This is a genomic window from Nannocystis pusilla (assembly GCF_020073745.1).
GTDB lineage: Bacteria > Myxococcota_A > Polyangia > Nannocystales > Nannocystaceae > Nannocystis > Nannocystis radixulma.
This window is the reverse complement of record NZ_JAIRAU010000021.1, coordinates 1-56,001: the sequence shown is the minus strand read 5'-3', so window position 1 is coordinate 56,001 and position 56,001 is coordinate 1. Positions and strand designations below refer to the sequence as shown.

Annotated in this window: 39 protein-coding genes and 1 tRNA gene; 24 read left to right on the top strand and 16 right to left on the bottom strand. The window is 72.0% G+C overall.

All coding sequences use genetic code 11. The features are described from left to right. Nucleotides 1-1,171, top strand: a 1,171-nt coding sequence (lepA, locus tag K7C98_RS16825) for a translation elongation factor 4 (protein ID WP_224192698.1), incomplete at its 5' end; no start/stop codon positions are given. A 9-nt stretch (nucleotides 1,172-1,180) separates the two neighbouring features. Then, the gene (lepB, locus tag K7C98_RS16820; protein WP_224192697.1) at nucleotides 1,181-3,520 is read left to right on the top strand and encodes a signal peptidase I; all 2,340 of its coding nucleotides are present in this window, start codon (nucleotides 1,181-1,183) and stop codon (nucleotides 3,518-3,520) included. Nucleotides 3,521-4,073: 553 nt separating this feature from the next. Here lepB and K7C98_RS16815 read toward each other — a convergent pair. Together K7C98_RS16815 and K7C98_RS43660 are read right to left on the bottom strand one after the other, a co-directional pair. Further along, nucleotides 4,074-4,613, bottom strand: coding sequence for a hypothetical protein (locus tag K7C98_RS16815; RefSeq protein WP_224192696.1), 540 nt, complete (start codon nucleotides 4,611-4,613; stop codon nucleotides 4,074-4,076). A 395-nt stretch (nucleotides 4,614-5,008) separates the two neighbouring features. Next, entirely contained in the window at nucleotides 5,009-5,131 is a 123-nt protein-coding gene (locus K7C98_RS43660) for a hypothetical protein (protein WP_263429562.1), read from the bottom strand. A 449-nt stretch (nucleotides 5,132-5,580) separates the two neighbouring features. Here K7C98_RS43660 and K7C98_RS16810 point away from each other — a divergent pair. Next, nucleotides 5,581-5,654, top strand: a tRNA-Arg gene (locus K7C98_RS16810). A gap of 375 nt (nucleotides 5,655-6,029) precedes the next feature. Continuing rightward, nucleotides 6,030-6,728: an ABC transporter ATP-binding protein gene (locus K7C98_RS16805; protein WP_224192695.1), complete on the top strand. Its 699-nt coding sequence runs from the start codon at nucleotides 6,030-6,032 to the stop codon at nucleotides 6,726-6,728. Nucleotides 6,729-6,898: 170 nt separating this feature from the next. Here K7C98_RS16805 and K7C98_RS16800 read toward each other — a convergent pair whose 3' ends face one another. Then, the gene (locus tag K7C98_RS16800) at nucleotides 6,899-8,746 is read right to left on the bottom strand and encodes a WD40 repeat domain-containing protein (RefSeq protein ID WP_224192694.1); all 1,848 of its coding nucleotides are present in this window, start codon (nucleotides 8,744-8,746) and stop codon (nucleotides 6,899-6,901) included. 355 nt (nucleotides 8,747-9,101) lie between these two features. Between K7C98_RS16800 and K7C98_RS16795 the strand changes: the two genes are divergently transcribed. The 4 genes from K7C98_RS16795 (at nucleotide 9,102) to K7C98_RS16780 (ending at nucleotide 16,479) form a co-directional block, all read left to right on the top strand. Continuing rightward, nucleotides 9,102-10,271, top strand: coding sequence for a metallophosphoesterase (locus K7C98_RS16795; protein ID WP_224192693.1), 1,170 nt, complete (start codon nucleotides 9,102-9,104; stop codon nucleotides 10,269-10,271). 255 nt (nucleotides 10,272-10,526) lie between these two features. Further along, a complete protein-coding gene (locus K7C98_RS16790) occupies nucleotides 10,527-13,889 on the top strand; it encodes a serine/threonine-protein kinase (RefSeq protein WP_224192692.1) in 3,363 nt (1,120 codons plus the stop codon). Between the two features lie 184 nt (nucleotides 13,890-14,073). Next, a complete protein-coding gene (locus K7C98_RS16785; RefSeq protein WP_224192691.1) occupies nucleotides 14,074-14,976 on the top strand; it encodes an ADYC domain-containing protein in 903 nt (300 codons plus the stop codon). A gap of 39 nt (nucleotides 14,977-15,015) precedes the next feature. After that, the gene (locus K7C98_RS16780; protein WP_224192690.1) at nucleotides 15,016-16,479 is read left to right on the top strand and encodes an AMP-binding protein; all 1,464 of its coding nucleotides are present in this window, start codon (nucleotides 15,016-15,018) and stop codon (nucleotides 16,477-16,479) included. Here K7C98_RS16780 and K7C98_RS16775 read toward each other — a convergent pair. Beyond that, entirely contained in the window at nucleotides 16,466-16,762 is a 297-nt protein-coding gene (locus K7C98_RS16775) for a hypothetical protein (protein WP_224192689.1), read from the bottom strand. The two genes, K7C98_RS16780 and K7C98_RS16775, sit on opposite strands and share 14 nt — an antisense overlap. A gap of 417 nt (nucleotides 16,763-17,179) precedes the next feature. Beyond that, a complete protein-coding gene (locus tag K7C98_RS16770; protein ID WP_224192688.1) occupies nucleotides 17,180-18,622 on the bottom strand; it encodes a TIGR01777 family oxidoreductase in 1,443 nt (480 codons plus the stop codon). Between the two features lie 100 nt (nucleotides 18,623-18,722). Here K7C98_RS16770 and K7C98_RS16765 point away from each other — a divergent pair, with 100 nt between their 5' ends. Next, nucleotides 18,723-21,251 (top strand): aspartate kinase, encoded by a 2,529-nt coding sequence (locus K7C98_RS16765; RefSeq protein WP_224192687.1) that lies wholly within the window; start codon nucleotides 18,723-18,725, stop codon nucleotides 21,249-21,251. Between the two features lie 20 nt (nucleotides 21,252-21,271). Then, entirely contained in the window at nucleotides 21,272-22,453 is a 1,182-nt protein-coding gene (locus K7C98_RS16760) for a radical SAM protein (RefSeq protein WP_224192686.1), read from the top strand. 96 nt (nucleotides 22,454-22,549) lie between these two features. Here K7C98_RS16760 and K7C98_RS16755 read toward each other — a convergent pair whose 3' ends face one another. Then, nucleotides 22,550-24,115 (bottom strand): MYXO-CTERM sorting domain-containing protein, encoded by a 1,566-nt coding sequence (locus tag K7C98_RS16755; RefSeq protein WP_224192685.1) that lies wholly within the window; start codon nucleotides 24,113-24,115, stop codon nucleotides 22,550-22,552. A gap of 160 nt (nucleotides 24,116-24,275) precedes the next feature. On the opposite strand from K7C98_RS16755, the gene K7C98_RS16750 reads away from it, so the two are divergent. Further along, on the top strand, nucleotides 24,276-26,036 hold the full coding sequence (locus tag K7C98_RS16750; protein ID WP_224192684.1) for an ATP-binding protein: 1,761 nt from the start codon (nucleotides 24,276-24,278) through the stop codon (nucleotides 26,034-26,036). Nucleotides 26,037-26,184: 148 nt separating this feature from the next. On the opposite strand, the gene K7C98_RS16745 is transcribed toward K7C98_RS16750, so the two are convergent. Together K7C98_RS16745 and K7C98_RS16740 are read right to left on the bottom strand one after the other, a co-directional pair. Continuing rightward, nucleotides 26,185-26,925, bottom strand: a complete 741-nt coding sequence (locus K7C98_RS16745) for an SDR family NAD(P)-dependent oxidoreductase (RefSeq protein ID WP_224192683.1) — start codon at nucleotides 26,923-26,925, stop codon at nucleotides 26,185-26,187. A gap of 397 nt (nucleotides 26,926-27,322) precedes the next feature. Next, a complete protein-coding gene (locus K7C98_RS16740) occupies nucleotides 27,323-28,660 on the bottom strand; it encodes an FAD-binding protein (RefSeq protein ID WP_224192682.1) in 1,338 nt (445 codons plus the stop codon). A gap of 47 nt (nucleotides 28,661-28,707) precedes the next feature. Between K7C98_RS16740 and K7C98_RS16735 the strand changes: the two genes are divergently transcribed. From K7C98_RS16735 to hxsB, 4 genes are all read left to right on the top strand, one after another. Then, nucleotides 28,708-29,319: an NADPH-dependent FMN reductase gene (locus tag K7C98_RS16735; RefSeq protein ID WP_224192681.1), complete on the top strand. Its 612-nt coding sequence runs from the start codon at nucleotides 28,708-28,710 to the stop codon at nucleotides 29,317-29,319. Between the two features lie 439 nt (nucleotides 29,320-29,758). Beyond that, nucleotides 29,759-30,241 carry a His-Xaa-Ser system protein HxsD gene (gene hxsD / locus K7C98_RS16730; protein ID WP_224192680.1) on the top strand — a complete coding sequence of 161 codons (483 nt, stop codon included), beginning with the start codon at nucleotides 29,759-29,761 and terminating at the stop codon, nucleotides 30,239-30,241. Then, nucleotides 30,238-30,465 carry an HxsD-like protein gene (locus K7C98_RS16725; RefSeq protein WP_224192679.1) on the top strand — a complete coding sequence of 76 codons (228 nt, stop codon included), beginning with the start codon at nucleotides 30,238-30,240 and terminating at the stop codon, nucleotides 30,463-30,465. Before hxsD ends, K7C98_RS16725 begins: the two co-directional genes overlap by 4 nt. Further along, nucleotides 30,462-31,967, top strand: coding sequence for a His-Xaa-Ser system radical SAM maturase HxsB (hxsB, locus tag K7C98_RS16720; RefSeq protein WP_224192678.1), 1,506 nt, complete (start codon nucleotides 30,462-30,464; stop codon nucleotides 31,965-31,967). The genes K7C98_RS16725 and hxsB overlap by 4 nt, the downstream gene beginning before the upstream one ends. Nucleotides 31,968-32,061: 94 nt before the next feature. Here the strand turns inward: hxsB and K7C98_RS16715 are convergent, their stop codons facing one another. From K7C98_RS16715 to K7C98_RS16695, 5 genes are all read right to left on the bottom strand, one after another. Continuing rightward, entirely contained in the window at nucleotides 32,062-32,745 is a 684-nt protein-coding gene (locus K7C98_RS16715) for a hypothetical protein (RefSeq protein WP_224192677.1), read from the bottom strand. A gap of 155 nt (nucleotides 32,746-32,900) precedes the next feature. Then, a complete protein-coding gene (locus K7C98_RS16710; protein ID WP_224192676.1) occupies nucleotides 32,901-34,127 on the bottom strand; it encodes an L-lactate MFS transporter in 1,227 nt (408 codons plus the stop codon). After that, the gene (locus tag K7C98_RS16705; protein ID WP_224192675.1) at nucleotides 34,075-34,428 is read right to left on the bottom strand and encodes a hypothetical protein; all 354 of its coding nucleotides are present in this window, start codon (nucleotides 34,426-34,428) and stop codon (nucleotides 34,075-34,077) included. Before K7C98_RS16705 ends, K7C98_RS16710 begins: the two co-directional genes overlap by 53 nt. 33 nt (nucleotides 34,429-34,461) lie before the next feature. Continuing rightward, a complete protein-coding gene (rlmKL, locus tag K7C98_RS16700) occupies nucleotides 34,462-36,654 on the bottom strand; it encodes a bifunctional 23S rRNA (guanine(2069)-N(7))-methyltransferase RlmK/23S rRNA (guanine(2445)-N(2))-methyltransferase RlmL (protein WP_224192674.1) in 2,193 nt (730 codons plus the stop codon). 131 nt (nucleotides 36,655-36,785) lie between these two features. After that, nucleotides 36,786-38,627 (bottom strand): SpoIID/LytB domain-containing protein, encoded by a 1,842-nt coding sequence (locus tag K7C98_RS16695; protein ID WP_224192673.1) that lies wholly within the window; start codon nucleotides 38,625-38,627, stop codon nucleotides 36,786-36,788. A 218-nt stretch (nucleotides 38,628-38,845) separates the two neighbouring features. Between K7C98_RS16695 and K7C98_RS16690 the strand changes: the two genes are divergently transcribed. The 4 genes from K7C98_RS16690 (at nucleotide 38,846) to K7C98_RS16675 (ending at nucleotide 45,376) form a co-directional block, all read left to right on the top strand. Next, complete coding sequence (locus K7C98_RS16690) at nucleotides 38,846-42,097, top strand: FG-GAP repeat domain-containing protein (protein ID WP_224192672.1); 3,252 nt, start codon at nucleotides 38,846-38,848, stop codon at nucleotides 42,095-42,097. Beyond that, a complete protein-coding gene (locus K7C98_RS16685; protein ID WP_224192671.1) occupies nucleotides 42,094-43,185 on the top strand; it encodes a hypothetical protein in 1,092 nt (363 codons plus the stop codon). Before K7C98_RS16690 ends, K7C98_RS16685 begins: the two co-directional genes overlap by 4 nt. Before the next feature lie 184 nt (nucleotides 43,186-43,369). Continuing rightward, complete coding sequence (locus K7C98_RS16680) at nucleotides 43,370-44,683, top strand: alpha/beta hydrolase family protein (RefSeq protein ID WP_224192670.1); 1,314 nt, start codon at nucleotides 43,370-43,372, stop codon at nucleotides 44,681-44,683. A 90-nt stretch (nucleotides 44,684-44,773) separates the two neighbouring features. Beyond that, nucleotides 44,774-45,376: a TetR/AcrR family transcriptional regulator gene (locus tag K7C98_RS16675; RefSeq protein WP_224192669.1), complete on the top strand. Its 603-nt coding sequence runs from the start codon at nucleotides 44,774-44,776 to the stop codon at nucleotides 45,374-45,376. A 100-nt stretch (nucleotides 45,377-45,476) separates the two neighbouring features. Here the strand turns inward: K7C98_RS16675 and K7C98_RS16670 are convergent, their stop codons facing one another. Further along, nucleotides 45,477-46,196, bottom strand: a complete 720-nt coding sequence (locus K7C98_RS16670) for a Bax inhibitor-1/YccA family protein (RefSeq protein WP_224192668.1) — start codon at nucleotides 46,194-46,196, stop codon at nucleotides 45,477-45,479. A 94-nt stretch (nucleotides 46,197-46,290) separates the two neighbouring features. Between K7C98_RS16670 and K7C98_RS16665 the strand changes: the two genes are divergently transcribed. From K7C98_RS16665 to lnt, 5 genes are all read left to right on the top strand, one after another. Continuing rightward, a complete protein-coding gene (locus tag K7C98_RS16665; RefSeq protein WP_224192667.1) occupies nucleotides 46,291-46,848 on the top strand; it encodes a hypothetical protein in 558 nt (185 codons plus the stop codon). 20 nt (nucleotides 46,849-46,868) lie between these two features. Beyond that, entirely contained in the window at nucleotides 46,869-47,615 is a 747-nt protein-coding gene (locus K7C98_RS16660; RefSeq protein ID WP_224192666.1) for a phosphoadenylyl-sulfate reductase, read from the top strand. Between the two features lie 82 nt (nucleotides 47,616-47,697). Next, nucleotides 47,698-48,594: a metallophosphoesterase family protein gene (locus K7C98_RS16655; RefSeq protein ID WP_224192665.1), complete on the top strand. Its 897-nt coding sequence runs from the start codon at nucleotides 47,698-47,700 to the stop codon at nucleotides 48,592-48,594. A 28-nt stretch (nucleotides 48,595-48,622) separates the two neighbouring features. Further along, nucleotides 48,623-50,425 carry an aspartate--tRNA ligase gene (aspS, locus tag K7C98_RS16650; protein WP_224192664.1) on the top strand — a complete coding sequence of 601 codons (1,803 nt, stop codon included), beginning with the start codon at nucleotides 48,623-48,625 and terminating at the stop codon, nucleotides 50,423-50,425. Between the two features lie 79 nt (nucleotides 50,426-50,504). Continuing rightward, entirely contained in the window at nucleotides 50,505-52,124 is a 1,620-nt protein-coding gene (gene lnt, locus K7C98_RS16645; RefSeq protein ID WP_224192663.1) for an apolipoprotein N-acyltransferase, read from the top strand. Between the two features lie 190 nt (nucleotides 52,125-52,314). On the opposite strand, the gene K7C98_RS16640 is transcribed toward lnt, so the two are convergent. Continuing rightward, nucleotides 52,315-54,369 carry a hypothetical protein gene (locus K7C98_RS16640; protein WP_224192662.1) on the bottom strand — a complete coding sequence of 685 codons (2,055 nt, stop codon included), beginning with the start codon at nucleotides 54,367-54,369 and terminating at the stop codon, nucleotides 52,315-52,317. Between the two features lie 833 nt (nucleotides 54,370-55,202). Next, on the bottom strand, nucleotides 55,203-56,001 hold a 799-nt coding region (locus tag K7C98_RS16635), incomplete at its 5' end, for a hypothetical protein (RefSeq protein WP_224192661.1).

Genomic DNA, 56,001 nt, shown 5'->3' with positions numbered 1-56,001 from the left:
CTCGATGGTGCGCGTGTTCTCCGGCCGCCTGCGCGCCGGCGACAAGATCCGCATGATGGCCACCGGCAAGGGCTACGACGTCATCGACGTCGGCGCCTACGCGCCCGAGATCACGAGCATGCCCGAGCTGTCGGCGGGCGAGGTCGGCTACCTCGTCGCCAACGTCAAGGAGGTCGTCGACTCCAAGGTCGGCGACACCGTCGCCTCCGCCGACGACCCCAAGGCCGAGGCGCTGCCGGGCTTCAAGGTCGTGCAGCCGATGGTGTTCGCCGGCGTGTTCCCTACCGACAACGCCGACTACTCCGAGCTGCGCGACGCGCTGTCGAAGCTGACCCTCAACGACGCCAGCGTCACCTGGGAGCCCGAGACCTCGGTCGCGCTCGGCTTCGGCTTCCGCCTCGGCTTCCTCGGCCTCCTGCACATGGAGATCATCCAGGAGCGGCTCGAGCGCGAATACGACCTCGACATCATCACCACCGCGCCGAGCGTGAAGTACCGCGTGTACCTCAAGGACGGCACCGAGACGGTGATCGACAACCCGGCCAAGATGCCGGACATCGGCGACTACGAGGCGATCGAGGAGCCGATGATCACCGCCCGGATCCAGCTGCCGGAGGAGTACCTCGGGGCGATCATCAAGCTCTGCCAGGACCGCCGCGGGATCCAGCTCGACATCAAGTATCAGACCTCGAAGCGGGTCCAGCTGATCTACGAGATGCCGCTCGCCGAGGTCGTGTTCGGCTTCTACGACCAGCTGAAGAGCCTCTCGCGCGGCTACGCCAGCCTCGACTACGAGCAGGGCGAGTACCGCCGCGCCGAGCTGGTGCGCGTCGACCTGCTGGTCAACGGCGAGCGCGTCGACGCGCTCTCGCTCATCAGCCACCGCGACAACGCCTACAACCGCGGCCGCGACCTTTGCATCAAAATGAAGGACGAGATCCCGCAGCAGCAGTTCGAGGTTGCGATCCAGGCCGCAATCGGCAGCCGCGTCATCGCCCGCACCACAGTCAAGGCGCTGCGCAAGAACGTGCTCGCCAAGTGCTACGGCGGCGACATTTCCCGCAAGCGCAAGCTGTTGGAGAAGCAGAAGCGCGGCAAGCGGCGTCTAAAGGCGGTGGGTAACGTTGAAATCCCACAAGGTGCCTTCCACGCGATCCTGAAGCTAGACTAGAGAGCCTCCGTGACCACGCCGCAGCAAGCGCAGGAGCCGCGCCCGGCCAAGCCCGAGGGGCGCCGCTCGACCGGTAGCGTCAAGGCCGCCGCCGGGATGCTGGTCAAGGAGGCCGGCCGGATCCTCAAGAAGTACTCCGGCCGGATCGCGCCCGAGCCCGCGCAGGCGATCCGCGACTGCGCCGACGCGCTCCAGCGCTACCGCGACGCCAAGCAGTGGGACCGCGCCGAGGACGAGGCCGAGCGGCTCGACGAGCTGCTGCACCAGCACGCCAGCTTCGCCCGCAAGAGCGCGCTGCGCGAGACGATCGAGAACGTCGGCGTCGCGGTGCTGGTCGCGCTCGGCCTGCGCTCGTGCCTCTACGAGCCGTTCAAGATCCCGAGCGGCAGCATGATGCCGACGCTCGTCGCCGGCGATCACATCTTCGTCAACAAGTTCATCTACGGCGTCCAGATCCCGTTCACGACCACCGTCGTCGGCGAGCGCTGGGGGCACATCGCGCGCGGCGACGTCGTCGTCTTCCGCTACCCGATCGACGAGTCCGAGGACTTCATCAAGCGCGTCATCGGCCTGCCGGGCGACACCATCCGCGTCGACGGCAACAAGGTCAGCATCCGGCGCAGCGGCGACGCCGAGTTCGAGGAGCTGAAGCGCACCAAGCTGCCCGAGAAGTGCCGCGACGACAGCGGCACGCAGCAGGTCCCGCACTGCGAGCTGTTCGAGGAGACGATCGACGGCCACACCTACGTCGTCCGCTACAAGACCAACCTCGACCCACGCGCCGGCGCCCGCCGCGTCGGCGAGTGGACGGTGCCCGAACGCCATTTGCTGGTCATGGGCGACAACCGCAACGAGAGCCACGACAGCCTGGCGTGGACGCGCCAGGTCGAGGCCGTCGCGGCCGACGGCCTCGTCAGCGTCAAGGACCTGCGCGACCTGACCGACGAGAAGCTGTTCTCGCTGACGCGCCCCGACGACGTCTCGGCCCGCGGCGACGCCAGCTTCGATCACATCCTCTACATCGCCGACCACGCCAGCGACGCGCACGGCCTCGAGCTCGAGATCTGGCGCCAGCCGGTGCTCGGCGGCGAGGCGGTCTACCGCGCGCTGACGGCAGGCGAGGGGACGGAGACCACCTTCACGGCCCTGGTCGAGGGCGACGAGCGCTTCAACAGCAAGTCCAACGCCAAGCAGCGCGAGCGCCTGCTGCGGATCGGCGGCGACGTCACGGCGCTGACCGTCAAGTCGGGCGACGTGGCCCAGGACGTGGTGTTCCGTCTGAACGCCGCCGACGCGGTGATGCGCCTGCGCTGCGGCAACGCGGTGTGCCGCACGCCGGGCAAGATCGCCGAGAAGGTCGCCGAGGTCGTCGAACGCTGGGAGCGCGACCGCAGCCAGGATGCCCGCCAGATCCTCGACGGCGACAACACGGCCCGTTACTCGCAGCACTGGACCAGCCGCAGCGCCACCGCCGAGACCTTCCTCGAGCGCCGCTACAGCAAGACCGGCGCCGAGCCGGTGACCCCGGCCGGGCTGGTCCGCCTGCGCGCGTGGCGAGCCCCGGACGAGGGCGTCGACCTGATCCGCGACGCCGCGCTCGCGGCCGTCGGCAGCTCGCGCACGGCCGCGCGCCAGGCCGTCAACGAGGCCGGCCAGGACGGCTGGCTGGTCGAGGACGAGCAGAAGTTCACCTACGTCCGCGCCGACACCAAGGGTCAGGTCGCGTTCAGCCTCGAGTGCGGCCGCCAGCGCTGCGCCGGCGACCGCGACGTGCTCGCGCTCGTGCGTGATATCGAAGGACATGTCCCTTCGGTCATCAAGGACCGCACGCGCTTGCCCGAGCTGCTGCCGCCGGGCGACATCCCGGGCTACAAGGAGCTGCCCGCGGCGCCGGTCGGCGAGCGCTACGAGTACGACCGGATCCGCCTCGACGCGACCGTCCGCGACGTCGCGTACAGCCTCGGCGTGTGGGTCTGGCTGCGGCCGGCCGAGGGCCTGGCCGGGAAGCTGGCGGCGCTGCAGGCCGAGATCCCGAACGCCCGCGTCGACGACAGCGTGGCCAGCGGCGCGATCGTCGGCGACGGCAGCGCGGGCCACGGCATCCAGTACGCGTTCGCCGTGCCCGCGACCGAAGTCGTGATCCGCATGCAGTGCAGCGCCGGCCTGTGCCCGACGCCAGAGGTCGCGCGCGACCTGGCCAAGCGCGCGTACCAGAAGGCCCACGACGCCAGCAACTTCGTCGATCCGGCCGCGGAGCGCCCGCAGCCGTACGTGCCGCGCGGCAACGTCAAGGGCCGCGCCGAGCGGATCTGGCTGCCGCTGAGCCGGTTCTGGCTGCCGATCCGGTGAGCTCGCGGGCCGCGGCACGAGCCGATGCGTTGGTGAGCGCCGGGCCGATGCTTTGGTGAGCAGCGATTCGACGACGAGTAAAGCTGCTCGTCGAGCGACCCGATTCGACGACGATCCGCCAGCGTCTCGAGCGAAGCATCTCGTCGAGAGACGTGATTCGACGACGAGCCGCCAGCGTCTCGAGCAGCTCGTCGAGCGACTCAAGAGCGTCTTGTTCGCGTGGGCGCTCGTCGAGCGACTCAAGCGCCAGCCCGGGCCTCCCCGGCGCCCGTTCTCTTCAACTTAACATAATATCTATTATCGGCAAAATCCGTCCGGCTGAGGGCCTGCGTCCCGAGTTCGTCGGCGGCGACCTGCTCGTCGGCCACGCTGGCGACAGCCGCGTCGATTGCTCGGTCGGCGCGCCCGGGTGTCTCCGGCGGACGGTTTATCGACGCCCGAGCCGCGAAAGAGGAACAAAGGACATGTCTTTTCAGACATGTCCTTGCGTACATGAACCGCGCCCGACAGGTCAGCTCAGCCCCGCCCGGCGCGAGCGAGGCTCAGGCGCGCCTCACTCGAGCGAACAGTTGATGAACCCCATCTCGAGCGGGCGGATCACGTCGAGGACCGTCGACGACAGCGTGTACGCGTTCTCGGCCGGCGAGTTCAGGCGCATGAACTCGAGCGTCAGCGCCCGGCCGTGCGGCGGGGCCGTGATCAGGCGCAGGCACAGGTCGAGGGCCGCGCGGGCCTCTGCGTTCATAGCGATCGACACCTTGAACGCCGGCGGCGTGAAGCTCCAGCGGCCGCGCTCGCTCACCGTGACGCCGCCGCCCGACTCGATTTCGAGCACATCCGACGCGAACTTCGTCCCGAGCTGGGAACTGTTGAAGCTCGAGCGCAGCTTCAGCGAGCTCGCGTCCTTGAACGTCACCGTCAGGTCGCGCAGGTCGTTCGCCACCACTTTCGGCGGCAGCGTCGTCGGCAGCGCTGGAGCGGCCGCCGCCGGCGTCGCCTGCGGCTCCTTCTTGCTCGACTCCTTCTGCGCCGCTGCCACGCTGTAGGACAGCGCCAGCGCTCCCACGAACGCGAGCGACAGACCGAGGAGCATCGGGGCGATGTTCGAGTGACGAGGCCGCATGCTCCTTCGTTGTCCCAACATCGGCCACCGCGATCAACGTGCGGATCCGCCCGATGTCGCCTTCATGCCGCTGCGCGCCGGCGCGCCAACACCGCTCGGGTAGCGAGGCCCTTGCGCGGGCGACAGGTCGGCGGTCCGGGTGCTCAGCCCTGTCACGTCCTTCGCTTCGCCGCGTCGTCGTGAGTGTCTGTCTCTCGCGTCACATGTGCGTGCCGGCGATGCCAGCACGCACCCGCGTGTGGGCTCGGCTGCGTCGACGTCGCCACCGGGCCGGCGCCGCGATCCCCAGCAGTTCCCCATCGTCACCGCGACGCCGATGCTCGGCGGCAGAGCCGCGTCTGGCCTCGATCGGCCTGCTCGTCAACTCACCCGCGGCTCGACGCGTCGATCTTCGGACCTGTCCTCTGGACCAGCACCGACACGGGGCGCAGCCGCGGGCCCGAGCTGTCCCCGCGGACAGGCCTGTCGCTGGAGCTCGATGCGGACATGTCCTTGCCGCCAGGTCGTAGTGACCTGTCCTCGGGGCCATCCGGCAGACGGCGCTCCTCGCCCGCCGCCAGGCGCGAGCGCCGAGCGTGAAGCCGGAGCTGGGCCGTCCGCGGGCTCGAGATCGGCGGCGAGCGCAACGCAGTGCCGTATCGGGCTGCCACCCGCGCCACACTCTTCCCCTGATGGGGCGCCCCCGCCGCGACGCCGGTCGCCGATCGCGCCGACCTGGGCACGTCGGCGGCCACCAGGACCGCGCAGACGCGAAGTCGCGGCGCGAGCGATTTCACACGGTCATCCGGCGCGCAGCGCTGTGCCTGGTCCCTGACCCCTCCCCCTGCCTTTTTCGCCGCCTCGGCCACGACCGTCCGGGGGGCCCCCCGCGGCCCCCTCGCGCTGCTTTCGGCTCTTGCGGAGTCGAGGCACTTCGGCCACCCTCCCTCCCGGTCTCGCTCGCATAGCTCAGTTGGATAGAGCGACAGTTTCCTAAACTGTAGGTCCCAGGTTCGATCCCTGGTGTGGGCGCCCCTCTTTCTTCTGCCGTGCTGCGCTCTCCGCCCGCGGGGCAGCGCGTTTCGGCGGCGCCCACGGTGCGTCGCAGACGTCGGATCGCGCTGCGAGGCGATGCCGGTGTCGCGCGCGTCCCTCCTCGGCCGGAACGCCTGCATCGAGCAGGGCCGCGGCGCCGATGCGATGCCACTCCTGCACCCCAAATGCAGTGACGGCGTGTGCGACTGCTGGCAATGAGGCCTCTCGCTGCCGCTGCAGCAGCGCTCGCGGAGGTGCGCGTGTCCGGAATTGGGATCCCGTTTCTCGGAAACGGACACCCACCCCTCGCCCTGCGCAGCAATCTTGCGAGATCGTTGATGGCACGATCGTTGCGTTTCGCAAGGCATCACGATGAGCAACCCGATCATCCGCCTCGAGGGCGTGCAGAAAGTGTTTCACACCGACGAGGTCGAGACGCACGCGGTGAGCGACGTGCAACTCGAGATCCCGCGCGGTCAGTACGTGTGCATCGCCGGGCCTTCGGGCTCCGGCAAGACCACCCTGCTGTCGCTGCTCGGCCTGCTCGACACCCCGACGGCCGGCACCTACTTGCTCGACGGCAAGCCCGTGTCGAGCCTGTCCGGACGCGAGCGGGCCCGCGTGCGCAACGAGCAGCTCGGGTTCGTGTTCCAGAGCTTCAACCTCATCGGCGACCTCTCGGTCGCCGAGAACATCGAGCTCCCGCTGACCTACCGGGACATGCCTGCGAGCGAGCGTCGGCGTCGCGTCGAGGCCGCGCTCGAGCGGGTCGGCATGTCGCACCGGGGCCGCCACCTCCCGGCCCAGCTGTCGGGCGGTCAACAGCAGCGCGTCGCAGTCGCTCGCGCCGTCGCCGGCGAGCCCCTCGTCCTCCTCGCCGACGAGCCGACCGGCAACCTCGACTCGAAGAACGGCGACGCCGTGATGGGCCTCCTGCACGAGCTCCACCGCGCCGGCACCACCATCGTGATGGTCACGCACAACCCCGAGTACGCCCGGCACGCCCAGCGCACGATCCACCTGTTCGACGGCCGGATCGTCGAGGAGAGCCATCACGAGCGCGGCGCTTAGGGGCCTCCGCTTCGCCCTGCCACCCGCGTCGACCCGAGGCTCGCGCTCCGCCACGGGCGAGCCGCGCCGATGACATGTCCTTCGGGACATTCAAGCGCGCTCGCGCTGTCTGTCCCGTAGGACGGGTTCATCGAGATATTTCACGATGAACATGTCCTGTCGATGGCGCCTCAGTCGAGGTCGCCCCAGCGCAGGATCGTGCCGTCCTCGGAGCCGCTCCACAGCGCGCCGTCGGCCCACGCGAGCGCGCGGACGGCGTCGGTGTGGCCGAAGAGCGCCGCGGTCTGCTCTCCGGACGGCACGCGGTGGCGGGTGATCGCGCCGGAGGCGTAGGCGACGAACATCCAGGCGCCGTCCTGGAAGCACATGGCGACCGCGCCGGTCCGCTCGCCGGGCAGGTCGACGGCGAGCTCGACGACGGCCCCGGTGGCGACGCGGATCAGGCGGAGCGCGTCGAGGCAGGCGACGCCGACCCACGCGCCGTCGCGGCTGATGGCGATCCTCGCCACGCGCTCCGGCAACTGCGTCGTCAGCAGCGTCTTGCCCTTGGCGAACGCGACCACCGTGACCTCCTTCTCGACGGCCACCGCGGCGGCCGTGTCGGCGAGGGCGAGGCACTGCCAGCGCCCGCGGAGCTTGAGGGTCTTGGCCCACTTGCTGGCCCCGAACGGGCGCCACTGCGCGTGGCAGGTCGGCTCCTGGCGATGACCGACCGGGTACGTGTGCGAGACGACGCCCCACATCGCGTCGTCGGGGGCCAGCGCCAGCTCGCCCGCGCCCTTCTGGACCGAGAGCGTCTCGACGACCGCGCCGGCCGCGTCGAACAGGTCGATGGCGACCGGCTCGAGCGTCCTGTCCTCGCGCAGGACCAGCAGGCGCTGGCCGTCGCGCGTGCGGGCGATGTCGTGGACTTGGTCGCGCGCGAGCATCTGCGCGGCCCCGGTCGTCCGATCGAGCTCGATCACCGCGTTCAGCGTGTTGGTCGGCTGGCAGGTGTGCACCGTCAGCCCGGCGCCGTGGAACATCAGGCGCCGCACCCCCTGGCTGTAGCCGGTCATGGTCGCGACCGGCGCGTCCGGCTGGTCGATCGGCCAGATCGTGATGCTGGCGTCGGCGTGGTCGATCGCGGCGACGTGGGTCGCGCTGGCGGCGGCCGACTGGCCCCACCAGCCGGGGATCGAGCCGCTCGCGCGCTTCATCTCGGCGCGGAAGATCACCCGCTCGGCCGCGACGTCCCACACCTGCACCGGATCGAGCGAGTCGTGGAAGGTGATGCGGGCGCGGTCGTGCGAGACGTTGCCGCCGCTGGAGCGCATGTCGATGCGACCGGCGGCCTCGAACAGACCGCCGGCGACGACGAACCGGTGGCCGTCGCTGCCGATCATGCCGCCGCGGTCGTCGACGAACAGCGGCTGCGGCCGCATGTAGAACGGGCTGTCGAGACGTGGCTCGCGGCGACCGTCGGGGTGGATGATGTTCACGTACTCGCCCGTGAGGTACACCGCGCCGTCGCTGCGCACCGCCAGGGTGTCGGCGCGGCCGAATTCCTTCGGCAGCTCGAGCTCGCGGAGCCTGGCGCCGGTCAGGGCGTCGACGGTGACGAGCACCGGCGACGGATCCGAATTGAGCCACACCAGCTGTGCGCCGTCGGGCGAGAGGCCGCCGCAGAAGTGGCCCTCGTGGCTCGAGGGGCGCAGCAGCGTCACGACCCGCGCCGTGGCCGGCCACACGCGCACGACGGCGCGAGCCCGCGGATCGCTGACCGCGGCGACCACCGACTCGCCGTCGGGGTGCGCGACCATCCACTCGACCTTGCCGCCGACGTCGAGCGCCGCGCGCGGCGGCGTGGGAGCCGTGGGGTCGTGCACGGTCAGGCCGCGGCTCATGCCGACGACCAGCGAGCCGTCGGCGAGGAACGCCAGCGCGTGCGGCTTGCCGTGGAAGATCTGCAGCACCGGGGCGCGCGGTCCGGCGTCGAGGCGGATGATCGGAGCGGTGGGACGGGGGATCCAGGGCATGGGGGGGCGCTTCGGGATACCAGTCCGCTCGCGCGCGCGCCATCGTCCTCGACCTGGTCTTTCGTGCAGGTGGCCGCCGGCCCCGAGGGCGCGAGTGATATGTCTCGAGGGACATGTCGCCCTCCCGCACGCGCGCCCACCTGCCCTCCCCCCACCCGCCGCGTCAGTGCTCGGTCGAGACGCTCGACCCGGCTCGCGTCCTTCTTCGTCACCCGGGCCGTGCGAGCGGGACCACGCATCGGCCGTCCTGCCCCGCCCTGCGTCCTCCCCCCCGGTGGCTCCCTGAGCGCGGCGGTGCCTCCGCAGGGGCAGATGCGCGTCGGATCGTGGCGGCGGCCTGCTAAACCTCGAAGCGATGTCGGTCAGCCGGATGCTCGTGTTTCTCGGGCTCGTCCTCTCCGTATCGGCGGGGATCCACTACTACCTCTGGGCCCGGCTCGTGCGTGACATCGGCTGGCCGCCGCCCTACGGTCGCATGCTCGGGTGGGGCGTCCTGGCGCTCGCGCTGGCCCTCCCGCTGTTCCTGCTGGCCTCGCGGGCGCTCCCGCGGGAGGTCGCCAGCCCGATCTCGTGGGTCGTCTACACGTGGCTCGGGCTGATGTTCCTCCTCTTCGTCCTCCTGATCCCCGCCGACCTCGTGCGCGGCCTGGCGTGGCTCATCGAGCGGCTCGCCGGCACCCCGGCCGACCCGGCGCGGCGGCAGTTCCTGGCCCGGCTGTTCGGCGGCATCGTCGGCGCCGGCGCGCTCGGGGCCGCCGGTTACGGTATCTGGTCGGTGATGCGGCCGATCGCGGTCAAGCCGGTCAAGGTCCCGCTGGCCGACCTGCCCGACCCGTTCGCCGGCTTCGTCATCGCCCAGATCACCGATGTCCACGTCGGGCCCACCATCGGCCGCAGCTTCATCGAGGAGCTCGTCGCCAAGACCAACGCCATGGAGCCCGACCTCGTGGCGATCACCGGGGACCTCGTCGACGGCACCGTCGAGCGCCTCGGCGCCCTGCTCGAGCCGCTGTCCCGGCTCAAGGCGCGCCACGGCGTCTACTTCGTCACCGGCAACCACGAGTACTTCTCCGGCGCCGCCGACTGGGTCCAGCACCTCGCCACGCTCGGCGTGCGGGTGTTGCGCAACGAACGCGTCAGCATCGAGCGGGACGGCGCTGCCCTCGACCTGGTCGGCGTCGACGACCCCACGGGCGGCAATTTCCTCCCGGATCACGGCCCAGATCTCCCCGGCGCCCTCGCCGGCCGTGATCCGGCGCGCCTCCTGCTGCTCCTGGCCCACCAGCCGCGCCAGGTCCACGAGGCGGCCGATCACGGCGTCGCCTTGCAGCTGTCGGGGCACACCCACGGCGGCCAGATCTTCCCCTTCAACTTCCTCGTCCCGCTGCAGCAGCCGTTCGTCGCCGGCTTGCACCGGGTGCGCGACACGGCCATCTACGTCAGCCGCGGGACCGGCTACTGGGGACCGCCGATGCGCGTGGGCGCGCCGGCCGAGCTCACCCGCCTGGAGCTCGTGCGCGCCTGACGCCCAGAATGGGGTCTGCAGGCCTCATGGGTGGCGCGCCCCGCGGACTCTGGCGGGCGGTCGCCGCGGCCGGGCGAAATTGTCCGTCTCCTCGCATCTCGCCCAAATCGCGGCGCAGAGGCGCGAATTCGCGGGAATTGTGGGACTCGAGGTGTGCGGCGGCGTGCGCACCTGGGTGATCCAGTCGACCTCGGTGTGTAGGTCGGAGCGGGACACACCTGTGACTGGGGTCATACTGGAGGGCTGCTCCGCCCGATGTCCCTGCCTGCTCCGAGCCCGCGAGAGTCGCTGACCAGCGCCGATCTGCATCGCCTCGATCAGGCCGCGTGGTTGCTCGCGCAGAAGGAACCCACGCCCGATCCGGACGCCTTGCTGAGCGTGGCTGCCGGGCACGCTCTGGCCCACAACCGCACCGGCCGCAGCGACCTCGTCATCGCCCTCGTGGCGACGATGATCGACCGCCCGCCGCAGAGCAGCGCGCGCAACCAGGCGCGGGAGGACTGCGCCGCCCGGCGGCTCGCCGACCTGCTGCGCGAGCTCGCCGGCGCCGCCGAGGTCGCGCTGGTCCAGCGCGCCATCCGTCGCGGTGGCCTCGACTTCACGCTCGCGTTGCCGGCCGCGCGGCGGATCCGTCGCGCGCTCAAGCGATCGCTGCGCGAGCAGAAGGCCAGCGAGGCCGAGGTCGAGACGCTGCGCGGCCTGGCCGCGGCCGGCTGGGAGTCGCTGCTCGACGCCCTCGCCCGCTCGCTCGCCCTCGACGGCGACGAGGAGGTGCTCACCGACGTCGCCCTCGACGCGCCCTCCGAGGGCTCCGGGGCCCGCCTGGCCCGCGTGCGGGCCCTGCTCAACCCGAGCGAGCCGATGCCCGACCTCGAGACGCTCGCGCGGGCCGGCGAGCCCTCGGCGTTGAGCCGGCGGATCGGCCGCTTCGTCCTCCTGCAGCGGATCGGCACCGGCGCCATGGGCGTCGTCTACGCCGCGTACGACGACCGCCTCGATCGCAAGGTCGCGATCAAGGTCCTGCGCCCGCAGGATCCCAAGCACAGCGCCCGGGCCCAGCTCCGCCTGCTGCGCGAGGCCCAGGCGATGGCCCGCCTGTCGCACCCCAACGTCGTCGTCGTCCACGAGGTCGGCACCGACGGCGCCGATGTCTACGTCGCCATGGAGTTCATTCGTGGCATGACCGTTCAGACATGGCTCTCGAGCAAGTCGCGGACCTGGCAGGAGGTCGTCGACGTGTTCGTGCAGGCCGGCCGCGGGCTGGCCGCCGCGCACGCCGTCGGCCTGGTGCACCGCGACTTCAAGCCGAGCAACGTCATGATCGGCGAGGACGGCCGGGCGCGCGTCCTCGACTTCGGCCTGTGCCAGACCGGCGAGGACGCCAGCGGCGAGCACACCCGCGTGACCGGCTCGCTGAGCCGCGATCGCAACGCCGTCTCGGCCAAGGTCACCCAGGGCGGCGAGGTCGTCGGCACGCCGGCGTACATGCCCCCGGAGCAGTTCAGCGGCCGGATCGTCGGCCCCGCCTCCGATCAGTTCGCCTTCTGCGTCTCGCTGTACGAGGCGCTCTACAATCAATTGCCGTTCCCCGGCGACACCGTGCACGAGCTGGCCCACGCGGTCGCGCGCGGCGAGGTGCGCGACCCGCCGCGGCTGACGCGTGTGCCGGCGTGGGTCCACAACGTCGTCCTGCGCGGGCTCCGACCTGACTCGAAGGACAGGTTCTCCGGCCTCGAGGCCCTGCTGCGCGCCCTCGATCGCAACCGGGCGCTCGGCCGCCGCACCTACGTCGGCGCGCTGGCCTTCGCCTGCGTCGCCGCCGTCGGCGGCTTCTACGCCGCCAAGACCCAGGAGCCGCGCGTCGACCCGTGCAGCCACGGCAGCGCCGAGATCCACGGCGTGTGGGACGGCGACAAGCGGCGGGCCGCCGAGCAGGCGTTCGTCGCCGCCGGGCCGGCCTTCATCAACGAGGTGTGGCCGCAGGTCAACGAGCGCCTCGACCTCTACATGAACGAGTGGTCGCGCGTGCACGCCGACGCGTGCGAGGCCCGGCGCCGCGGCGAGCAGTCGGACGAGCTCGTCGACCGGCGCATGGCCTGCCTGGGCCAGCGCAAGGCCGCGCTGGCCGAGGCCGGCGCCTTGCTCGCGGAGCGCGACCCGACCGTCGCCGTGCACGCGATGGAGCTCACCTACAAGCTGCCCTCCATCGGCCGCTGCAGTGACCTCGCCGCGCTGCAGGCCGAGGTCCCGCCGCCCGACGACCCCGACGTCAAGCGCCGCGTCGACGACGTCGAGGAGGGCCTCACCCGCGTCGTCAGCCTCGAGCACATCGGCCGCACCTCGCAGGCCACCGAGCTCGCCGACCAGCTGCTCGCCGAGGCCAAGACCATCGACTACAAGCCGCTGCTTGCGCGCGCCCTGCTGCACCGCGGCCGGCTCTCGCTCAACCGCACCGCCATGGTCGAGCCGCAGTTCGAGATGCTGCAGGCCGCGCTGCACACCGCCCTCGCCGCGCGCGTCGACGAGGTCGCCGCCGAGGCCATGGCGCACATGTTGTTCGTGCGCGGCCGCCTGCCCGGCGGGGCCGCGCGCGCGCTCGAGGACCTCGGCCACTACAGCGCCTTCATCGCCCGCCTGTCCAACCCGGGCCACCTGCAAGGCCTGCTGCTCAACAACGCCGCGGTCGTCACCTTCGCCAGCGGCGACGTCGAGGGCGCGCGCAAGCTCTACGCCGAGGCCCTCGCGGTCAAGCGGGCGAGCAACGCCGCCCAGCTCGAGATCGCCTACCACCTCACCAACCTGGCGATCCTCGAGGAGGACGTCGATACGCGGGCCCACGACATGAGCGAGGCCGTGCGGATCTTCGAGCGCGAGCTGGGCCCGGCCCACCCGCAGACGATCGAGGCGCGCATCACCGCCAGCCTCTACAACCGCAACCCCGAGGCCGCGCGCCGGATCTTGCGGCCGGGCTGCGACGCGCTGGTCCGCTTCTCGCCCGGCGATCCGGTGCCACGCGCCCGCTGCCTGGCCGTGCTCGGCTATCACGCCAGCGAGGCCGGCGACTCCGACGAGTCGGGCCAGGTCCTGCGGCAAGCCGCCTCGCTCCTCGCCAGCGAGCGCTTCGACGGCGACTTGATCCGCGGCGTCGACGTCGCGCTGATCCGCGGCTTCGCCGGGCTCGAGGGCGGCGATCACGAGCTGGCGGTCGAGGAGCTGCGGCACACGCTCGCCGACAGCCAGGGTGACTCGTGGTGGCGCCAGCGCGAGGCCGCCGAGCTCCAGTTGGTGCTCGGCCTGCACCTGCGAGCGCTCGGCGATCGGGCCGGCGCCGCCGAGGCCCTCCGGGCCGCCGTCGACGGCCTGGTCGCCGCCAAGGCGACCGCCCGCGACGTCCTCGTCGATCAGCGCCTCGCTCGCGCCCGCGTCGTGCTCGCCGAGGTGTTGCTCGCCGACCCGCGACCGGCCGAAGAGGACCTCGATCAAGCCGGCTCGCTCCTCACCGACGCGATGCGCTGGTACCTCGAGGGCGGCGACGAATACGCGTGGCGACTGGCCGAGATCCGCGCCCTCGACGGCGTGCTCGCCCAGCGTCGCAGCGACCGCCGCGCAGAGCCTTGAGAACACCGGCCTACGCGGCGAGTGTGGGCGCGGATCACATCCACCCTCTGCTCGAGCTTGAAAGCTCCCCGACACTGCATAGAGAGGTGGTGGAGGGATAGTTGTGAAATCAAGAAACTGTCATGGAATCTGCGCTGCGACGGCCTTTTGCGGACTGCTCGCCGCCTGTGACATTGATAAGACATTGATAACTGACGACCCTGGTGTCATCAATCCGCGAATCGGCGAGAAGGGCTCGAGCTGCCCGATCTGGCAGTGCGGATTCAATGCCGCGGAGGTGTTCGGCAGCTCGATCCACGAGCTCCACCTCGGCGGCCAGGCCAACGCGGCCGGCCTGCGGATCCTGAAGGTCGTGCCCGGCCCCGCCGCCGCGGCGGGCGGCCACGTGCGGCTCGACGTCGCCGGCGACGCCCTCGTCCTCCGCGACGCCAAGGGCGCCGTCGTCGCCGCCGGCGAGGCGCTGGTGGGCACCCGTATCGTCCTCGCCAAGAAGGGTCAACCGTACGCGACCGTCATGATCGCCTCCCACGATCGCGTCACGCGCTGGACCGAGGGTTCTCCCGAGGCCGACGCGTACGGGCTCGTGTATGTCGACGGTAACCACATCGAGCGGAATGTTTGCACCGGGTATCATGATTCACCGCGGGCCCCGATCGCGCTGGTCCTCGGCGGCGAGACCTACGACCTCGACGCCAAGGAGGTGCGGCCCGACGCCCAAGGGTGGTTCAGCATCGCCTGCGCCGGCTCGGCCGCGGCCAAGCTGTCGCTGCTGGGCTACGGTCCCCAGAGCAGCCACACCACCCCCGACCAGCGCCAGGCCACCCTCAAGATGATCACCGCCGATTATTGCGGGGACGGTCACAGCTACACCGAGAACGGCACTCCCATCCAGTGGGAGAATGTCCAGGGGACGGTGGGCCTCACCGCCGAACCGGCCGCGATCGAGGCCGTGTGGACGGCCGCGGGCGCGCTGTGCGTCGATCAGACGCGCATTGCTGACACCGAGATCGAATGTCAGTTGCCGCGCTGCGGCGCCTACGATCTGTCCGACGGCGAGTGGATCACCTATGTCCCGATGGTCCAGTGACTTGCCAGCGGCGCGGGGATTTGGCACACGCATCGGGGCGTGGATGCCCTCTTCCCCTGCCTCGCAGCCCCCGACGGCCGCACCGTCCTCACCGTCGACGACGTCTCGCTCACCGACCGCCAGCTCCTCGCCGCCGCGCGCCGCCACGCCGACGTGCTCGCGCGCATGGGCGTCCAGCCCGGCGACCGCGTCAGTGTGTGGACCCAGCCGGACCTGCGCACCGTCGTCGCGCTGGTCGGCGGGGCGCTCGCCGGCGTCGTCACCGTCCCTCTGAACCCCCGGCTCGGCGAGCGCGAGGTCGCCCACATCGCCGCCGACGCCGCCCCCCGCTGCTGCTTCGCCGCCCGCCCCGACGAGCGCGCCGAGGGCCCCCTCGGTCCTTCGATACAGGTCCTCCTGGACATGTCCGAACCGACATGTCCAAAGGAACCTCCGCCGATCCCGCCGGCCGACGCCCGCCCGCTCCTGCTGATCTACACCTCGGGCACCACCGGCGCGCCCAAGGGCGCCGTGCTGACCGCCGCCGGCGTGGCCGCCAACCTCGACGGCCTGGCGCGCGCGTGGGCCTGGACCGCCGCCGACACCGTCGTCCACGCCCTGCCGCTGTTCCACGTCCACGGCCTCGTGCTCGGCCTGTTCGGCAGCCTGCGCGTCGGCGGCCGCCTCCACTGGCTGCCGCGCTTCGAGCCCGCCGAGCTGGCCGCGGCCGTGCGCGGCGCCATCCTGTTCGCGGTCCCCACCATGTACGTCCGCCTCGCCGAGCTCGCGGAGCGCGATCCCGGCGTCGCCGCCGACCTCGCGGCCGCGCGACTCTTGATCTCCGGCTCCGCCGCCCTGTCGGCGCGCGAGCACCGGCGGATCGCCGCTCTCACCGGCCGCGGCGTCTACGAGCGCTACGGCCTCACCGAGACCCTCATCGTGTGCGCCGTTCCGACCGCGGGCCCGCCGCGCCCCGGCCTGGTCGGCCCGCCCCTCCCGGGCGTCGAGGTCCGGCTCGTCGACGATCAGCGGCGCCCGCTCGACGTCGCCGACGACGCCACTCTCGGCGAGATCGCCGTGCGCGGCCCCAGCGTGTTCGCCGGCTACCTCGGCCGCCCCGACGCCACCGCCGCCGTGCGCGACGACGAAGGCTGGTTCTACACCGGCGACCTCGCCACCCGCACCGCCGACGGCGCCTACCGGATCGTCGGGCGCCGCGCCACCGACTTGATCAAGAGCGGCGGCTTCAAGATCGGCGCCGGCGAGATCGAGACCTGTCTCCTCGAGCACCCCGACGTCGCCGAGGTCGCGGTCCTCGGCGTCGCCGACGACGACCTCGGCGAACGGATCGTCGCCTTCGTCGTCGCCCGCGATCCGGCGCGCCCTCCGCTCGCGCAGCAGCTCGTCGATCACGTGGCCGGGGCGCTCGCCCCGCACAAGCGCCCACGCGACGTCCGCTTCGTCGAAGCCCTGCCCCGCAACGCCATGGGCAAGGTGATCAAGGCCGCCCTCAGCCCTCCCTGAGGCACCCGACCTCGCGCGCCGTCGCCTCGACCACCGCCCCGTGCTGCGCGGCGATGTGGCGGTGCATCATCGCGTTGTACCCGCGCGCGTGCCCGACCACCACCTCGTCGACCCCGCACGCGCCGACGTTGCGGTAGTCGATCTCGTACTGGGCCCGCAGCCGCTCGGCGAGGCGCGCGTGACACGGCCGCGGCTGCTCGTACGACTCGAGCGCCAGCACGCCTCGAGCGAGATCGAGCGCCGCATCGAGCGCGCCCTCGTCCTCTGCGTCGGTGACGCTCATCGTCGTCCGGGCCGATCGCGCCGCAGAGCAACGAGGCGGCGCAGACCTCGTCCACGCCGCCTCCGGTTCGGCCTCGTCCTGCGCCGCCACCTCCCCGTGGGGTGCGCAATTGATCGCCGTCGTTCCCATCATCAAGCACAGGGCAGTCGCCCCGATTCGCCGCAGCGCATGGGCTCGCATCGCACGTCCTCCGCACGCCGAGACAACCGCACCTCGTCGCGGTTCCCGCCCGTCTGCACCCGAACATCGGGACGGCCGCCGCGCGGCGAGCGACCTCGGCGGCTGGCTCACCGCCGACCCTGCCGGCGTTCTCCCGCGAGCCGATGGCGCCGTGCACCATCACCGTGTTCTTATGGACATGTCTGAACGGACATATCCCGAGCGACATGCCCGTTCAGACATGCCCGATCGTGCAGCTCACCGTTGCTGCGGCGCGCCGAAGCGCAGCCGGAGCGCCTGGGCGCGGAACTCGAACAGCTCGCGCAGCCGCGGGCGCACGAACAGCGCGTCGGCGACCCGGCCGATCGGGCCGAGCGGCGGGCGGTAGTAGACCGTGTCGTCGATCTGCGTGCCCCCGTCCTCGCGCGGCGTGAAGCGGTGCTCGTGCCACCACACCGCGAACGGCCCGCGCGTCTGCACGTCGACGAAGCGGCGCTCCGGCTCGACCAGCTCGAATTCCGCGGTCCAGCGGACGCGCACCGGCCCGATCGCGATCGTCGATTCGATGTGGCGCCCGGGCTCGACCACCAGCGGACGCGGCGTCAGCACCGTCATCGCGGCCGCCCGCGGCGTCATCACCCCGAGGTTCTCCGCGCGCGCGAAGAACCCGAACACCGCGGCCAGCGGCGCCGCCACCACGGTCGACTGGCGCAGCACCGTCGTCGGCGGCCGGCGGCCGGCCAGGTACGGGTCGGGCGGCGTCAGCTCGGGCGGGGCGAATTGCGGGCGGTAACGGCTGCCGAACAGATCCTCGAGCGCGGCCGGCAGCGTGGGGAATTGGAACTGGAACCCGAGCGCCAGCGTGCGCGCCGGCACGGCCCGCTGGCTGGCGACCAGGGCCTCGGCCGCCTCGCCGCGTGCGATCCGCAGCGCCAGGCGAGGCACCGGCAGGCGCGCCTTGCGTCCGAGCGACTCCGCCAGCGCCAGCGAAAAAGCCGCGTTGGTGACCGGCTGGGGCGCCACCGCCAGCACCGGCCCGGTGTAGCGCGCGTCGGTCACCGCCGTCGTCAGCAGCTCGACCAGGTCGTGGAGGTGGATCCACGGGAACCACTGTTCGCCCGACCCGAGCGGCCCGCCCAGGCCGGCGCGGAAGATCGGCAGCAGCGCCTCGAGCACCCCGCCGCCGAGCCCGAGCACCAGCCCGATCCGCGGCGTGCACACCCGGACGCCGTGGGCCTCGGCGCCGCGGGCCGCCGCCTCCCAGGCCTGGCACATCTTGCCGAGGAAGTCGTCGGCCGGGCGGCTGGTCTCCTCGAGCTCCTCCTCGCCGCGGTCGCCGTAGTAGCCGACCGCCGACGCCGACACCAGCACGCGCGGCCGCGGTTCGGCCGCCGCCAGCGCCCGCACCAGCGTCTCGGTGAGCTTCACGCGGCTGTCCCAAAGTTCACGTTTGCGCGCCGCCGTCCACCGCCCGACCCCGACCGACTCGCCCGCCAGGTGGACCACCGCGTCGCAGCCGGCCAGCGCCCGCACCAGCGCCGTCTCGTCGCCCGCGGCCGCCAGCTCGACCTCGGCCCCGAGCAGGTCCATCGCCCGTCCCGGCGAGCGCACCCAGGCGCGCACGTGATGGCCGTCTCGCAGCAATCGGAGGACCAGCGCCCGTCCGACGAACCCCGTCGCGCCCGTGACCAGGATCTGCATGTGTCCCCCGCTCGTCGGGCGGCAACTGTGGCACACGCCCGCTCTCCGTCAAGCGCTGCCCCTACCCCGCCCCGGGCCGCTTCCGATATCCTCCCCCCGCATGACGCCGCAGCACGATCCCGGCCAGGCCCGTCCCTTCCGCGTAATGAAGTTCGGCGGCAGCTCGGTGGGCGCGGCCGACCGCCTGTTCCAGGCCCTCGACCTCATCGCCCGCGAGCGCCAGGCCGGCCCGGTCGCCGTCGTCGTCTCGGCCATGGCCGACACCACCGACCGCCTGATCGCCGCCGTCGACGCCGCGGCCGCCGGCCTGGCCGCCGACCCCCACGTCGACGCCATCGAGGCGCTCGTGGTCGGCGTCGCACGTGACCTCACGGACAGGCTCCAACGCGCAGGTCTCCTGGTACATGTCCCTGAGGACCTGTCCCCCGCGATCGCCGAGCTGATGCGCCCGCTGCGGCAGCTGCTGCTCGGCGTCGGCCTCGTCCGCGAGCGCACCCTGCAGACCCGCGACCTCGCGCTGTCGTTCGGCGAGCGGGCCAGCGTCCTGGTCGTGCGCGCCCTGCTGGTCGCGCGCGGCGTCGACGCCGTCGCCGTCGACGCGCGCGACTGGACCGTCACCGACGACCGCTTCGGCCAGGCCACCCCCGACCTCGGCGCCTCGGCCCTGCAGCTCGGCGACCTCTCGGCCGCCTGGAGCGGCGCCGTCAGCGTGCACACCGGCTTCCTCGGGCGCACCCGCGACGGCCGCACCACCACGCTCGGCCGCAACGGCTCCGACTACACCGCGGCCCTGCTGGCCCAGATCCTCGGCGCTGCCGAGCTGCAGATCTGGACCGACGTCTCCGGGGTCATGACCGCCGACCCCGACCTCGTGCTCGAGGCCTACCCGGTCGCGCACCTCAGCCAGGCCGAGGCGCTCGAGCTCGGCGACCTCGGCATGATCCTCCACCCGCGCACCATGGCCCCGCTGATCGAGGCCCGGATCCCGCTGCGCGTCCGCAACACCGCGCGGCCCGCCGATCCCGGCACCCTCATCGACGTCGTCGGCACCCGCGACGAGCGCCACCCGGTGTGCGTCGTCTCGACCGAGGACCTCGCGCTGCTCGACCTCGAGACCCGCCGCCGCCTCGGCCACGAGCGGATCGGCGAGCGCGCCCTGCGGGCCCTCGCCAACGCCGGCGTGCCCGTGTGGGTCGGCACCGCCGCCCCGCGCGATCGGGCGTTCGCCGTCGCCGTCGCGCGCCAGGACGCCGCGCGGGCCGAGGCCGCCCTCAGCGCCGAGTTCGGGCGCACCACCGAGGGCGAGCCGGTCGAGCTCGCCCCGATCCGCGTGCGCCAGCCCGTCACCCTGCTCACCCTCGTCGGCGAGGCCATGGGGCGCACGCCCAACGTCGCCGGCCGGTTCTTCGGCGCCCTCGGCCAGATCGGCGTGCTCGTCCGCGCCAGCGCCCAGGGGGCCGGCGAGCGCTCGATCAGCGCCGTCATCGACGGCGAGGACACCGCCACCGCCGTGCGCACCGTCCACGCCGCCTTCAACCTCGCCGCCCAGGAGGTCAACCTCCTCGTCCTCGGCAAGGGCACCGTCGGCCGCGAGCTCCTGGCCCAGATCGCCGCCCAGCAGCAGGCGCTCGCCAGCAACCAGGACGTCTTCATCAAACTCGCCGGCGTCGTCGACAGCAAGCGCGCCGTCTTCGATCCCGCCGGGATCCCGGCCGCGCAGTGGGACGTCCGCCTGCAGGAGTCACATGTCCCTCCGGACATCCCCGCCCTGCTCGAGCGCCTGCGCCGCCTGCCCGTGCCGATCCTCGTCGACTGCACCGCCGAGGACACCAGCGCCGTCTACGAGGCCGCGCTCGCCTGCGGGATCCACGTCGTCGGCGCCAACAAGCGCCCGCTCGCCGCCGCCTGGCCCATTCGACAGGGCCTCATGGACATGGCCCGAAAGCGGCATCGGCGCTGGGAGTACGAGACCACCGTCGGCGCCAGCCTCCCGGTCATCGACACCCTCAAGGGCCTCGTGCGCACCGGCGACGCCATCCTGCGCATCGAGGGCAGCTTCTCCGGCACCCTCGGCTACCTCGCCGGCGAGCTGTCGCGCGGCGTCCCGCTGTCGCACGCCGTCCGCGACGCCCGCGCCCGCGGCTACACCGAGCCGCACCCGCGCGACGACCTCTCCGGCCTCGACGTCGCGCGCAAGGCCCTGATCCTCGCGCGCGAGCTCGGCATGGAGCTCGACCTCGACGCCGTGGCGATCGAGCCGTTCGCCCCGCCCGAGGCGCTCGGCCACGACGACCTCGAGCGGTTCTTCCTCGCCCTCGCCGAGCAGGACGCCGCCGTCGCCGCCCGCATCGAGCGCATGCGCCAGGCCGGCCGCGTCCTGCGCTACCTGGCCCAGATCGACCCGTCGGCCCCTGCGGGCGTCCCCGCCGTGCGCGTCGGTCCCGTCGAGGTCGAGCCCGATCACCCCGCCGCGCGCCTGCGCGGCACCGAGGCCTTCGTCGCCTTCACCACCGACCGCCACCGCGCCTATCCGCTGCTCGTCCAGGGCGCAGGGGCCGGCGGCGCCGTCACGGCGGCCGGCGTGCTGACCGACATCCTCAAGATCGCCATGTCGCTGCGCGGCCGCTGACGCGCTACCTTCGGGGTCACGTGGCCAACCTCGGCTACATCCAGGTCGTCCGCCACTGCAACCACTTCTGCGGGTTTTGCAGCAACCCGGCCACGCCCTACGTGCACACCCTCGAGTCGATGCAGGCGCTGGTCGACGACCTCGTCGCGCGCGACTACTTCGGCGTCATCCTCACCGGGGGCGAGCCCACGCTCCACCCCGAGCTGCCGGCGATCGCCGCCTACGCCAGCGGTCGCGGCCTCGACGTCCGCGTCATCACCAACGGCACTCGCCTCGCCGATCCCGCGTTCGCGCGCGCCCTCGCCGACGCCGGCGTGCGCCGCGTCCACGTCTCGATCTACTCCGTCCTGCCCGACGTCGAGGCCCGCCTGCGCGGCGCCCCCGGCACCCTCGACAGGGCCTTCGCCGCCCTCGATCGCGCCCACGAGGTCGGCATCGACGTCCACGTCAACTGCGTCATCAACCGCCTCAACGCCGACCACCTCGACCGCAACATCCGCCACTTCCTCGCCCACCACCCGTACGTGCGCCACTTCGTGTGGAACAACCTCGACCCGTCGATGGGCCGCGCCGAGGTCAACCAGGCCGAGTTCGTCCCGCGCCTGGAGCAGTTCGAGCTGTCGCTCCTGCGGGCCATGCGGCTGCTCCACGCCGGCGGCCGCACCTTCCGCGTCGAGAAGGTCCCCCTGTGCTACATGGGCGAGTTCGCGTGGGCCAGCACCGAGACGCGCAAGATCGTCAAGGGCGAGGAGCGCGTCGTCCACTTCCTCGACGACAAGCAGACCGTGCGCCAGACCGCCTGGGGCCACCTCTATGCGCCCGCCTGCGGCGCCTGTCGCCTGCGCCCGATCTGCGGCGGCCTGTTCGACCGCGGCGGCGCCTACGACCCCGCCGAGCTCGCGCCGCAGTTCGTCGACCCCGAGCCGATCGTGCGCGCGATCCTCGACGACCCCAGCGATCCGACCGTCTCCGATCGCACCCTCTCCTCGTGGCGCGACGAGTTCCGCCGCCACGGGGCCGCCCGCACCGCCGTCTCGGCCGGCGACGAGCCGACCCCGCCGCGCGCCCCCGAGGCCCCGCCCGTGGGCCAAATCACCGTCGAGGGCGTGCGCCTGTACCAGGCCCGCCGCCGCGCCGAGGCCCGCAAGGCCGACGCCCTCGGCGTGCGCCAGGAGCCCGGCCGCGACGACGACGGCACCTGACCGATCGAGCATGGCCGTTCATCCATGGCCCATTCGCCATGTCTCGAAGCACATGGCCATCAAGCCATGCACTTCAGGACAGACACCCCCTCGCCCTCACGCCCGCCGCGAGCGGCGCCGCAGCGGCAGCAGCACGGCCGCCAGCAGCAGCCACGACGCGCGCGGCCGGTCCTGCGCGCGGCAGTTGCAGCCGTCGTCCTCGCCGGTGCCCGGCTGGCCGGTGTCGGTGCCGGGGCCCAGGGTGGTCACGGTCGTGGCCGACCCCGCGCTCGGGTCGACGTCGCCGGAGTCGTCGTCGCCGCTCGCGCCGGTCGTCGGCTCGCCGGTCGGATCGGGCTCGCCGGTCGACTCGCCGCCGGTCGGGTCGGGCTCGCCGCTGGTGGCTCCCTCCTTCGGCATCACCGTGACCGCGATCGTCTGGCTGGTCGCGTTGCCGTAGGCGTCCATCACCTCGAGCTTGAACGAGTAGGTGCCCGGGGGCGGCTTGGTGACCTGGACGAAGTCCCACGGGCCCTCGATCGGGCGCCACGCCGGGAAGTCGTCGTTGCACACCTGGTTGGTGCAGCGCGAGTAGCCCTTCTCGGCGAGGTCGGGCGGCAGCCCGTCGAGCCAGGTCCACTTGACCCCGATCATGTTCTTGTCGTCGCTGATGTCGGCCGTGACCAGGAACGACTCGCCCTGCATGAACACGCTGCCGTCGGCCGGCGAGATGCTCAGGATCTCCGGCGCGACCGTGTCGGCCTCGCGCGGCCCGAACACCCCGAGCAGCTCGGCGTGCGAGTTCTGCTGCTCGCCCTGGCCTTGCGGACAGTAGAGCTCGTGCACGTACGTGCACTGGGTGACCCCGCTGCCGGTCGCGTGCGAGATGTCCATGCACTCGTTGCGGAACGCGCTGCCGCCGGCGACGAACGGGTACATCAGGTCGGCCTGCACGTCGGTGTGCTCGAGGCCCCAGTTGTGAGCGGTCTCCTGCGCGGCCACCTCCGCGGTCACGCCGACGCAGCTGTCGGGGAACGACAGCGACACGTGGTTGCGCTTGGCCCCGTCGCAGGCGACGTTGGCGATCCCGCACACGCCGCCGCCCTGGCCCGCGTTCTGCGACGACCCGCCGATGACCGCCATCGTGTACGGCAGGTAGTCCGGCGGGCGGTTGGTCGTCAGCACCAGGTTGAACGCCGCGTAGTAGTTCTGCAGCTCCTGGAGCACCACCGCCTTGGTGTTCTCGCCGCCGGGGGGCTTCGGGAAGACCGTCTCCTTGGACACCAGCGGCGAGCAGTTGAGCGCCGCGTTGGCGTTCTGCGGCGAGAACCCGTTGCACTTCGGACGCAGCGTCACGCCGTCCATCGCCAGGTAGAGGATCCCCGCCGTCGGCTCGTTGTCGAGCGCGGGCAACGGCAGCCCCTGCTGCTCCAGCACGCTCCGCGCCATGCTCTCGCCGTCGTAGACCAGGTTGCCGTCGCGCAGCGGCGCCGCCAGCGTGGGGTCGTAGGGCCCGCCGAACACCGCTTCGAAGTACGTGCGCGGCCCGTCGTCGGGGGCCAGAGCCCAGGGCGTACCGGCCGAGATCGGCGCTCCCGGCACGATCCGGGGCGGCGCCGTGGCCGCCTCGTCGAGCGTGAGCGACGCGAGCGCGAGCGACAGACCAACAAGCGAAGTCAGCATGGTCGCACGCTACCCGGCGGCGATGCGGCCGTAAAGCCCCGCCCTCGCCTCCTCCTCGCCCGCAGCACGCCCGGCTTCTCAGCGCGATCGCAGGCGGGTACCCTTGTGCGGGGACCTGGTGCTCCCCGGCACCTCGCAGCGCTTCGGGCCAAACCATCCTGTGACAGCCTCCGATCTTCACGCCACGCCTGCGGTCCTGGTCGTCACCCGCGACCCGGCCGTCCTCGACGACCTCCACAGCCTCCTGCGCGCCCGCGGCCGCCCCGTCGTGCACATCAGCGATCTCGCCACCGGTTACGACCGGGCGCGGATCGGCCTCACGATCCTGGACACCTGCGACCTCGTCGGCGTCGAGGCGGCCCTGGCCGAGCTGCCGCGGCCGATCCTCGCCGTCACCGACGACGACAGCCGCGCCGAGGCCCTGGTCGGCGCCGGGGCCAGCGACTTCGTGGTCCTCCCGTGCAGCCGCGCCGTCCTGTCGGCCCGGATCGCCGCCGCGCTCAGGCTGCGCGAGCGCGTGCCCGGCCACTCACCTGCCCTTTCGGACAGCCAGGGCTCGCTCCAGACCCTCATCGCCAACCTGCCCGGCGTGGTCTACCGCTGCCTCAACGACGTCGACTGGACCATGCTGTTCGTCAGCGAGGGCTGCTACGACCTCACCGGCTACGCGCCCGAGGAGTTCACCTCCGGCCGGGTCCACTTCATCGGCCTCGTCCACCACGAGGACCGCGACCGCGTGCGCGCCCAGATCGACCAGGCCGTCGCCGAGCGCCGCCCCTTCCGCGTCACCTACCGCCTGCACACCGCGGCCGGCGCTTGCAAGTGGCTGTGGGCCCAGGGCCAGGGGGTCTTCGACGACAACAACCTGATCGCGCTCGAGGGCGTCATCACCGACCTGTCCGAGCTGCGCCAGACCAAGCTCGAGCTCGAGGAGCGCGAGGTCCTGCTCGAGACCCTGCTCGCCGTCACCGAGACCGCCTACATCCTGTGCGACGAGCACGGCGCCGTCGACTACGCCAACCTGGCCGCGCAGACATGGCTCAAGTTACCTGACAGCCGCCTGGTCGGCGCCCGCTTCGCCGACCTCCTCACCGCCCTCCCCAACGAGCTGCGCGAGGCCGTCGGTCGCGGCCGCGACTCGATCTTCACCGTCGACCACCAGGGCGGCGACTTCGAGGCCTACCACCTCGTCATGCGCAACGTGCAGATCAGCGGCCGCCCGCACACCGCCTACGCCTTCAAGCGCCTGACCCGCGAGCTCGCGCGCCAGGAGGTCGAGGTGTGGAAGAAGGTCATCCGCCTGATCGCCCACGAGATCAACAACACCCTCGCCCCGATCTCGTCGCTGCTGCACTCCGCGCGCCTGATCAACGCCGCCGAGGCCCGCGACGCCCGCCTCGACCGCATCATCGACACCATCTCCGAGCGCAGCAAGCACCTCGGCGAGTTCCTCAAGGGCTACACCCAGTTCGCCCGCCTGCCGCGCCCGCGGCTCGAGAGCACCAAGTGGCGCAGCCTCATCGACCGGCTCGACGAGCTGGTCCAGTTCAAGATCGACGCCGCGCCCGAGGACCTCAACACCGTCAACGCCGTCGACCGCAGCCAGATCGAGCAGGCCCTCATCAACCTGCTCAAGAACGCCGTCGAGGCCGGCGGCCCGCCCGAGGAGGTCACCCTGCGCCTCCGCGCCCACCGCGAGGGCGACGAGATCCAGGTCCTCGACCGCGGCCCCGGCATCCCGCCCGAGCTCCTGCCCAAGGTCCTGCTGCCGTTCTACTCGACCAAGCGCACCGGCACCGGCCTCGGCCTGCCGCTGTGCCGCGAGATCATCGACGCCCACGGCGGCAACCTCCGCATCGAGGCCCGCGAGGGCGGCGGCACCGCCGTCATCCTGTGGTTGCCGCGCCTCGCCGCGGCCTGACCTTCGGGTCATGTGCGAACGGACATGCGCTCAGGGCCTTCGCCGCGGCCTCCGCCGCGAGCTCGTCCGGGACGTCGCTTGCGATCGGCGCCCCGCCACGCCAGCATGAGCTCCACTGCGGCCAGCACCCGTCGACGATTCGCGCGCCTCAGAACCCGATCTTGCGCATCACGAAGCGCGGCAGCCAGCGGATCACCAGCATCACCCAGCGCCAGATCGACGGCGTGTAGACGACCGGCAGCCCGCCGTCGATGGCCCGCAGCACCTGCTGCGCCACCGCCTCGGGCTCGCCGGCGAACGGCGGCGGCTTCAGTCCCGCGGTCATCCCCGTCTTCACGAACCCGGGCTTGACGCACACCGTCTTCAGGCCCTGCGCGCAGAACTTGTGGTCGAGCCCCTCGAGGTAGCGCGACAGCCCGGCCTTGGCCGCCCCGTACAGCACCACCGGCTTGCGTCCGCGCTCGCCGGCCACCGACGAGAACACGCACAGCGTCCCGCCGCCGCGCCCCAGCAGGCGCTTGCGCGCGTGCTCGCAGAAGATCACCGTCCCGGTGAAGTCGACCGCCAGCACCTGCTCCGCCAGCGCCGTGTCGGCCTCCATCGCCTCCTGCGTGGCGAACAGCCCGGCCGTCACCACCACGGTGTCGAACCCGCCGAGGGCCGCCTCTGCTGCGTCGAGCGCCGCCGGGAAGCTCGCCGACGACGCCAGGTCACACGCGTGCGTCCCGACCGGCGCGTGCTGCGGGTGGCGGGCCGCGAGGTCGGCCGCGCTGCGCTGCAGCTCCTCCGGATCGCGGCCGAGCAGGAACAGCTGGTCGCCGCGCTCCGCCATGCGTCGCGCCAGCGCGCGCCCCATCCCTCTCGTCGCTCCGAGCAGCACCACTCGCATGCCCCGGCAGGCTAGTGCCGCCCCCGCAGCAATTCAACCCGCCCGCGGCTTTCTCCGCCGCGCCGAGCGGCCCCGCGATCCCCGTGCCGGGCCCAGCCTGCCCGAGGCGGCGCGACGAGGGTCGCCGAGCCCGCCCCCGCCGGCCGCGAGGGGGACCTCGTCGAAGATCGCAGCCTGCGCCGACGAGATCCTGCGCGCCCCGGCGAGCGCGCCTTCGCGGCCGGCAGGTCGACGCCGGACGCCGCCCGGGCCCAGAGTATCCGCGCCCCGGGGGTTCAAGGGCATGCTCGATCGAACATGTCCATACGATCATGACCGAATGGACATGTTTCTTCATGCATGCCTCAAGCCACATGGCGAAAAGGACATGCCCGCATGGACATGTCCTTCGGGCAACTCAGCGCGGATCGCCGAACAGCCGCACCGACTGGGCCGAGCGGATCGTCCGCTGCGGGTCGATGCGGTCGCGGACCGCCAGGAACCGCGGCAGGCGCGGGTCCATGGCCGCGTAGTGCTCCGGGCGGGTGAACGCGTCCTTCGACAGGTAGATGCGCCCGCCCTCCGCGATCACCAGCTCGTTGAGCGCGTCGATGAGCTGCTGCGTGTCGTCGCGGACGGCGAAGTCGACCGCGATCGAGATGCCGGGGCGGAGGAAGCTGAGCATCCCCTGCCCCTCCGCGGCTGCGTCCTTGATCACGCACAGGAACGAGGCCCCGCCGCGGCGGGTCAGCAGGTCGAGGAAGCGGCGGGCCGCGCCCTGGCCGGCCTCGTCGGGCAGCACGCACTGGTACTGCGTGAAGCCGCGGCGGCCGTAGATCCGGTTCCACTGCAGGATGGCGTCGAGCGGGTAGAAGAAGCTGTCCGGGTGGCACAGCTTCTTCTTCACCCGCGGCACGTGCTTCCAGAACCACATCGTGTTGAACGCCTGCGTCGTCAGCTTCAGGCGCAGCACGAACTCGGGGAACATGAACGGCATCGCCAGCCGGCGCGTGACCGGCAGCGGCTTGCCGCCCGTCTCCTCCGGCGTCGCCCAGCGCCCGCGGTCGAGCAGCCCGCGGCCCATGTGCTTGCCGCGCGACAGGCAGTCGATCCAGCCCACCGTGAACGGCCACGTCTTGCCCGCCTCCTTCAGGCCGGCGATGAATTGATCGATGTCGTCGACCCGCTCGGACTCGCTCCAGATCCACGGCGACGGGATCGCCTGCGTCTGGCATTCGACCTCGAGGATGTGACCTGTGAGTCCCATCCCGCCGACTGTGGCCCAGAACAGCTCGGGGTCGCGCTCGGGTGAACATTCGACCAGGTCGCCCGAGGGCAAGCGCATGCGCAGCGAGCGGACGTGGCGCGAGCCGAAGCACCCGTGGCTGTGATGGCCCTTGCCGTGCACGTCCGACGCCACCATCCCGCCGAGTGTCACGAACTGGGTGCCGGGCGTCGAGCCGATGAACCACCCGCGGCGCAGGAACAGCCGGTTGAACTCCCACAGCGAGAACCCGGCCTCTGCGCGGAGGATGCCGGAGTGGCCGTCCCAGTGGAGGATCCGGTCGGCCATGCGCGTGCCGACCACCTCGCGGCGCGACGGCGGCGGCAGCGACGAGTCGCCGTACGAGCGCCCGAGCCCGCGGCTGAGCACTGCGCCTCGCGTCTCGCGCTCGAGGTCTTCGCCCAGCACCTCGCGCCCGGGCACCGCGAGGTTGCCCCAACCGGCCAGCGTCGGTTCTCCGCGGTCGCTCACGCCCGCCCAGTGTAGAGCAGCGTTCGCCGGTCCGCTATGCTCGCGCCGTGTCCGCGGGCAGCACGGCCAAGATCACGATCGTCAGCGGTTCCAGCCGGCTCGAGGGGCGCGTCCACGCCGTCGTCGCGCTCGCCGCCGACACAGCGACATCTGCCGGCGCCGCCGTCGAGGTCGTCGCGCTGCACGAGCTCTGTCTCCCCGTGATGATATACGGCGATCGCAGCCAGGACGATCTGCCCGCCGTCCACTCGATCCGCCGCAGCGCCGCCTGGGCCGACGGCTTCATCATCTGCACCCCCGAGTACCACGGCAACATGTCGGGTTGCCTCAAGAACTGGTTCGACTTCCTCTACGAGGAGCTCGCCGGCAAGTTCGCCGGCGTCCTCGCCGTCACCGGCGGCGGCGGCGGCGACATGTCGATCACCGCCGTCAAGACCAGCTTCGCCTGGTGCCACGGCTTCACCCTCCCCTACCACGTGGCCGCGCGCGCCCCCGACTTCGACGTCGAGGGCAACCTCGTCAACAACCTCGTCGCCGACCGGATCCGCCGCGTCGCCTACGACGTCGTCCGCTACGCCCCCGTCCTGCGCAGCACCTTCGAGGCCGCCCGCACCCTCGGCCCCGGCGTACAGGCCGGCGTCGCCGGCGCGCACACCTGAAGCCGCGCACGCCACGTGCCTGTCGATGCGGCGACGGCCGCGCGATGTCTCCGGGCATCACGCCCACCGCTCGCCGGCGCCACAATCGTCGTCCCTCGAGGATCGACCCCGCGTAGCCACACGACGACTGCTCGAAGGTCGCCCACGGCTTACGCCCACCGCTCGCCGGCACCACACTCGTCGTCCCGCGAAGAGCGGGGCCCGAGACGCTCGTCGCGGGGCGGGCCGGGCGCGGCGAGAATGGGACGCAGCGAGGGGCCCCGTGCTTGACGCGCAGACGCCGAGCCCCAGTTCTCCCACAGGCCCCGCGCCCCTCGGATCGGCCCGTACGGCTCCCGCATCGCCTCGGCCCTGGACCGCCGCGCCGCGCCGAGTGCGTGTCACAACTCTCGCCGTCAAGCACGTGGCCGCCCCCTCGCGTGATATCGTGCCGGGCGTCATGACCACTGTCCTCGAAGGCGCTCCCGCCGGGCTCGTCGCTGTCGACGTGCAGGCTGCCGCCGTCCAATTCCTCGTCGACGAGGAGCTCTACCCGCTCCCTGCGATCTACGGCGCCGCCTACGTCTTCATCGACCGCTGTTATGTCTTTTTGGACAGGCCCGAGCCCGCCCGCGTGCGCGTCGTCCTGACCGCCAAGTCGGGCGCCGCCGAGCCTGAGGCCCTGCGCGCCCTCATCGGCGAGTTCGCCAACGAGCTGCTCTCGTGCGCCTTCCGCCACCAGATCGCCCAGGACAACCGCGTCCTCATCGAGACTGCCACCATGCAGGCCCTGGCCGGCGCCATGGGTCAGCCCAGCCTCGACGACCTCGCCAAGTTCGACTTCAGCGACCAGGGCTTCGACGATCCGCTCGGGATTGCCATGTCGTGGGAGGAGAAGCACGGCCGCAAGGCGCCCAAGTCCGAGAGCGAGGGTGGCCCGTGACCGACCGCCACGAGCTCCGTTTCTCCCGTCGGCTTTACCACGGCGAGGCCGTCGATCAGGCCGTCAAGGCCTTCGCGCGCTTCGCCAGCTTCGACCTCGAGCAGACCGACGACGACTGGGTCGTGCGCTTCACCCCGAACGATCCTGCCCTGGCCCGGCGTTTGCGCGGCGAGCTCGGCAACCACGCTCTCGGTTTGACCGTCCAGCGCGGAGGCGCCAAGTGAACCTGCCCGTTCAGCCAGCCTCGCTCGTCACCCTGCGCCCGCGGGCCGGGACCCAGGCCTACTTCCGCTGGCGGCCCGTCGGCGATCGCGTCCTCGTCACCAACCTCGAGGGCAACTGGCTGCTGCTCGGCCAGCCCGAGTTCGCCCAGTTCGTCGAGGGACATGTCCCCGAGGACAGCGAGCTCCACGCCCGGCTCAAGGCCGGCAACTTCCTGCGCGCCCACTACGACGTGCGGGCCGCCGCCGAGCGGATCCGGGCCCGCAAGAGCTTCCTCGCCGGCGGCCCGCTGCTGCACATCCTCGTCGTCACCTTGCGCTGCAACGAGACCTGCGTCTACTGCCACGCCTCGCGGGCCAACATGGATCAGGTCCACACGGACATGACCCGAGAGACAGCCGAGCGGGCGATCGACCTCGTGTTCCGCAGCCCGAACCCGTTCGTCACCATCGAGTTTCAGGGCGGCGAGCCGCTCGTCAACTTCGACGTCGTCAAGCACGCCATCGAGTACGCCGTCGACCAGAACCGCGCCCACGGCAAGCGGCTGCAGTTCACCATGGTCTCGAACTTCGCCCTGCTCGACGACGACAAGCTCGAGTACCTGATGCGCCACCGGGTCCAGCTGTGCACCAGCATCGACGGGCCCGAGAAGCTGCACAACGCCCAGCGCAAGCTGCCGACCCAGGACGCCCACCAGCGGGCGATCCGCTGGATCAAGCGGATCAACGAGGCCTACGCCGCCAACGGGCTCGACCCCACCCTCTACCACGTCGAGGCCCTGCTCACGACCACGCGCGAGACCTTGCCGCTGTGGAAGGAGGTCGTCGACACCTACGTCGGCCTCGGCTGCAAGGCCCTGTTCCTGCGCGCCATCGACCCGTTCGGCTTCGCCGATCGGACCCGCCGGCGGCTCGAGTACCCGCGCGCCGACTACATGCAGTTCTACCGCCGCGCGGTCGACTACATGATCGAGCTCAACAAGCAGGGCGTGCAGATCCTCGAGCGCTACGCCAGCATCTTCCTCACCAAGATCCTGCGCGGCGAGGACCCCAACTTCCTCGACCTCCGCAGCCCCTCCGGGGCGGGCATCGGCGCGCTGGCCTACAACTACGACGGCAAGGTGTTCACCTGCGACGAGGGCCGCATGTTGCACGAGATGGGCGACGACACCTTCCTGCTCGGCGACGTGCACGGCAGCAGCTTCCGCGACCTCGTCGGCCACGAGACCGTGCGCGCCATGACCATCGCCTCCAACCTCGACGGCCAGCCCGACTGCGTCCACTGCACCTACCAGCCCTACTGCGGCACGATCCCCAGCTTCAACCACAAGAGCCAGGGCTCGATCTTCGGCCGCATGCGCGAGAGCAACGTCTGCGCCGTGCACAAGGGCATCCAGGACTACCTGTTCGAGAAGCTCGCCGAGGCCGACCCCGCGACCCTGGCGATCTTCGACCGCTGGACCACCGTCCGCAGCCGCGACCACTTCGTCCAGCCCGCGCCCTGAGTCCTGTCCCTTCGCACATGCCCCGGCGAGCATGTCGCCCGGGGCATGCTCTTTAAGTCATGCTCCAGGGCGCATGTCCTTCGAGACACACGCCTCACTCGCACGGCGGCGCCGGCACCGCGCACACCGGCTCGCCCAGATCGTCGTTGCACTCCCACACCCCGCCCTCGCAGCAGCTCGCGCCCTCGACGCACGGCGGGTCGGGCTCGGTCCCCGGCGGGCAGCAGGCCTCGACGGCGCACGTCTCGCCCGGCGCCGCGCACGTCGACTGCCCGCCGTGGTCGTTGCAGGCCCACGCCCCGTCGGCGCAGCAGCTCGCGCCCTCGAAGCACGGCGGCGCCGCGTCCGGGTCGCAGCACGTCGGCCCGCACGCCTCGCCCGGCTCCACGCAGCCCTCGCACGACCACATCCCGCCGGCGCAGCAGGCCGCGTCGGGGCAGTCCGGCGCCGTCACCGGATCGCAGCAGCCCGGCTCGCCCGTCGTCCCCGCGGTCGTCGCCTCCTCGGTCGCGCCCGTCACCGCCTCGGTGGTCGTAGTCGTCGAGGTGACCTCCGCGGTCGTCGTCGGCCCGGTCGTGCTCGCGCTCGCCGTCGTCCCGCCCTCGCTCGCGCCCGTGCTCGTCCCGGACGTCGGCTGCGTCGTGCCCGTCGGTTCGCCCGTGCCGGTGTCCGTCGTGCCGCCCGTCGCCGTCGTCTTGCCGCCGCCGCCGCAGCCCGCCAGCGCCAGCGCCAGCGCCCCTCGTCGCAGACATGTCCAGTCCATGCCCCCTCGTCGCACGCCGCCCGCGCCCGCGCAAGCTCCTCGCGGGCGAACGACGTTGCGCTCGCCGGTCGTCCGCGCTCCCCGCCCGCGCCTCACCTGTCCTCGGAGTCAGACCGCCTCGACCGCAGCGCGCGCACCACCTGTCCCCAGAGTCAGCTCCGCCCGCGCCCTCACCTCGCCGGCGGCTCGGTCCGCGCCAGCGGCCGCACCGCCAGCGTCAGCACCAGCCCGATCGTCAGCGCCACCGCCATGATCTGCAGCGTCGACGTGTACAGCCCGACCAGCGAGCTCTCCGGCGGCAGCGCCCGTCGTTCGGCCTCGCGGATCGACGTGATGAGGATCGGCCCGGCCACCCCGGCCGCGCTCCACGCGGTGAGGATGACCCCGTGCACCGCCCCGACGTTACGGGCCCCGAACATGTCGGCCAAGAACGCCGGGATGGTGGCGAAGCCGCCGCCGTACATCGTGAAGATCACCACCACCGCCAGCTGGAACAGCTCCCAGCGCCCGCCCGCGGCCAGCTGCGGGATCAGCAGGAACAGCGCCGCCTGGACCGCGAAGAAGATCGAGAACACCGCCCGCCGGCCGATCCGGTCCGACAGCGAGGCCCAGAAGATGCGGCCGAACGCGTTGAACCCGGCGATCACCGACACCATCGCGGCCGCCTGCTCGGGTGTCCTTTGGAACATGTCCTGCATCATCGGCGACGCCTGGGCCAGGATCGAGATCCCGGCGCTGATGTTGATGAACAGCATGCCCCACAGCAGCCAGAACTGGCGCGTGCGCACCGCCATCGGCATCGTCAGCTCCGGCTCGCCGCCGCCCTGGATGTCCTTTGGGACATGTCCATGCGGGCGCCAGCCGTCGGGCGGGCGCGCCAGCGCCTGCGCCGCGCCCAGCATCACGCAGAAGTACACCGCCGCCAGGATCCACAGCGTCGGCGCCACGCCGACGGCCTGGATCAGCCGCTCCTTCACCGGCGCGGCGATCAGCGCCCCGCCGCCGAACCCGAGCACCGCCATCCCGGTGGCCAGGCCGCGGCGATCGGGGAACCACTTCACCAGCGCGCTGACCGGCGACACGTAGGCCAGCCCGAGCCCCGCGCCGCCCACCACGCCGTAGCCGAGGAACAGCAGCCACAGCCAGCCCAGCCACACGCCCAGCCCGCCGAGCGCCAGGCCGCCGCCGAACAGGCACGCCGCCAGCGTCGCCGCGCGCTTCGGGCCATGTCTCTCGAGCCAGGTCCCGCCGAACGCCGCCGACAGCCCGAGCAGCGCGATCGCGATCGAGAACGTGTACGCCGCCGCCCCCCTGGGCCACCCGGGATGCAGCGCCTCGATCGGCTTATTGAAGACGCTCCAGGCGTAGACCGAGCCGACGCACAGGTGAATGGCCACGGCGGCGGGCGGGATCGTCCAGCGGCTGCGCACCGCACCACGATGCCAGATCGCGGGCCGCCGCGGCACCCGCCCGGCCGACCGCCACCGTCCGCGTCACCGACTCGAGCGTCCCCTTGTCGACGAACGCCGGGTCGCCGGCGCAGCCGTCGACCATCCGCTGCCGGTACGGGAACACCAGCACCGCCGCGATGGCGCGGCCGATCGGGCGGGCGGCCTTGATGAAGAACTCGCCGAGCGGGCCGGCGTGCCACCACCGGACGATCCGCGAAGGCGACGCGACCGCGGCGCTCGCCGGCAACGGCGAACCCGATGCACCCCGGGGCCGCGCGTCTCAGCGCCCGGCCTCGATGCGCCAGACCTTGTGGATCTTCGGGCTGCGCGCGAAGTCCTTGGGGATCGTCGTCGCCGACAGCTCCTCGATCTCGAGGTCGGCCAGTCGCTCCTCGTCGAGGCGGAAGCGGCGGTAGTTGGTCGAGAAGATCAGGACCCCGCCGCGCTCGAGCAGGCGCACCGCCGCGCGGATGAGCTCCACGTGGTCGCGCTGCACGTCGAACACGCCCGCCATCTTCTTCGAGTTCGAGAACGTCGGCGGGTCGAGGAAGATGAGGCCGTAGCGGCGCAGCTCGCGGGCCATGAACTCGCGGCACTCGGCCTCGACCACCCGGTGCTGCGGCCCGCGCAGCCCGTTGAGCTCGAGGTTGCGGCGGGCCCACGCGCAGTACGTGCTCGACATGTCGACCGTCGTCGTCGACAGCGCCCCGCCCTTGCCGGCGTAGACCGACGCCGTCCCGGTGTACGCGAACAGGTTGAGGAAGCGCTGGCCGCGGGCCAGCTTGCCGACCAGCGCGCGCGTCTCGCGATGATCGAGGAACAGCCCGGTGTCGAGGTAATCGGTCAGGTTGACGAGGAAGCGACCTGGCCCTTCGCGCACCTCGAGCAGGTCGCCCGCGTCGTCGCGGCGGCCGTACTGACCGCCGCCCTTGGCCCGCTCGCGCCGCTTGCACACCACCTGGCCCGCCGGGATCTCGAGCGCGTCCGGGATCACGCGCAGCGCCTCGCGCAGGCGCGCAGCGGCCCGCACCGGGTCGATCTCGGCCGGCGCCGCGTACTCCTGCACCAGCGCCCAGTCGCGGTAGACATCGACCGCCACCGCGTACTCCGGGATGTCGGAGTCGTACACGCGGTACGCCTCGATCCCGTTGCGCGCCGCCCAGCTGCCGAGCTGCTTGCGGTTCTTCCGCAGGCGGTTGAACAGCGCCTCGCCGCCCTCGCTGCGGACGTACGCGCGGGGCGGCGGAGCCTCGCGCGGGATCTCGAAGCGCAGCAGGTTGACCGGGATCGCCCCGTTGTAGAGCACGTGGCGCCGCTCGGCCCGCAGCCCGATGGCCCGCCCGAGCTCGAGGTCGGGCGCCAGCACGGCCGCCTTCCACCCGCCAAATTGCGCCCGCAGCCGCTCGCCGAGCAGCTCGTACAGCGCCGGCATGTCGGCGCGCACTCCGAGCCGCTCGCCGTACGGCGGGTTGGTGGCGACCAGCCCCATGCACTCTCGGTCATGTCCCGAAGGACCTGTCTCCGGGGCCACCAGCTCGGCGAGCTCGCGCCGCTCGACGCGGATCCGCCCGCCGAGCCCGGCCCGCGCCGCGTTGGCGATCGCCGCCTTGACCGCCGCCGGATCGCCGTCGAAGCCGAAGATCGGCGGCACCTTGCTGATCCCGATCGCCGCCCGGGCCCGCGCCTCGGTCATCAGCTCGCTCCAGATCGCCGGCTGATGGCCGCGCCAGGCCTGGAAGCCGAAGTACTCGCGCGACAGCCCGGGCGCGCGGTCGCAGGCGATGTGGGCCGCCTCGATCAGCAGCGTGCCCGAGCCGCACATCGGGTCGACCAGCGGCGCGCCCGCGGCCGCCAGCGCCGGCCAGCCCGCGCGCAGCAGCACGCCCGCCGCCAGGTTCTCCTTGATCGGCGCCTCGACCCCGTCTTCGCGCCAGCCGCGGCGGTGCAGGCCCTCGCCGGCCAGGTCGATCGAGATCACGGCCTCGTCGTGGGATGTCTCCTGGAACATGCCCTTGATGCCATGTCCCGAGGGCTTGCGCAGGTGCACGCTCACGCGCACGTCCGGCCGGCGCACGTCGACGTCCGGGCGGATCCCGCCGCGGGCGTTGAACTGGTCGACGATCGCGTCCTTGACCCGCTGCGCCCCGTAGCGGGTGTGCACGATCGCAGGGTTGGCGCCGGTGAACTCGACCGCCAGGGTCCCGCGCGTGGGGATGTGCTGGCGCCAGTCGACCCGCTGCACCGTCGTGTACAGCTCGTCGGCGTCGCGCGCCGGGCCGACCGCGATCTCCAGCAGCACCCGCCCGGCCAGCCGCGACCACAGGCACGCGCGGTAGCCGAGCGCCAGTGGCCCCCGGAAGTACACGCCGGCCGGCTGGAGCCGGATCGCCGTCGCACCGAGCGCGCGAAGCTCGTCGGCGAGCAGCTCGAGGAGCCCCTGCGGGGCGCTGGCGAAGAAGTTGTGATCGTTCACGACGCGCCCGGGCTATAGCGGCTTTGGCGCGGACGCGCGAGCCTGCCGGCGCGTGCGTCGACTTTCGCCGACACGGCGAGCTGACCCCACGGACATCCGCCGCGGTGCGCCGTCTGCGGCGTGATGCTCGCTCACGCGGACCGCCGGCGACGACGGGCGCAGGCGAGCGCGAGCAGCCACAGACCTGGCGCCAGCCCGCCGTTCCCGGCGCCGGCGAGCCGGCAGCCCTGGTCCTGGCCGTAGCCCGGCGGCAGCGCCCCGCCGCTGTCGGGGCTGACCGGTCCGCCGCCGCTGCTCGACGTCGAGTCGTCGCCGCTGCCCGGGCTCCCGTCGGTGGTCGGCACGTCGCCGCCTTCCCCGTCCGACCCCGTGCCGCTCCCCGTATCCCCGTCCGTCCCCGGAGCGGTCGGGCACTGCGGGTCGTTCGGGTCGCCGCCCGGCGGGCACTGCGGGTCGTCGAGCATGTAGATCGCCGCACCTGTCCCCTGGACCAGGTACGGCGCCGGCCAGACATCTGTCCCTTGGGGCATGGCCATCAGGTCAGCCGCCGGGATCGTCTGCGCCGTCGCCGGATCGAACTTCCAGGCCGCCGCCACCTCGGCGCTGGCGATCCGACGGCGGAACCCGGCGTCGACGAGCCACAGCGTCGGGTCGCCGGCGACCTGGACCAGCATCGGCGCGGCCGCGATCGCCTGCCACTCGGGGATCGCCGTCAGCGCCGCGTCGTCGAGCTTCGTCAGCTGCCAGAACGTCGACAGCGACCAGGCCGTCAGCGCCTCCGGCGACGGCACGTGCCGGCGCACGCCCGGCGGCAGCGGCGGCGGAGCGCACGCGAACTGCACCGGGCTCCCGTCGAGCTGCGCCGGGCCGTCGCCGTCGACATCGACCCCGTAGACGTACAGCGGGTGCGACGCCCCGTCGAGCAGGCTGCGCGGCAGCGGCAGCGACAGCCCGTGCGCGCACGACCCGATCGCCTGGCACAGGTCCTCGCGGTGCTCGTTCGCCGCCACCGTCACCTCGATCGCGTTCGCGTCGCCGTGCGGCGCCATGAAGCTGACGAGCGCGTCGACCGGCGTGTCGGCGTGGTCGGAGTCCCAGGCCCAGCCGGCGATCCCCGTCGCGCAGTCGACCGCGTCGAGCGTGCCCGTCGCCGGTTGATTCGGCTTCACCACGCACGCCCCCTCCGCCTGCAGGATCTCGATGTCGGCCCCGTAGTAGAAGCGGACGATGTCGGTGACCCCGTAGCCCTTGGTGTTCTCGAGGCAGCGCGCGCCCCACTGCGACATGCAGCCGCGGTTCTGCCCGTAGCCGCTCGTGTTCAGGTTCTCGGGGAACACGTACCCGAGGTCGGTCTGCTCGACGTCGTAGACCGTCTTGCCCTCGTTGAAGGTCACGTACTGCTCGGTCCCCGCGACGTTGCCGTTGTCGGTGTCGACGCAGCTGGCCGGCTGTTGGCTGTCGCCGGCGACGTAGAAGCCGTAGGTCAGCCAGCCGTTGTACGACAGGTACTGCCCCGACGTCGCCGCCACCGCGTCGTAGTGGATCTGCTGCGGCTGGGCCCCGCAGGTGTACACCTGGCAGCCCTGGCCGTCGCAGATCTGCCCGTCGTTGATCATCGCGTAGTAGGCCACCGAGCGGGCCGCGATCGCCTGGGCCTTGAGCGCCTCGAGGTTCGCCCCGCCGTTTTCGCAGGTGATCACGTGCGGCAGGTAGTCGGTCTCGGTCGCGCGGGACACGCCCTCGACCACGATGTTGCAGTAGGCCTGGCCGAGCGGCGTCGGGATCGCCGCCAGCGGCTCGGGCAGCGGCGCACCCTTGTCTCGGGGCGGGGCCAGCCCGCGCGGATCACCTGGCTTGTGCGACAGGTCCGAAAGACCAGCTTCGATCTCCCCTCGCTCACCCTCCTCCCCGTACGGCTGCGCGTGATCGCAGGCCGAGAGTGACACCAGCAGAAACAGCGCGGCGCGAGGCATGACGAGAGCCCTCCGCCCGCCATCATGCCCGGGGCAGTTTCGCGCTACAAGCGAAGTTCGGGTCGACCCCGATCTGCCGACCTGCGCGATCCTCGGTGTCGCGGCCTTCATGCCCGCAAAAAAATCCGGCCGACGGCAAGGATTCCGTGCGGCCACCCTCTCGGATCGCGGCGGCGGGAATGCACCCCGCGCGCTACGGTTTCCACGCGGCTGAATTCATGAGTGCCGACCCTCGCGCCTGTCGTGCGACATCGCCGTGCATCGCGGCCGGCTGCGCCCTGCTCGCAGGCCTCGTCGCGCTCGCGGCCTGTCCCCCGGCCGATCCGTGCCGGCGCACCGGCGTCGGCGCGCTCTGCCTCGATCTCGAGGGGGCCCGCAGCTACGCCTGGGGCCTGTCCGCGGGCGCCGTCGCGGTCGCCGACGTCGACGGCGACGGCCACCCCGACCTCGTGCTCAGCGGCGGCTTCCAGGGCGCGTTCGGCGTGATGTGGGGCGGTCCGCGTGGTTCAAAGGACATGTTCGACGGGACATCCACCACCTGGTCGATCGGCGCCCGCACCCTCGGCCTCGCCGTCGCCGATCTCGACGGCGACGGCCACCTCGACCTCGCCGCCCTCCTGCCCGACAGCGACGAGGTCGCGGTGCTGCGCGGACGGGCCGGGCGCGCCTTCGCCGAGCTCGAGCGGATCGCCGTCGGCGACGCCCCGCGCAGCCTCGTCGCCGCCCGTCTCGACGCCGACGGGCCGCCCGCGCTCGTGATCGCCAACGAGGGCGACGGCACCGTCAGCGTCGTCCGCGACCTCGTCGCCGCCGCGCCCGTGCCCGTCGGCCCCGGTCCGCGCGCGCTCGCCGGCGGCGACCTCGACGGCGACGGCCACCTCGACCTCGCCGTCGCCGTCGCCGACGCCGGCGCGATCCAGATCCTGCTCGGCGACGGCCACGGCGGCCTCGCGCCGGGCCCCCGGCACGCCGTCGGCCTCGCCCCCTCGGAGGTCGTCGCCGCCGACCTCGACGCCGACGGCGCGGTCGATCTCGCCACCCTCGACGTGCTCGCGGACCGCGTCACCATCCTCCACGGCGACGGCCACGCCCGCCTGCGCGCGCGCACCAGCTGGCCCGTCGAGCCCCAGCCGAGGCTCCTCGTCGTGGTCCTCGCCGAGGACGGCCGACCTGTCCTCAACATCATGTCCGGAGTGACAGGCAACGTCCAGCGCGTCGACCCGCGCCACGGCGTCGTCGTGGCCGGCACCCTCGTGCAACGGCCGCTCAACCTCGGCGCCGGCGACCTCGACGGCGACGGCCGGGACAGCCTCGTGTACGTCGACGACGACAACACGGTCGGCGAGCTCGAGCCGGGCCCGGGCCTCCGCGTCGGCACGCTCTGGGAGGAGGACCGCCGCGGCATGACCTTCCCGGTCGACATCGACGGCGACGGCGTCGACGAGCTGCTCGTCGACCTCGACGACCCGCCCGCCGCCGATCCCGCCGCCGAGCCGGCCGAAGACGTCGACGATCTGCCCACCCGGATCCTCGGTCTCGTGCGCGGGCCGGAGCGGCTCGACCTCGAGCTCGACTCGAACCTCCACTACCCCCTCGCCGGCGCCGCCGCGGGCGACTTCGACGGTGACGGCCGCCGCGACCTCGCGGTCTGGGACGAATTCTTCATCGCCCACCTCCGCGGCCTCCCCGACGGCGGCTTCGCGCCCGCCGTCGCCGCCCCGCTGGCCGTCGAGTCGATCCCGCCCGTCGTCGATCCCGGCGACGGCGCCGCGCGCCTGCTGTTCGTCCGCGACGACACGCTGATCGCGCTCGCCCCCGGCCCCGACGGCGCCTTCGCTGTCGCCGCCGAACAGCCGTTCGCCGGCGAGATCCAGTCCCTGCACGTCGTCGACATCGCCAGGGACGGCCGCGCCGACCTCCTCGTCCAGGACCCGCAAGCGCTGGTCCTGGTCGAGGACATGCGCCTCGATCGCCCCGCCCGCTCGCTCGACGTGCCGCTGGCCGGGCACCTGTACAGCGTGCACCTCGTCGACGGCGACCACGGCGGTCGGGACGGGGTCCTGTGCGGCGAGACGGGCCTGTACCACGTCGCCGACCTGTTCGCCGAGGGACCGCGCGTCCCCGTCGTCATCGAGGCCCGCCGCTGCCGCCGCGTCGCGACCCTCGACCTCGACGACGACGGCCGCGACGAGCTCGTCAGGGCGGTCAGCGCGGGCACCCTCAACGAGGTCTCGCGCGTGCTCCTCACGTCCTGGCGACGCGACGACGGCGCCTGGCGATCGCTCGGCTCGTACGCCGTCGCCGGCACCGACATGCCGCGCTTCGCCGGTCTCGGCGCCGGCGGTCGCCCCGTCCTGCTGGTCGACGCCGTGTTCGACCGCCTCGCCGCCATGGATCTGTCTCTCGGGACAGCTTTCGTCGCGTCCCCGCGCCTCGCCATCCGCGCCGCCGCCGACCCGATCCTCGGCGACTTCGACGGCGACGGCGCGCTCGACCTGTTCGCCTACGGCCCCTCGATCGGCCTGGCGCACGGCGACGGCGACGGCGGCTTCGGGCCGATGCAGCTGCGCGACGACCTCCTGCCCGACGTCGCGGCGATCTCGCGCGCCGCCGCGATCGACGTCGACGGCGACGGCGACGACGAGCTCGTCCTCCTCGTCGCCGTCGACGACCGCGAGCACCACGATCTCGTCCTCCTCGACGTCGCAGGCGGCGAGCTGCGCTCGCGTCGGTTGCTCCGCCTCGCGACGGGGTTCGCCGACTTCGTCGTCGGCGACCTCGACGGCGATCGCCGCCTCGACCTCCTCGTCCTCGCGCTCGAGACCCTCGCGGCCCAGACCTTCGGGCCCAGCAGCTACCGCACCGTTCTCTTCCGCGGAGGCGACGGCGGCTTCGTCGACCCGCGCCCCGGGTCGCTCGTGTTCAACGCCGTGGCGTACGACGGCTTCTCGCTCGCCGACCTCGACGGCGACGGTCGCCTCGACCTCCTCGACACCACCTTCGCGCTGACGATGGCGCCCGGCCTCGGCGACGGCCGCTTCGGTCCGTCGCGCCCATGGACCCCGGTCAGTCCGGGCGACTACGACCTCGGCGACCTCGATCGGGACGGTAGCCCCGACCTCGTCGGCACCTCCTCCAGCTTCAACCCCAGGACCCTCGGCTTTCGGCTGCATCTGCTGCTCTTCCGCGGCAGCGACCCGGCCGCCGTCCCGCAGGTCCTGACCGAGGATGTCACCAGCGTCGACCTCGCCGACCTCGACGGCGACGGCCTCCTCGAGCTCCTCGCCCTGGGTAGCGACCGCGCGCTGCAGCTCGGCCGCCTCCGCGACGGCCGCCTCCGCTTCGAGCGCCACGTGCTGCCCGTGGCCGCCGGCGGGCTCGTACGCGCCCGCGACGTCGACGGCGACGGCCTCCTCGACGTCACCTTCCTGAGCCGCGGCAGCCTCGCGATCGTGAGGCAATTGCCGTGACCACGCGCCTCCTGCCGCTCCTCGCCCTCGTGCTCGCCGCCTGCGACACCCTGCCCGAGCTGCGCCACGAGGGGCGCCACGTCCGGATCGGCACCAGCCCCGAGCTCGAGCTGTGCGCCGGCACCGTCGAACACATGGACCGCTTCATCGAGCGCATGGCCGCCGAGTTCGGCGTCGAGCCCCCCACCGGCGACGGCCGCTACACCTACTACTGGCTCACCCGCGAGGACTTCGTCGACCTCACGCCGTGCCCGCGCGAGGTGGCCGGCTGCACCCTCATCGAGACCATCTACTCGACCGAGGCCCCGCTCGACCACGAACTGGTGCACCTCTTCGCCTACGACACCTCGACCTTCTTCGCCGAGGGCCTCGCCGTCGCCTACGAGGGCCTCGGCGGCGGCATGGCCGACATCCGACCCACCCAGGTGAAGCGGCGCGACATCTGGAGCTCGCTCCTCGGGGCGCTGTGGTTCGGCATCAGCTACGACGACGCCGGGGCCTTCGTCGCCTACCTCCTCGATCGCCACGGCATCCCCGCCTTCCAGGCCGCCCTGCCGAAGTTCCCGCTGGTGCCCTCGCGCGCCCGCCTCGACGGTGTGTTCCGCGAGGCGTTCGGCCGCTCGCTCGCGGCCAGCGTCGCCGACTTCACGGGCGAGCGCGAGCGCTGCCCGCACTTCGTCTACGATCGCAAGCTCATGGAGTGCAACGCCCCCGCGATCGCGTGGGACGGCGAATACCACGCCGAGTACCGCCGCCTCGCCGCCGACGAGCCCGACGCCGTCGGCCCGTACAGGGGCGACGAGCTGGTGATCCTGCGGACCCTCGACGTCGCGACCGCGGGCGACTACGAGCTCGAGATCGTCGGTGTTCCGCTGGTCGGCGGCAGCAACATCTTCATCGACCTCGCGCTGTCGCTGGTCCGCTGCGGCGGCTGCGACGACGGCGAGCCCGTCAACTTCGCCACCGAGTCGCAGCGCCGCGTCACCCTCCCCGCCGGCCGCTACTCGCTGCGCCTGCACGCCTCGGCGCAGATCGACACCCGCGTCGCGTACTCCATCACCCGGGTCGGCGACACCACCCCGCGGTGACGCCGGCGCTCCATCACATGTCCCTCGTGACATGTCTCGAGAGACACCGAGGGACGCCGACGGCCCGCTCGTGATCGCCCGTCAGGCAGGTCTGCGGATGACGGCCTAAAAAGAAAATGATGATTCGTTTTTTTTGAGTGACACCCCGGCCGCGAGGAGGTGTTGAAGCGCCGGAGGACATGAGATGCGCGCTTCGAACTGGATGTGGATGACCCTGTGGCTCTCGGCCTGCGATCCGGCGCCGGCGGGCGATTCGTCGCCGACCTGCGACACGGACATGGAGCCGGCCGGACCGCCGGAGCGGGATGGCTGGTGGGACCTGGGGATGGCCGACCCCGTGCTGAACGAGGTCGCCCTCTACTATCTCGGTCAAGCCTGGATGGGCGCGACCGACGTCGCCGAGGTGCTCGAGACGCTGGCGCGGGTCGATCCCGCCGACGAGCGCGGGTGGGCTGCGGCCTTCCAGCAGACCTCACGGCGCCTGCGAGCGCTCGCCGAGGCGACCGAGGCCGACGGGCACCCGCTGACCGCCGCGACGGCCTACCAGCGCGCCGCCACCTACCTGCGCGCCGCCCTGCACCGGCACCCCGATCCCTGGGACCCCGAGGTGGCCGCGCTGGCGGCGGAGGCGGTCGACCTGCACGCCCGCTACCTGCTGCTGTCGAACTCGCCCTGCGCCCCCGTGGCGATCCCCTACGAGTCCACCACCCTGCCCGGCTACTTCTGCCGCCCGCACGAGGCCGAGGGCGCCCAGCCGACCCTGATCTTCCACGAGGGCAAGGACGGCTGGGCCGAGGACGGCAAGTTCGTCGTCGATGCCGCCATGGCCCGCGGCTACAACGTGCTCCTGTTCGACGGCCCCGGCATGGGCAAGACCATCCGCCTCCAGGGCCTGCCGTTCCGCCACGACTGGGAGGCCGTCGTGACCCCGGTCGTCGACTTCCTCGTGAAGATGCCCGAGGTCGATCCGGAGCGGCTCGGGCTGTTCGGCGTGAGCCTGGGCGGCTATCTGGCGCCGCGGGCCGCCGCCCACGAGCATCGCCTCGCCGTGCTGGTCGCCAACCCCGGCGTGCTCGACTGGGGGGCCGCGATCCGGGCGGAGCTCGCGCTCATCGACCCGGGTCTGCCGGACCTCTACGCGTCGGACCGCGAGGCCTTCGACGCCACCGTCACGCAGATCATGGAGCACAGCGACTTCGTGCGCTGGGGCATTCGCGACGCGTACTGGCACCACGGCGTCGACACCCCGTCGGCCTTCATCGCCGAGGTCGACCGTTTCCGCCTCGGAGATTCCGTGGCCGACATCCGCGCGCGCACGCTGGTGTTCGACGCCGAGGCCGAGGGGCGCGGACAGGCCGCCGAGCTGTACGAAGCGCTCACCTGCCCCAAGGATTACCTGCGCTTCACCGCCGAGGAGGCCGCGCAGTTCCACGTCCAGCCCGGCGCCACCGCGATGCTCACCCACCGGCTGTTCGACTGGCTCGACGACAACTTGTGACCGACGCGCCACGCGGCCAGCTGCTCGACATGACCCGCTCGCGGCGCCGGGTGCCGCGGCGCGACCGGTTCTGGTAGACAGGGCGTCGCCGTGCCCCGCGTCACCCCCGAGCACACTGCGGCGCGTCGCAGGTTGATCCTCGACGCCGCCCGCGCCGTGTTCGCCCGCAAGGGCACCCGGGCCGCCACCATCGAGGACATCTGCGCGGAGGCAGGGATCAGCGCGGGAGGCATTTACACGCACTTCCCGAGCAAGGCCGCGATCCGCGAGGCGCTCCACGCCGAGGCGCGCGCGGCCAACCGGCGCTTCCCCGAGGCCATCCGCGCGGCTCCGGATCCGCTCACCGCCATGCGGGACATGGCGGGGGACATGTTCGCGCTCCTCGACGCGCCCGAGCTGCAGGTCGACCACCGCATGTCCTTGCAGATGCACGCGGACGCGGTGACCGACCCCGAGCTGGCGGCCAGCTACGCCGAGGTGCACGTGGACATGGTGCACGCCATCCGCGGCATCCTCGACGAGGCGGTCGCCGGGGGTCGCCTGCCCGACACGCTCGACACCGAGTACCTCGCGTGGACGCTGGTCGCCCTGTACCAGGGCGCCCGCGTCCAGAAGCTGCTCGTGCCGTCGCTCGACACGGCGCGGCTCGGCCAGATGGTCCGCGTGTTGTTGGCGGGCGTCCTCGGGGGATGAGCCGGGGCGACATCGTCGCCTGCTGGATCGTTGCAGGCGCAACCATGCCAAGGCCGCGGGCTCGGGCCCGCCGTTCACCCGGCCGGCCGTGTCGCCGGCCTCACTGCCAGGTCGTGACCTGCAGCGTCGCCAGCGTCAGGTTGACGTAGTCGAGGTACAGCTTGAGCGCCCCGATCACCGCCAGGTTCTCGCGGCTGCCGTGCACCCGGTACATCTGTTTGACCCGCTGGCCGTCGTAGGCGACAAACCCGGCGAACACCACCGCCAGCAGCACCTGCAGCAGCGCGTGCAGCCCCGGCTGCCCCATCAGGCTCGGGGGGCCGTGCAGCCGCGCCGAGGCGAAGTCGAGGAACATCGCGACCAGCGCCCCGATCAGCGCCGTCGCCAGCGCCGCGCCCCACGGGCTGAGGTCGCGGCGGCTGTAGTAACCGACCAGCGAACCGCCGACGAACACCCCGGCGGCGACTCCGGCGGCCGTGCCGAGCTGTTCCGCCGTCACCTCGGCTGCCGAGCCCAGCCACGCCAGCGCCGCCCCGAGCAGCACCGAGAACGTGAGGAACGCGACGCGGGCCAGGGTCGGCGGCAGGCGGTGCAGGCGGGCCCCGACCACCAGCACCGAGACTGCCAGCCCCGGCCAGAACAGCACCCGCAGCTCGCTCGCCTGGGCCATCGCCGTCAGGCGCGGCGCGCTGCCGATGGCGATCGCCGTGGCCGCGCTGAGGCCGACGCCGGCGGCCATCCACGCGTAGACCGAGTGCATGAATCGGCCCACGCCGGCGTGCAGGTCGATGCCCAGGGGATCGCGAAGGCGGTCCGACACCTTGCCACTAGGCCACAACCCCGACCCCCTCGTCAACGCTGCGCGGCGCCCGACCGCCATGGCGCCCGCCCGGCGGCCCGGGCACACTCCCGGCATGTCTCCTCGGCAGCTCGCTACCGGGCTCGGCCTCTGTCTGTCCCTCGCCTGCAACGCCAACCGAGTCACCGTCGGCGGCGGGCCCAGCTATCGCTACCCGCACCAGGAGGCCCACGGGCGGACCATGACCTGTCCCGAAGTACGCATGCCGCCCCTGCGTGACGGCGGCGTCTCGCCCGACGCCGCCCGCTGTTCGTTCTCCGACGCCCAGGGATCGCGCGTCGTGCACGTCGGCGGCAAGGTCCTCACCGAGGGCGAAGGCGCGTCCGAGCCCGGCATGGGGGTCGCCGACGTCGAGGTCGGGATCCACCGCCTCGCCGGCGTCTCGCTCAACCTCGAGGACCCCGGCCCCAAGATCGCGCACGCCCGCACCGACGCCCAGGGCCGCTACAGCGTCTCGGGCACCTTTCCCCCCGGCAATTACGCCGCCATCGCGCGCCAACCGCAGGACCAGCGGTTTTTGGCCTACCGCATGTTCGTCGTCGCCGAGAGCGCCATCGGCCGCATCGACGGCGTGATGATCACCATCCCGCTCGACAGGCGGCTCGGCCCCTGATCGGTGCTACAACCCCCCGTGTGACTGAACGCGGATCCGCCCCCGGCAGCGCCGGCTCCGAGGCCGAAAGCGACACCGAGCTGTCCGAGCTGGCCGGGCGCTCCGCGGCGCTCGAGGGCCAGCCGGCCGAGGCCATCCTCGCCTGGGTGTTCGAGCACTACGCGGGCCGGCGGATCGGCCTCAGCTCCGCGTTCGGGCCCGAGGGCTGCGCGCTGATCCACCTCGCCCGCGCGCTGCGGCCCGACGTGCCGGTCTACACCATCGACACCGGCTACCTGTTCGCCGAGACGCTCGCCGTGCGCGAGGCCTTCCGGGCCCAGGGCGCCGACATCCGCGTCGTCGAGCCGCTGGTCACGATCCGGGCCCAGGCCGAGCGCCACGGCCCCGACCTGTTCGCCCGCGACCCCGACGCCTGCTGCGAGATCCGCAAGGTCGAGCCGATGCGCCGCGTCCTCGACCGGCTCGACGTGTGGATCACCGCCATCCGCCGCGATCAGGCCGTCACGCGCCAGGGCACCCCGATCCTCGGCACCGCCCGTCGCGGCGACGGCAGCCTCGTCGTCAAGGTCGCGCCGCTGGCTGCGTGGACGCGCAAGGACACCTGGCGCTACCTCATCGACCACGAGGTGCCCTACAACCCGCTGCTCGACGCCGGCTACACCAGCATCGGCTGCGAGCCGTGCACCGCCCGCCCGCCGGGCGACGACGAGCGCGGCGGCCGCTGGTCCGGCACCGGCAAGACCGAGTGCGGGATCCACCACCTCTAGTTCATCTGCCCCCGGGGGCATGTCCTCACGGACCTGTCCGAACCGACCTGTCCTTACAAACCTGCCCTTAAGCACCTGTCCCATGCCGCTGCGCTTCGTCCACTGCTCCGACATCCACCTGCTCGAGCTGGCGGGCACGACCCCGCAGCGGTTCTTCAACAAGCGGCTGACCGGCGGCGTCAACCTGCTGCTCAACCGCGGCCGCAAGTACGACGGCGGCATGTTCCAGAAGATCGTCGCCGCGGCCCACGCGCACGCCGCCGAGCGGCTGGTGATCACCGGCGATCTCACCAACCTCGCGCTCGAGTCCGAGTTCGAGCACGTGCAGCGGCACCTCGAGGCCGCCGGCCTGCCGGTCACCGTCATCCCGGGCAACCACGACGCCTACACCCGCGGGTCGGCGCGCGCGCACCGGTTCGAGCACTACATGTCCGCGTTCATGGCGGGCGAGCGCGAGCCGGGCAGCGACTACCCGTTCGTGCAACGCCTCGGCGACGTCGCCCTCGTCGGCCTGTCGACCGCGATCCCCTCGCTGCCGCTGTACGCTGTCGGCCGCGTCGGCGACGACCAACTGGCGCGCCTCGGCCGGGCCCTCGCCCGCCTGCGCGGCGAGGGTCTGGCGCGGGTGGTCCTCATCCATCATCCGGTGGTCCGCGGCGTCGCCAAGCCGCGCCACGACCTGCTCGACCTCGACGCCTTCGGGGCCGTGATCGCCGAGCACGGCGCCGAGCTCGTCCTCCACGGCCACGAGCACCGGCGCATCGAGGGCTGGCTGCCCGGCCCCGGCGGCGCGCAGGTCCCGGTCCACGGCGTCGGCTCGGGCACCTATCTGTCACAAAAGCCAGGTCGTCACGGCGCCTACGCTCTTTACACCGTTCGTCCGGGCAGCGTGATCCGGGTGTATCACCGCTGGGACGGCCGCGAATTCGTCGCCGACGAGCCGGACGCGCCGCCGCTGCGCGGGACCGGCTCGCACTGACCGCGAACATCGTCTACATTCCCGGGCCATGTCCACCTTGCTCGAACACGGCCGCACCCACAACTGCGGCAGCTTGCGCGCCGCCGACGTCGGCGCCACCGTGGTCCTCTTCGGATGGGTCCACCGCCGCCGCGACCTCGGCGCGCGGATCTTCGTCCAGCTCCGTGATCGCTTCGGCATCACCCAGGTCGTGTTCGGCAAGGACCTCGACGCCGACGCCTACGCCGCCGCCGAGGGCCTGCGCGGCGAGTTCTGCGTCGCCGTGCGCGGCGCCGTGGTCGCCCGCGGCGACAACACCAACGCCGCCATGGCCACCGGCGAGATCGAGGTCCACGCCACCGCGCTGCAGGTGTTCTCGCCCGCCGACGTGCTCCCCTTCAACGTCGCCGACGACGACAAGCTCGACGCCAGCGAGGCCCTGCGGCTCAAGCACCGCTACCTCGACCTGCGCCGCCCCAGCCTGCAGAAGAACTTCGTCGTGCGCTCGCGCCTGGCCACGCTCACGCGCGTCGCCCTCGCCGAGCAGGGCTTCCTCGAGCTCGAGACGCCCTACATGGTCAAGTACACCCCGGGCGGCGCGCGCAACTTCCTGGTCCCGAGCCGGCTGAACCCGGGCATGTTCTACGCCCTCGCCGAGTCGCCGCAGATCTTCAAGCAGCTGTTCATGGTCGCCGGCATGGACAAGTACTTCCAGATCTGCCGCTGCTTCCGCGACGAGGACCTGCGCAACGACCGTCAGCCCGAGTTCACCCAGATCGACGTCGAGATCAGCTTCGCCACCCCCGAGCGGGTGTTCGCCCCGATCGAGGGCCTGATCCGCCGCGCCTGGAGCGAGATCCTCGGCGTCGCCCTGCCCGACCCGTTCCCGCGCATGACCTGGGCCGAGGCCATGTCGCGCTTCGGCAGCGACAAGCCCGACCTCCGCTTCGGCCTCGAGTTCGTGGACATCACCGACCTGGCCCATCGGTCAGGCGCCAAGATCTTCGAGTCCGCCCCGGCCGTGAAGGCCATCTGCGTGCCCGCGGCCCACGCCGAGCCGCTGTCGCGCGGCCGCATCGACAAGCTGACCGAGCTGGTCAAAAAGCGCGAGTCCGGCGGCGCCAAGGGCCTCGCGTGGGCCAAGGTGCAGGAGGGCGGCGCCTGGAGCTCGCCGCTCACCAAGTTCGTCACGCCCGAGTTCCAGGCCGAGATCAGCCGCCGCGCCGGCGCCGAGACGGGCGGCGTCATCCTCATCGTCGCCGACGCGCTCCACACCGTCCACGCCGCGCTCAACGCCCTCCGGCTCGAGCTGCGCGACAGCCTCGACCTCGTCAAGCACTCGGGCTCCGACCCGTGGCGGTTCCTCTGGGTCACCGACTTCCCGCTGTTCGAGAAGAGCGAGCGCGGCTACGTCAGCGCCCACCACCCGTTCACCTCGCCGCGCCTCGACCAGCTCCCGCTGCTCGACAGCGACCCGAGCCAGGTCCTCGCGCAGGCCTACGACCTCGTGCTCAACGGCAACGAGGTCGGCGGCGGCTCGATCCGGATCCACCAGTCCGAGGTGCAGGCCAAGGTCTTCCAGGTCCTCGGCCTGACCGAGGCGCAGATCCAGCAGAAGTTCGGCTTCCTGCTCGACGCCTTCAAGTACGGCCCGCCGCCCCACGGCGGCATCGCCCTCGGCCTCGACCGCCTCAGCATGCTGATGTGCGGCGCCCAGAGCCTGCGCGACGTCATCGCCTTCCCCAAGACGCAGAAGGGCACCGACCTCATGACCGGCTGCCCGAGCGGGGCCGACGACGCCCAGCTCGCCGAGCTCTACATCCGTCACCGCGACCTGCCCGCCGATGTCTGAGTCCGACCCGACGCCGTCGTCCGCGCCCCCGTCCGCGTCCCTGCTCGCGGCGGCGTCGGTGTTGGAGGTCCCCAAGGCCATGTCCGAAAAGACAGCCTTCGCCGCGCGCCTCGAGCAGCTCACCCCGCGCCGGCGCAGCCTCGTCCGCGTCGCCGCGGTGCTGCTGTGCGCCGTCTGCATGGTGCTCGGCTCGCCCGACCACAACCAGTGGTACCTCGCGTTCGTCGGCTGGGTGTTCTGGTTGGCCGCGATCGAGGGCCTGGCCCCGAAGAAGGCGTTCTGGCTCGGCTGGCTGTGCGGCATCGCCACCGTGTTCTTCGGCTTCTACTGGCTCACCGAGCTGCTGATCCGGTTCGCCGACTTCCCGACCTGGGCCACCCTCCTCGTCCACTTCATCTTCGCCGCCTTCCAGGGCCTGCAGTGGGCGGTGCCGGCCGCGGCGCTCAACTGGCTGCGCCGCCGCACCGGCCGCGACGTCCTCCTGCTCGCGCCGCTGTGCTGGGTCGCCGGCGAGGCGATGCTGCCGCACATCTTCCCGTCGTACCTGGCCCTGATGTGGTGCTGGCAGCCGCTGTGGCTGCAGGTCGCCGAGATCGGCGGCGTCACCACGGTGGGCCTCGTCCAGCTGCTGATCAACGCCGGCCTCTACGCCGCCCTGCGCGACTGGCTGCTCGCGCGCCGGGTCAACCGCCGCGCGCTGCTCGTCGCCGGCGCCACGCTGGTCGCCACCCCGATCTACGGCGCCGTCCGCATGGCCCAGGTCGACGCGATGATCGCCGACGCGCCCAAGCTCAAGGTCGGCGTGGTGCAGGGCAACTTCGGCATCATGGAGTGGGGCAACCCGCGCCAGAAGTTCCAGATCTTGCGCCGCGAGCAGCAGGAGTCGGCCCGCCTCGAGGCCGAGGGCGCCGAGGTCCTGCTGTGGGGCGAGACCGCCTACCCGTTCTCCTACGCCCTCCCGCGCGGCGACGGCTTCGACCTGCCCATCACCAACCCGCGCCGCGTCCGCCGCGACTTCACCATCCCGCTGGTGTTCGGGGTCGTCACCGCCGACCGCAAGGTCAGCGAGTTCGCGTGGAACACCGCCCGCGTGCTCGAGGCCGACGGCCGCCTCGGCGACAACTACGACAAGGTCTACCCGCTGTGGTTCGGCGAGTACACCCCGCTCGTCGACCCCCACTGGTTCAAGGAGATGGTCCCCTCGGCCTCTCACATCAACCCGGGGGATGGGCCGAAGGCCCTGCGCGTTCATACAGGTCCCGAAGGACAGCACGAGTGGCGGCTCGGCCCGCTGATCTGCTACGAGGACATCCTGCCGCGGTTCGCCCGCGGGGTCGCGGGCGAGGGCATCCACGCGTTCGTCAACCTCACCAACGACTCGTGGTTCGGCAAGTCCAAGGAGCAGGACCAGCACATGGGCCTCGCCGTGCTGCGGACGATCGAGAACCGCCGCGCCCTGCTGCGCAGCGTCAACGCCGGCATCAGCGTCTACGTCGACCCCAACGGCCGCGTGCTCGAGCGCATCGAGTCGACCAACCCCGACGAGGACGGCCCGACCCCCGCCTCCGGCTTCGTCGCCGAGGTGCCGATGATCGACCCCGACTACCGCACGCTCTACACGCGCACCGGCGAGCTGTTCAACGCCCTCGTCGTGCTCGGCCTGTGCGCCATCGGCCTCCGCGGCCGCCGCAAGGCCTGACGCCCGCGCGCGTCGCCTCCCGGCGCTTTCCCGCTTGACCTTGACACTGCCGTCAAGGTTAAGGGTACCGCCCGGGAGGAGTCGATGAAGATCGGAGAGCTCGCACCGCGCGGCGAGTACTCACGGCACGAGGTCGCCAGCCACAGGCCACCTTGACCAGACGGCCGGGATTTGGGACGGCCGCGGCGCGCTACTCGCCCCGGAACTTGTGCCAGGCACGCTCGAGGGCGGCTACGTCGGCGACATCGTGATGTTCGGCGAGCCACTGCGCGCGGAACTCATGCACTTTCTGCACGACCTCCGCGTCGGACATGTCCTCCCGCGCGAACTTGATTAGGGTGTCGAGGACTTGGGCATTTTTCTCCGCCTCACGCTCGCCGATCCACAGGCCGGCGAACTCCGCGGTCAAGCTCGGGCGGTCCTCCTCACCAACGAAGGCAAGCAACTCGCCAAGGGCGAGCGGGTCGAGAGCACCTCCCGGCGTCCCTTCTGGCTGAACGTGGCGGAGCAGGCGGTCCCATGTGACGATGAGCGGTGCGTGCGTCGGGTCGTCCGTCGCTCGCGACGCCAGCCACGCCAGCACCGTCTTGTCGTGGCGCTCCAGCATCGTGTCGCGGCGCTCGACCTTCAACTCGTGGCGCGCCCAGTCCCACGCTTTCTCGACCGACGCGAGGGCGGCGCCGTGGAGCGGTGTCTCGATGACGGTGATGTCGTAGCGAGCCAGCTGCTGACGCAGAAAATTCTCGAGCGTTCGTCGGGCGCCCTCGAAGTCCCCAGAGGCCCTTGCCTCCACGGCCTTCTGGAGGCCGAAGCTGGCGAGGAATGCGTCGAAGTCGCCCTCTCCCCGCTCGTTTCGCTCATTAACGAAGTAAGCTACGTACGCGTTCTGCGACAGGCGCAGGTCGTTGACGCGCGCCTTGATCAGGGTGCGATAATGGCGGGCGTTCAGCAGATGCGAGGCCATCTCTTCCAGCCACACTGCGGGCAACTGGAGCGGAAACCCAAGCCGGCGGGCGCACCGATGAAGCTCCCGTGCCACCACGAAGAAGCGTTGGCGCACGGGTCGGCGGAACAGCGCGCAGAACATCGGGATAGCGACGGAGGCGTCGAGCACCAGCGCGAGCGAGCGAGCATCGAGCGCGGCGAGTAACGCGTCCTGTTTCAGATTGGTCAAGGCGCGATACAGGGTCCCCATTGCCAACGTCCGACCCAGCTCCGAGAAGCGCGCGACGTCCAGTAGTTCCTGGAGGAGAGCGTCGCCTCGCGAGTCCCGGTGCAGACCGTGCGCCTCCAACTCGCGCCTGAAGAGCCGCAGTTGCGCGCCCAGATCTTCGAGCGCATCCGAGCCACCCACGTGCCGCAGGATCAGTGCCCCCAAATTTCGCAGCACGGTGTCGAGCAGATCGTCGGGCGCAGGTAGGCCGTTCTTCAACAACAACGGGCGAAGCTGGGCACGCAGCGCGGCTTCCTCCTGCTCTCGCAGCGCCCGCAGGCCTGCGTACGTCGAACGCATTTCAGGGCTCAGCGTCACCGAGCCGTTCACGCCCTGAACATGGCCCTGGCGGCGCAGGCGGTCGATGACGGGCAAGAAATGCGCAGCCGCGTCCGCGGACGAGCCGAGCAGGCGTGCGGCATCAGCACAGAGGACGTCGATCTTCGCCGCGCCCCCCGCGTGCGCAAGGGCGGTCAGGAGGCTCTTCTCTCGCACCACGTCACGGAATGAGCGGACGTCCGGGGAGAAAAATGCGTAGGCGAACGCCGCGTCGCGCCGGCGGTCGGAAGGTTCTTTCGGCTGCACGTTCGTGGGGAGCGAGATCTCGAAGATCGCTAGCACGTCGGACAGGACGCCGTTGTCGAGGACGATGTCAGCGATGGCCTGTTGATCAATGCGGTCCACATGCACGCCGAGCTTGTCCTGGAGGTCCCGCTGCACCGGACGAAAAGTGCCTTCGGGGATCCTGCGCGAACTGATGAAGAGCAGTCGCGATAGCCCCAGCTTGCCCTTGGCCTTGGCGGCGTCGCCACGCAGCTTGTTCTCCCATTTCTGCTCTACCGAGACCGCAATACCTTCGGGGAGCTCGGAGCCATCAGCGGCGAGAACCCTGAGGTCTGCGCCGCCGTCGTAAGGACCGTCAGTAATGCGGCTGTCCGCATAACCGGATAGCCGCAGAACAAGCCGCGCGAGCCGCCGCAACTGGTCCGGCTCTGCGGCCTCGATCAGGCGGGCCAGGCTGTCCGAGCGCATGGCTGCAGTGTAGACCACGGTTTTTTGGGTCCGCAAGCGAAGCAACTTGTGCTTCGAGAGCCCCAACCGCTCCGCAGGGACGTTAAATCCGACCCGTGCTCTATACTCGGCTGCGCAGCTTGCGCGGTCCGCGCTCGGGCCGCGGCGCGGCTGACGATAACCGCTGCGGGCCTCCCCACCGCCTCGCCGTCTTGCCGGCCCTCAAGCAATCCTTTTGCGTGAGGGCTGAGTGCTATGAGCCGTGTGCCTGCTGCACCACCGTCGAGCGTGCGAGGTCGGCTACTTCCTCGAAGGACAGGTTCGCTCGAGGCGGTTGCGCACTTGCTTCAGAGCCACAGGATGCAGTCGATGGTCGCGCAGTGGCGCGGTCACGTCGTGTCGGTGGCGCACGTGCTCGATATCCAAGTCCCTGTCGGCGAGCAGGCTCGCGCCCGCGACCTCCGGCTCCCGAACGCTCCTCGTACAGATGGCGCCGCACCCGGTCACCCACACGGCCGTCGTGGTCGAGGCTCGTCACGCGTCTCCCCCCTGCGGGCGCTCGCGCCGCTGTCTCATCCCGCGCGGCGTCGCGGCCGCGTTGCACCTCGCGCTACCGGAGCGTTCGCGCCGCGGTCTCGGCGCGCCTCGTGTCACTGCTGCGCCATGCGCGACCGCCCGCGCCAGCGCACCCCGTACATCGCCGCGCTTCGCACCGCCTCGCGTCACCGCTCAGACAGCTGCTCGCGCCGCTTCAAAGCGCACCACCAGCCCCGACCGCCCGCGCCAGCGCGCCCCGTACCTCGCCGCGCTTCGCACCGCCTCGCGTCACCGCTTCGCCAGCCGCTCGCCCCGCCTCAGAAGCGCACCACCAGCCCCGCCGTCCGCACCTGCACGCGCGCCCGCCCGCGGATCGCCCCGGCCACCAGCGCCGCCACGCCGGCCGCGAGCAGCGTCCCGGCCAGGATCCCGCCGACCAGCGCCATCCGGTTGGCGCGCAGCCCCTCGCTCACCAGCTCGGACTTCTGCTGCTCGCGCGCCTGGTCGCTGCCGCACGGGTCGAGCGGATCGGTGCCCTCGCAGGGGCGGGCGATCACCCGCCGCAGGTCGTCGTCGGCCGCGCGCCCCGTCAGCCCGCCGGCCAGCGCCACCACCCCGGCCACCACCGCCGCGCCCCCGAGCCCGGCCGCCGCGAACCCGGCCCTGCGGTCGAACCCGCGGCGCTGCAGAGCGGCAGGCGGGGCCGGCTGCGGCCCTTCCGGCGCGGATGCCCGCAGGTACATGTCCAAAAGTTCAGCCCTTCGGTCCTCGACCTTGGCCCGGTTCTCGTCGTCGGTCGGATCGAGCCCGCCGAGGTAGGCGTCGAGCGCCGCCACGGCCGCGTGCAGGCGCATCGGGTCGTCGGTCTCGCGGAACGCCCGCTCCTCCGCGTCCGCGATCGCCAGGGCCGCGGCGGCCCGCCGCGGCGCGTAGCCGAACCCGCCCGGCAGGGCCCGGAACGCCCGCCGCCACAGCGCGATCGCCCCCTCGCGGTCGCCGGCGTCGAGGCGCTCCTGCGCCGCCGCCGACAGCTTCGCCGCCTCGTCGACCCCGCTCGGCGCCTCCTCTCCAAGTTCGGTCCGCCGCGGCTCGACCCCGCGCGCCGGATCCTCGCCC

Excerpts from the sequence above, each read along its gene's own strand:
- K7C98_RS16815 (WP_224192696.1), bottom strand. The coding sequence starts at position 4,613 with ATGCTCCTCGGTCTGTCGCTCGCGTTCGTGGGAGCGCTGGCGCTGTCC.
- K7C98_RS43660 (WP_263429562.1), bottom strand. The coding sequence starts at position 5,131 with ATGTCCGCATCGAGCTCCAGCGACAGGCCTGTCCGCGGGGACAGCTCG.
- K7C98_RS16805 (WP_224192695.1), top strand. The coding sequence starts at position 6,030 with ATGAGCAACCCGATCATCCGCCTCGAGGGCGTGCAGAAAGTGTTTCAC.
- K7C98_RS16800 (WP_224192694.1), bottom strand. The coding sequence starts at position 8,746 with ATGCCCTGGATCCCCCGTCCCACCGCTCCGATCATCCGCCTCGACGCC.
- K7C98_RS16795 (WP_224192693.1), top strand. The coding sequence starts at position 9,102 with ATGTCGGTCAGCCGGATGCTCGTGTTTCTCGGGCTCGTCCTCTCCGTA.
- K7C98_RS16790 (WP_224192692.1), top strand. The coding sequence starts at position 10,527 with ATGTCCCTGCCTGCTCCGAGCCCGCGAGAGTCGCTGACCAGCGCCGAT.
- K7C98_RS16775 (WP_224192689.1), bottom strand. The coding sequence starts at position 16,762 with ATGAGCGTCACCGACGCAGAGGACGAGGGCGCGCTCGATGCGGCGCTC.
- K7C98_RS16770 (WP_224192688.1), bottom strand. The coding sequence starts at position 18,622 with ATGCAGATCCTGGTCACGGGCGCGACGGGGTTCGTCGGACGGGCGCTG.
- K7C98_RS16765 (WP_224192687.1), top strand. The coding sequence starts at position 18,723 with ATGACGCCGCAGCACGATCCCGGCCAGGCCCGTCCCTTCCGCGTAATG.
- K7C98_RS16755 (WP_224192685.1), bottom strand. The coding sequence starts at position 24,115 with ATGCTGACTTCGCTTGTTGGTCTGTCGCTCGCGCTCGCGTCGCTCACG.
- K7C98_RS16745 (WP_224192683.1), bottom strand. The coding sequence starts at position 26,925 with ATGCGAGTGGTGCTGCTCGGAGCGACGAGAGGGATGGGGCGCGCGCTG.
- hxsD (WP_224192680.1), top strand. The coding sequence starts at position 29,759 with ATGACCACTGTCCTCGAAGGCGCTCCCGCCGGGCTCGTCGCTGTCGAC.
- K7C98_RS16695 (WP_224192673.1), bottom strand. The coding sequence starts at position 38,627 with ATGCCTCGCGCCGCGCTGTTTCTGCTGGTGTCACTCTCGGCCTGCGAT.
- K7C98_RS16690 (WP_224192672.1), top strand. The coding sequence starts at position 38,846 with ATGAGTGCCGACCCTCGCGCCTGTCGTGCGACATCGCCGTGCATCGCG.
- K7C98_RS16680 (WP_224192670.1), top strand. The coding sequence starts at position 43,370 with ATGCGCGCTTCGAACTGGATGTGGATGACCCTGTGGCTCTCGGCCTGC.
- K7C98_RS16665 (WP_224192667.1), top strand. The coding sequence starts at position 46,291 with ATGTCTCCTCGGCAGCTCGCTACCGGGCTCGGCCTCTGTCTGTCCCTC.
- K7C98_RS16655 (WP_224192665.1), top strand. The coding sequence starts at position 47,698 with ATGCCGCTGCGCTTCGTCCACTGCTCCGACATCCACCTGCTCGAGCTG.
- aspS (WP_224192664.1), top strand. The coding sequence starts at position 48,623 with ATGTCCACCTTGCTCGAACACGGCCGCACCCACAACTGCGGCAGCTTG.
- lnt (WP_224192663.1), top strand. The coding sequence starts at position 50,505 with ATGTCCGAAAAGACAGCCTTCGCCGCGCGCCTCGAGCAGCTCACCCCG.
- K7C98_RS16640 (WP_224192662.1), bottom strand. The coding sequence starts at position 54,369 with ATGCGCTCGGACAGCCTGGCCCGCCTGATCGAGGCCGCAGAGCCGGAC.